Origin of the sequence: Synechococcus sp. UW140, from assembly GCF_900474295.1 — a bacterium.
Lineage (GTDB): Bacteria > Cyanobacteriota > Cyanobacteriia > PCC-6307 > Cyanobiaceae > Synechococcus_C.
On the sequence record NZ_UCOB01000015.1, the window covers coordinates 1 to 55906 of the forward strand.

The window sequence follows — 55906 nt, forward strand, 5'->3', positions numbered from 1 at the left end:
CCTTTGGATTGGCATGGATGTAGCGCAATGTATTCAGCACTCGCCTGTGATCTTTGGGAGAAATGGCAGTGGCGTAATACCTGGCTTCCCAAAAATGCCCGCAACGTCCAGAAAGGCGATTCAAAGCCATGGCTGAATACCAGCCAAACCAGTGCATCAGCTTTGGCAGCTGTGATGCATCATCAGGTCTCACCAGCAAGTGCAGGTGATTAGCCATCAGGCACACCGCATACAAGCGATGAGGCACCTTTTGCTTGGCTTTAGAGAGCACAGCTAACAGCACATCCCGTCTCAATCCTTTGGCAATCAGAAACTGACGGCTATTGCACCTCAGCGTGATGTGGAAGGAGTGGCCTGCTGGAAGATAGCGCGGTTGACGTGCCATGTCCTGACCGATTTCTATGCCATTATTGGCAAGATGCTAATGATGAGTTTTAAAAGTCAGATGGTTAGTAGCAGCAAACGTTTTAAGCAGCATTCCCAAGCTGTTTGCACCGAACTCGATGGCGGTGTCGCTTTATTTCAAAGCGACACCTGCGACTATCTAGTTCTCAACGAAACAGGCTCAGCCATTTGGAATGCACTAAAATCTCAACCTACGTTGGTTGAACTCTGCAAGCATTTACAGGACGAGTATGAAGTCACCCCAGATGAATGCAAGACCACTGTTGAAGCATGGCTGGAAGCCGCCTTGGAGAAGAAAGTGATTGCCGTAGTTGATGATTAAAATGAGAAGTGTGTTTTGAGCTTTCTAGCCCAAATTTCACCGCCAAGTTGATTTCCTCCAAGCATTTGGAACCCAAGGCGTGCAAAATAACGTCGCATGGGTGCTTTTTGCAAGCCAGGATTAATGTTTTCAGCCAGCAATACATTTGCTCGATGATCACGTTTCTCCGCTGCACGATCAAACCCTTCAAGGAATGCTCTAAAGAGCTGATTTGCTAAACGTGGCTGCCTGTATCCTGGGATTATGTACATGCGTTGAAAGTAGGCATGGGTTCCGAGTTCTAGTGATTCTTCCAGCTCCCGCAATACGACAAACACAATGCCGTTAATCACGCCTAATTGATCGCGTGAAATAGCGGCTGGCTGCCGCGATATGGGTTTTTTAAGCAGATCCATTTGCTTTAAGCCATCGCTGTTTCTTGATGCAATTCTGAAAGATCTTAATTCTTCTTGATATGCATTTCCATACTGGCTCCAGAAAGCTCTCAGCTCACGCTTTAGCTGATCATTCACCCCTCCAAATACAAATTCAATTCGTGGTTCAGTCAAGCCCCGGTCCCTCATACTGAAAGCGTTTCATCGCCTCAGACAATCCCTTAGCGAGTCGTTGTCGCTGCTCAATCGTCAGTTGTTCCGCACCCTCACCTGTGCGCCCTGAGCGAAAGAAGCGTTCACAACCAGCAGGCTTTTCTGCAAAGCCATCAACATCTTCCTCCAGCTTCTTGAGTCGATCAATGGAGGTATTTTCGAGAGCTTGATCAATTAGATGAGCATCATTCGGGAGGCCCAAAAAGGTTGCTAATTTAGTGAATGTTTCTGATCCTTTTGCTAGCATGTCTTCATAGCGCATGATCAACACTGGTAGCTGAGTTTGATCAGCCCATGAGCGCACATGTTGATCCCAGCGGCCCATGTGTTGTCGTACTTGATGGCCACCAAAGCGTTCTCCTGGCACCAGTGCTGCACTTGGATCAAGCAGGGAATCAACACATCGATCCAGCGGCCATGAGAAGAAATGACTGAGTGATACGGCCACATCTTCTGGGTGACGCAGGATATAAACAACACCGGAGCAACCGGCAGTGCTCACCACCGGACGACCACGTGAATCAGGAGATTTAAATGCATCATGCACTTTGTGAAAGCGCTCTCCTTCTGCGAATAGCCACGCACTGGCACCAGCACGTCCGCGCAATGGATCAAGTTCACTAAAACTTAGATCGCAACTATTGATTCCTAATTGATCGTCCAGCCAAAGCCTGGACGAGGCAATCGCTCCAGTCTCAATGTCTTGATTAAGGTTTAGTTCTTCTCCAGGATTGTCTCCTGTCAGCCTCATCAATTCAGTAATAAAAACCCGGCACCAGGTGTTGCCTGATTTTGGATATGAGGCCAGATACCAGTAGCTGTGATCTTCAGTCATTGCTTGCATGCTCATCAATAGCTTCTTTGCGCTGTTGCATTGATTCGGGTTGCATCAGGTTCACCTTCTTCAGGCTTTCGGCCATCGTTCTGATTCCATCTGGAACGATCAAGGCATGCAACGGCACCTTTCGAGCTAGTGCAGCTGCCTGCATAAACAGCTGCGCTTCTGCATCCATGCCTCGATACATCCTGGCGTGAAAGGCTTGGTTACGCAGGCGCATCAAGGCATTTGTTTGCGAGACATTGCGTGAAGCCTTGATCGATACTTTTTCCACTTCAACGCCCTCTTCAGGGTCATCGTCCTTACCTGATTCCTCTTTGGCACGGTTTAAGGCATAGATCAGCCGCAATGGTGTTGGCTGGCTCATGCAATCCAAATCCTGCGCCAATAGTGCATAGCGCTTCAACCCCTTTCTCACCGGTGGCAACTGCGCCCAATTCAGATCCAAAGCCATAGCGGCGTCATGCCAAAGCTTGAGTTGATGCATCCCTGGTAGAACCAGCCCATCAGGGCCCACGGCAACGAGCTCACTGCTGAGCAAGCGCCAACCGTCTTGCAGCAAACACCAGGCCAGGGTGCTCTTCCCGGCAGCTGGATGGCCCAACAGGAGGATGGCCTCACCATCGCGCTCCAGCGCTGTTCCATGCAAAACCAATGCACCGCGCTGGATGGCTAAGGCTCCAAGCCCACTGGTGACAGCAAACGTGCGGATGTCGCGGTCGCTGACGCTGTCGTCCCAGCGCTGCCATTCCAAACGCTCACCATCAGTGGCACGAAACCAGCCAATGCCTTCAAGTTCCAGACGCCATTCCTGAGGCGCCAACTGCAACATTGGCGTGCTGTGAGGGCTGGGCTGCAGGGCTGGCCACTGCCGGTGATCAGCTTCCACCAGTTCCACCAGCGGTTCACGTCCGGTGAGAACTGCATCGGCTGGCATCAACTCCGGCAACGCCAACGACGACGACAGCAACATGCCGAAAGCTTGATAGGCCTCAGGAGACGCTGCAGGCATCAGTTGGCGAGCTGGCGTTAAGAGATCAATGCTGCCAGCTCTGCACGATTTAATCCTGCAATCGACGCCAACAACAACAGCACCCGTGCTTTCTGGGGATTGAGGCGGCCTGCTGGCAGCAGTCCAGTCCCAGGCCTACCGAGTGCTCCTCACCATCCACGAGTCACTTGCGTGCAAATTTGCGTGCAATCAACTTCAAGGCGCTGCGCCAAGACCCTAAGAAGCAAGTCTCTGGCAATTAAAAAGGGCCCTTCCAGGCCCCATGAGTCATTTGGGTGATAAGGCTGACCTCACCCCATCTCCCCTAAGGGTCAGGCAGCAACAGGGGCTGCTTGACGGGAGAAACGAACGATGTTGTTCGCTGTTACGGGTTTGCTCTTACCGAGCAGGCTTCAGTCACCCTCCTTATGCCCCGTCGAAACCATTGCAGCCCCAGGAAATGAGAATGGAGCTGAGCGGAATCGAACCGCTGTCCGAAACACCGGTGTGGATCACCTAGTCCGGCCGAAACCGGACCTTGCCATTCTGGCAGCAGTGGTCACTAGGAGCACACAGGATTGGGGAGGGAGAACCGACAGCACAAAACCATGCATCGCGGCATTGCTGTGTTGCCCCAAGGTCTTGAAGAAGCCGGCGCCCAAGAACTGATCGCGCTGGGCGCCAAAGCGGTGCAACCGCTTCGCCGTGCCGCTGCCTTTGAGGCCGACAAACCCTGTTTATACCGCTTGCATCTGCAGTGCCGCCTACCGTTCCGGCTGCTGCGAGAGCTGGCAAGCTTCCCCTGTGACGGCAGGGATTCCCTCTATCACGGTGTGCAGGATGCCGTGGATTGGGAGCGCTGGCTGCATCCCTCAATGACCTTCCGCGTGGATGCCACCGGCACCGCCCAAGGCCTCAATCACAGCCACTACAACGCCCTTCAAGTCAAGAACGCGATCGTCGATCGACAGCGGGATCTCTGGGGCGAGCGCTCGTCCGTCGACCTCGAAGAGCCTGACTTGCACCTCCATCTGCACCTCGGGCGCGGAGGCGCTGTGCTCAGCCTGGATGGTTGCGGTGGCAGCCTCCACCGCCGCGGCTACCGCGCTGCGATGGGCGCAGCCCCTCTCAAAGAGAACCTCGCCGCCGGCCTCATCCGGCTCACAAACTGGGACGGCACAACTCCCCTTGTGGATCCCCTCTGCGGCTCAGGCACGCTGCTGATCGAAGCGGCAAGCCTCGCGCACAACCACTGCCCTGGCTTGCAACGGCAGTTCAGCCTGGAAGGCTGGGCGGATTTCGATAACGAGCTATGGCAGGACGAACTCGCGAGAGCCAAACATCGCAGCCAAAAGCAACGGCCACTGGCCCCGATCATCGGCTGTGAGCAGGACGCGACGATTGCAGACCAAGCCCGCAGCAACATCGCCGCAGCAGGGCTAGACGATTGGATCACGATTCAAACCGGTGATTTCCGCAACTTCTCGCTGCCGCCAGGCCCAGGGGTGGTGGTCTGCAACCCTCCCTATGGCCTGCGGGTCGGCGATGGTGAGGACCTGGAGAGCCTCTATAGCGATCTAGGCACGACGCTGAAAGCCCAAGCATCCGGCTGGGATGTCTGGGTGCTGAGCGGCAATCCCGGCATCACTGGAGCCCTGCGCATGAAGGCCTCACGCCGCATCCCGATCAGCAACGGGGGGATCGATTGTCGCTGGCTTCATTACCAGGTGCGCTGATGCTGCTGGGCTTCGACTCTCAGCGACCCAGCACCGCCTTGGTGGTGCGACTAATCCCTTCCAAGGTCTGAGGCAGATAAGGCCCCTTGGCCAATTGGCCGCCCAGCCTCAGGCTGACGCCAGCGAGCACCACATTGCCAATCGCCAAGGCAAGCAGGCTGCGCGTCACACCCAAACCCCAGGCCTCCTGCATCCACACCATCAAGGCCGCCTCGACGGCAACCAAGGCCAGCAGCATCAACGTGCCGCCCATGGCCAGGAACACACCACCACTGATCAGGCGACGCTTTTCCCGGTCCACCTCCTGCAAAGCGATGCGGACGTGCAGATCCATCACGGAGGAGGCCAACGCCGTCACCCGCGCCGCAGCACCGAGCCCCCTAGGCCGAGAGGATTCAGGCCGCTGGGCCTGGTCGTCAGAGAGATCAGACATCAGGAGCGCCTCCCGCCGGCAATCAATGATCCGATCACCATGCCAACACCGGCGGCAATCGCAAGCGAGAGCAGGGGCCGCTGACGCACAGGACGCTCGATCTTCGGGCGCAAGCTGTGATTCAAATCATCCAGCAGTTGCTCGAGCTGCTGTTCCAGCGGTTCAAGGGCGCCACTGAAGCCATCGCCGTCCTTCCCAAACGACTGGAGCAGATCCTCCAGCTGGGCATGCACGAGATTGGCGGCACGGCCCGACTGCACCGAGATCACCCGCACAACCTCATCAAGGCTGCCTCGGGTGGCCTCAAGGGTGTGCTCAGCCACCTCTGGCCAGCGTCGCTGGATCTCCGGCAACAACGTGTCGAAGTGCTCACGGAACTGATCAGCCGCCGACTGGAGCGGTGGACCGGAGGCAGCAGCTCCCGGGTTGAACTGATCATCCGCAGGGGATGGCGCCGACTCCATGGACATCCGTTTCGCCAGCTGCAGGTTAGGGATAGTGACAATGAGGTGAAACCCCCCATGCAGCGGTATGTCGTGCTCGAACACACCGGAGCTCCAGATGATCCTCTGGGATGCCACCTGGATCTACTGATGGAGGACGGTGAGTCCTGCCGGTCCTGGCGACTGAACCACCTGCCGCAACTTGACGGTCCCGACCTCGAGGCCACACCCCTTCCTCCCCACCGCCTGGTGTGGCTTGAGCGCGAGTCTGCTGCCGTCTCCGGAGGGCGGGGCTGGGCCCGACGCCTCGTGGGGGGGGTCTACAAAGGTGCCCTGCCACGCACGCCTGGCGATGCGGTCATCGTTCAGCTCACTGGCATGGCAGCGGTCGGGCTACCCGACCCGGTGCAGCTCCTGATCAGCAACGGCCAGTGCCGGTTGAGCCCCTGCATCTAAGCCAACCCCCTTGAGGTTTCCAGAACCTCCGCTAATTTCAGAGCGCTGAAAGCCCCCTGATCCTGTTGGTTCATATCAATCAGGTTGGCTTTAAGCACTTCAAGTCCTTCGGGGGGGCGATGAGCATCCCCCTGGATACAGGCTTCACCGTCGTCACCGGACCGAATGGGTCGGGGAAAAGCAACATCCTTGATGGGGTTCTTTTCTGCCTCGGTCTGGCCACCAGCCGCGGCATGCGGGCGGATCGCCTCCCCGATCTGGTGAACAGCGGCATCCTCAAAGCCGGCAAAGCCGCCGAAACGATGGTGAGCGTGCGTTTCGACCTCAGCGACTGGCAGCCCGACGCCGCTGAAGAAGGCCTGGAAACCCCCGAGGAAGGCCCCTGGATCAAAGCGGACCAGAAGGAATGGACGGTGACCCGAAAACTGCGGGTGATGCCTGGCGGCTCCTACAGCAGCAGCTACACCGCCGACGGCGAACCGTGCAATCTCCAACAGCTGCAAACCCAGCTGAGACGGTTACGTATCGACCCAGAAGGCAGCAACGTGGTGATGCAGGGGGATGTGACCCGCATCGTGTCGATGAGCAACCGCGAACGCCGCGGCCTGATCGATGAACTGGCGGGTGTTGCCCTGTTCGACACGCGGATCGAACAGACACGGCGCAAACTCGATGATGTGCAGGAGCGCCAGGAGCGCTGCCGGATCGTGGAGCAGGAACTACACAGCGCACGCCAACGGCTGGAGAAGGACTGCGCCAAGGCACGCACCTACCAGGCCCTACGCACCCAGATGCAGGAAGGTCGCCAGCAAGAACTGGTCTTGGCCTATGAAGCAGCGAAACAAGCCCTGGTGCAGCTGCAGGAGCGTCACCGCTCCCTGGGAGACCAGGAGGTGCGCGATCACGAAGCCCTGAAGACAGGCGAGACCACCCTCTGCGAAGCCGCAGCCCATCTTCAACAGCTTCAGGAGAAGGTCAAAGACCTGGGCGAAGACAAACTCCTGGCGGTGCAGGCAGAACTGGCGGGCCTGGAGAGCCAGGCCCGAGAGCTTGAGCGCCAGTCGGTGCAGCACAAGCAGGAGGGAGAAAAACTCCAAGGCCAACGCCATGACCTCACGAATCGTCGTCGCGCCCTGCAGGACAACTCCCAGTCACTGCAGACGAATGCAGACAATGATGCCCTAAAAGCAGCGGAGCAAGCCTGCCATCAAGCCGAAGCGGCCGTCGAGGTCTCACGCCGCCGCCTCGGGGATGTGGCCGGCCGCTCCGGCACATGGATGGAAGAGCAACGTCAGCGCAGCAGCCGTCGGCTGGACCTTCAGGCTCAGATCACACCCCTGCAGCAGGAGCAGCAACAGCTCAAGGCTCGGCTTGTACAAGACCAGGAACGCCTGCATGAACTCGAGGAGGAGTTGAAGCAAGACGGCTCTGAAGACCAGCAAGTGCAAGAGGCCCTTACCAAGCTGGAAGCGGAATGGCAGACCCTGCTGCAATCGCTAGAGGATGGCAAGGCAGAGGTCCAGCAACTGGTCGAGTCCGTAGCGGTGCAGCAACGCACCCGTTCAAGGCTTGAGCAGGAGCAGAGCCGCCTTGAACGCGACATCGCCAAGCTGGAAAGTCGCCGCGAAGCCCTGCAGGAAAGCCGCGGCACCGGCGCCCTTCGCCTGCTCCTGGAAGCCGGGCTTGATGGCATTCATGGACCTGTGGCCCAGCTCGGCGAAGTCGAAGAGCTCCACCGCCTTGCCCTGGAAGTCGCCGCAGGGGCCAGGCTTGGCCAGGTGGTCGTTGATGACGACCGGATCGCTGCCCGGGCGATCGAGCTGCTCAAGAGCCGCCGTGCCGGCCGCCTCACCTTTCTGCCGCTCAACAAGATCCGCGCCACCGGTGGCGTTGGTGGTGCAGCCATGGCCAGGGGCCGACGCCCCGATGGTGCCGCCTCTGGTGGGCTGATCGGACGCGCCGTCGACCTGGTGCGCTTCGAGCCGATTTATGGCGATGTATTCGCCTACGTCTTCGGAGACACCCAGGTATTCAGTGATCTGCACACGGCCCGGCAACAGCTGGGCCGTCACCGTGCCGTGACCCTGGAAGGGGAATTGCTGGAAAAGAGTGGTGCAATGACAGGTGGCAGCTTCTCTCAACGCAGCAGCGGCCTGAGCTTTGGCACCAGCCAAGACAGCGATGAAGCCGAGCCCTTACGTCGCCGCCTGCTCGAGTTGGGGGAAACCCTCCTGGCCTGCAGGCGAGAAGAGCAGCGACTCGTCGACCAGCTTGAAGCGGCACGCCCGAAGCTGCGACAACTGGAACAGCGCCAGGCCGGCCTGGACGCCGAACGCAGCGCTGCCCGTCGAGCCCATGGCCCGCTCATGGAACGCTGCAGGCAGCGCAATCAACGGCTTGACAGCCTGCGCAGCGGCGAACACAGCGGCCGCGAGCGCCTCGAGGCTCTGAGTGCAGCTCTCACCCCTCTCGAAGACGAGCTCAACCAGCTCACAGGCCAAGAGCGGAATGCCCAGGCCGAAGGTGACATGGAAGCCTGGCAACAACTGCAGAGCGATCTGGAAGCAGCGGACGCCACCCTGCTGTCAGCAAGAAACAACAAAGACGCCCTGCTGGAGGAGCAACGCCAGCGCGAATTAGCCCTGGAACGCCTTGGCGATCAGCAACAGTCGCTTGAGGCGGAGGAAACCCGCCTCAAGGACGCAGTGGAAGCACTGACCAAGGCCCATGGCGAGTGGCGCGAGCAACAGCAGCAGCTTTCCAGCCGTAAAAGCACTCTGGAAATCGAACAAAAGGAGCTGCAAACCGCCTTCGGAGAGCAGCGGCGTGCACGTGATGAGGCCGAAGCGATCGTGGCCGACCAGCGCCAAAAATTGCAGCAGGCTCGATGGGAACTGGAGCGTCTACGCGAAGAGCGGGAGACCATTGCAGAACAGATCCGCAGCGGCGGCATCCGCCTGCAAGAACTGAGCCAGACCCTGCCCGACCCTCGCCCAGAGATCCCGGCAGAGGTGCGTGACGGCGGGCTGGAAGCCCTTCAGGCCTCCCTTCAAGAGCTGCAGAAGCGCATGGAAGCACTCGAGCCGGTGAACATGCTCGCCCTTGAGGAACTGCAAGAGCTGGAGACACGCCTGGGTGACCTCTGCGAACGACTGGAAGTGCTCAGCCAGGAGCGGGAAGAATTGCTGCTTCGCATCGAAACCGTGGCCACCCTGCGCCAAGAAGCCTTCATGGAGGCCTTCCAAGCGGTGGATGGTCACTTCCGTGAGATTTTCGCCAGCCTCTCCGATGGCGATGGCCATCTCCAGCTCGATAACGCCTCCGACCCCCTGGAGGGCGGGCTGACTCTGGTCGCTCATCCGAAAGGGAAATCAGTGCGACGGCTGGCCTCCATGTCTGGAGGGGAAAAATCACTGACCGCCCTCAGCTTTCTCTTTGCTCTGCAGCGGTTCCGGCCTTCGCCCTTCTACGCGCTCGATGAAGTCGACAGCTTCCTCGATGGAGTGAATGTGGAGCGTCTAGCCGCGCTGATCGCACGCCAAGCCGAGGATGCCCAGTTCCTGGTGGTCAGTCACCGCCGGCCAATGATTGGAGCCTCCCTCCGCACCATCGGCGTCACCCAGGCCCGCGGCGCCCACACCCAGGTGGTGGGCCTTCCCGACGCAGCCTGACCTCACCGACCGCCAACCCCGCCCGCACGGGAGTACAGGCACCCTCTGACACAAACAGTCAATGCGAGCTCACTACGCCAAAATGGTCCGAATTGCCACGGCTGAGGCCTGAATTTGACCTCGACCCCAACCCCTAACGATCCTCTCGAAACGGTGCCCAGCGACAGGCTGTGGCTCCGCTCCGAACTGATGGGAACCCAGGTGATCACCCGCGACACCGGCCGCCGCCTCGGCGTGGTCGGCGAAGTGATCGTTGATATCGATGGGCGTGAGGTGGTGGCCCTCGGCCTGCGCGACAACCCCCTCACCCGCTTCCTCCCCGGCTTGCCTCGCTGGATGCGCCTCGAGCGCATCCGCCAGGTGGGTGATGTGATCCTGGTCGATTCAATCGATTCGCTCAGCGAAACGTTCTCACCTGAGCGCTATAGCCGGGTGATCAATTGCCAAGTCATCACTGAATCCGGCAGTGTCCTCGGCCGGGTGCTCGGCTTCTCGTTCGACATCGAAACCGGGGAACTCACCACGTTGGTGATGGGAGCCCTAGGCGTGCCTCTCCTAGGTGAGGGTGTGCTCAGCACCTGGGAAATCCCGGTTGATGAAATCGTCAGCAGCGGCCCTGATCGGATCATTGTTTACGAGGGCGCAGAAGACAAACTCAAGCAACTGAACAGCGGCGTTTTAGAGAAACTTGGCGTCGGCGGCCCGAGCTGGGAGGAACAAGAGCGAGAGCGCTACCGGGTCAATGTGGTGCCGGTCGAAAACCAGCTCAGCTCAGGACAGCCGGCAGCAGACCAGCAGAAACAATTGCAGGCCTCACAAAGCGCCAACTTCGCCCCTGAAGAGGAGCTGGAATACGTCGAAGTGGAGGATCGTCGCAGCGAGCAGCAAAGCCAGCGTCGCTATATGGACGAGCTGCCTGAACAGGACGCATACAGCCGCCGCGATTCGTATGACAGTCAGGGCGACAACCGTCGCCAGGCCTATAGCGATCAGGAACGGTATGGACGCGATCGCTATGGCGATCCCGCCAACGCGGCGCCTGAGGACAACGCCGACACCTACGGCGATGAACGGTTTGAGACTGAGCGATACCCAAGGGATCGAAACGAACGACCTGAGCGTTACGCCGCAGATCCCCAAGCTTGGGATGATGCTGTTGCGATGACCCCTGATCCTGAGGTTGGGCCTGAGGTTGGGATGGAGGTTGACCGCTTTGAAGCGCGTCCTAGGCCAGCTGCCCGTCGAGCGGTCCAACCGCCAGAAGATCCCCTGGATGTGGAACCACTCGAAGCCAATGAGGCCTATGCAAGGCAGAGCGACCGGGAGCCCCTACCCAATCGCAACGACCTAGACGACCCCTGGTAGATGCTTGTGAGCAGGATGGGTCAGCCCTTCTGCTCAAATCGGAGCGAAGCACTGTTCACGCAATACCGCTGACCCGTCGGCGTGGGGCCATCGCTAAACACGTGGCCGAGATGGGCGTCACAACGAGAGCAGTTGATTTCGGTCCGCACCATGCCATGACTGACATCGGTCTTGGTGGTGATGGCTTCAGGACTGGCACCATCCCAGAAACTGGGCCAGCCAGTACCCGAATCGAACTTGGTATCGGAACTGAACAGTGCAGCACCACAGCAAACACAGTGGTACATCCCGGTTGCCTTGTTGTCCCAATAGGCACCAGTGAAAGCCCGCTCGGTGCCACCCTTGCGCGCCACCTGAAACTGTTCAGGTGTGAGCTCGGCCTTCCATTCCGCCTCGCTGCGCTGAACCCTGTCTTGAGCATCGAGGGGCAGGCCAGAACTGGCGGTCATAGCGGCGTTTGATTCGAGCCTCACGCTAGTCACACAGAGCCTTTGGCAGAAGAGCTCTCACCTCCTCCGCCAGAGCCGCCACGGCACCGGGCTGGCCCCGCAGGAGGCGGAGATCATCCCGTTGCCCCTGCAACCGCTCAGGCGACGACAGCCAGTCGGCCGCCTCCGCGGCGATCGCCTCCGGTCGAATCGCGCCAACCCGTTCGGGCACCACGGCGCGACCGGCAGAGATATTCGGCCAGGCCAAAAACCCATGTTGACGCAGACGCCAGGCACTCAGGAGCGCGCCAATGCACCAGCGCAGTCCAGGTAGGCGGGCAAGCAGTCCTATCCAGCCATCCCAAGCCTGCATCACACCAAGATGCTGGGTGGGCACGATCACGATCATCGGCACACCCAGGGCCCCTAGCTCAGCAGTATTGGCACCAACAGTGGTGAGGGCCAACGAACATTGACTCAGGGGGCCATGGGCGGGGGGCTCCTCCTGGAGATGAATTTCCGTTCCCGCGATGGTGATGAGCCGTCGCCAAGGCGATCCATCGCTGGCCGGTTCGATGGACGCAATCCCCGAGCCATAGAAGCTTGCGATCGGATTGCGCGCGCCGGCGAAGCGCTGCAGAGCCGCCAACGAGGTGGTGGGCGCGACTGGCATCAGGAAGCGGCAGCCAGGGTGCAACGGCACCAGACGATCAGCGACCTCCAGAAGAAACGGCATTCCCACTGAAAGCTTGGCGGGCTTGGATCCTGGCAACAACGCCACCCAATCTCCCTGCGGCAGGGGGGACTGGTCCCGGGCATGGCTTGAAAGATCCGCCATCAGATCGCCAACCACCGTGCAGCGGGAACGGAACCGACGCGGCAACTGTTCACGCACTGCCGGCGCCATCGCCGCCAGGCGGTCGTTCCAGCGAGGCCATCGCGCCACCCACTCGGCGTAGGTGATGTGGCGATAGCCAAGCCGAGCAGACAGCAACACACTCCAGAACTGATCACCACCGAGAAACACCACCACTCCCTGAGCCGCCCAGGGGCCTTCCCGGCGGGGATTCAACAGCAAGGGCCAGAAGCCACGAGCGGGCGTAATGCGATCAAACTGGCCCCAGCGGGCCGCGGCCTCAGCCTCCTCACCTGTCGCATTCGGACAGGGCACAAGCACCAACCGCAGACTGATCAGCGACTGAGGGGCGCGTGGACGCAGCTGAAGTGTGCGGTGCAACTGTTCCGCTAGAGGACGAACCCAGGTCGCCAGCTCCCCAGGGCCGTTCGAAACGAACACGATGGATAGGTTGGGCGGGAACTCCTGACCAACGCCAGAAGGCTGTTCAACTGGCATCAACCCTCATGGAAAGCTTGGGTGGAACCCAGGCTCGGAACCGAGCTGGATCCGATCAGATCATGAAGATAAAAGTGCGGATGGCGAGACTTGAACTCGCAAGGCCGAAGCCACACGCCCCTCAAACGTGCGTGTCTACCAATTCCACCACATCCGCGTGGCTGACGTGACCGCTCGGATCTCGTCGAGGATGGATCATACCGGGCCATGGTCCATGTCCCTGCCAAGCGCGCTGGCAGGGGCGTCCAACGCAACGGATTCTTCTCCGAAAGCGTGAGCGCTGATACGATCCGCCCTTGACTGGAAACTGCGGGATGCCCATCGGCAAGGTGCTGATCGCCAACCGCGGCGAAATTGCGCTCCGAATCATCAGGAGCTGCAGGGAGCTGGGGATCGCCACAGTGGCCGTCTACAGCACTGTGGATCGCAACGCACTGCATGTGCAGTTGGCCGATGAAGCGGTTTGCGTCGGCGAAGCAGCCAGCAGCAAGAGCTATCTGAATATCCCCAACATCCTGGCTGCAGCGACGTCTCGCGGCGTGGATGCCATTCACCCGGGATACGGCTTTCTGGCTGAGAACGACCGGTTCGCCGAAATGTGCCGCGACCACGGCATCACCTTTGTCGGCCCGTCACCCCATGCGATCCGCTCGATGGGTGATAAAGCCACGGCCAAGAGCACGATGCAGCAGGTGGGCGTCCCCACCGTGCCTGGCAGTGAAGGGCTTCTCGCCAGCCCCGAAGAAGCGGCAACCCTGGCAGAAGAGATGGGTTACCCGGTGATGATCAAGGCCACGGCGGGAGGCGGTGGCCGTGGCATGCGCCTGGTCCCTGGCCCGGACCAGCTCCACACCCTGTTCAAGGCCGCCCAAGGCGAAGCAGAAGCCGCCTTCGGTAACCCTGGTCTCTACATGGAGAAGTTCATCGACCGCCCCAGGCACGTGGAAGTGCAGGTGCTGGCCGATCGCCACGGCAATGTGGTGCACCTGGGTGAACGGGATTGCTCGATTCAGCGCCGTCACCAGAAGCTGCTGGAAGAAGCACCCAGCCCTGCTCTTGACCCCGAACTACGCATTCGGATGGGCGAAGCGGCCGTTGCCGCGGCCCGCAGCATTCAATACGAAGGCGCAGGCACCGTTGAATTCCTGCTCGATCGCGGCGGCGGTTTCTACTTCATGGAGATGAACACCCGCATTCAGGTCGAGCACCCTGTCACCGAAATGGTGACGGGCATCGACCTGATCGCTGAACAACTACGGATCGCCGGCGGTGAGACGATCAGCGTCAGCCAAAACGACATTCAGTTGCGTGGCCACGCGATCGAATGCCGAATCAATGCCGAGGATGCCTCCCACAACTTCAGGCCTGCTCCCGGCAAGATCACCGGCTGGCTCCCACCCGGTGGCCCTGGCATCCGTGTCGACAGCCACGTTTACACCGGCTACGACATCCCACCTTTTTACGACTCCCTGATCGGCAAGCTGATCATCTGGGCTCCAGACCGTGAGAGCGCCCTCAAGCGCATGCGACGCGCACTGAATGAATGTGCCATCACGGGCATCCCAACGACCGTGGAATTCCACCTCCGCCTGCTCGATCGCCCCGAGTTTCAGAACGGTGATGTGCACACGAAATTCGTCGAGCAGGACATGCTCTAGGCAGCACTGAGCTCAGACGACAGAGGGTGGCGATTCAGCCACCTAACCGACCATGGAGCTGCGGATTAACAGCTGTGAGAGCAGACCCTGTTGGCCAACCAACAGTTCGCGCACAAGGCTGATCAGGCCCAGCCAGATCACCGGGGTGACATCCACTCCCCCGATCGGTGCGATCAGGCGGCGGGTTGAGGCCAGCAAGGGCTCGGTGGGAATCGCGACCAGGGGCCATAACCCCACCCTGAGATCCACCTGGGGATACCAAGTGAGCACGATGCGCACCAGGAAGCAGAGGGTCCAGACCGTCAGCAGCAAGCCCAGCATCAGGTGCACAACCGGCAGAACCGCAACGAGGGTTGGCGTCACAAAGCTCAAAGCATCCGAGCCTGCATCGTAGAAAGACACCAACAATCCCTAGGATCTCCGGATCCTGGCCATCCATTCCGGCTCGACATGACCCCCTCCCTCGCCAACTTTCTGAGCAGCCTCTTGTGGGGCACCGTGATCGTGGTCATCCCGGTCAGCATCGGCCTGTTTCTGCTCAGCCAGACCGACCAGCTTGACCGCAAGCTCTGAAACCGCTGGCGCACTCCGTAAACTGACGGTCAAAGGCTGCTTATTGAAAGCTTTCAGCCGTAGCCAGGGGGCACGCAACTGTGGTTAATGCCAGTCTCAATTGGGCCAGCATCGTTGGAATTGTGCTGGCCGTTGGCGGTGCGTTCCTGTATTTCATGCGCAGCTTCAAGCCTGCGCTGGCACGTGATTACGACGTCTTCTTCGCTGCCATCGGCCTCCTTTGCGGAGGCATTCTTTTTTTTCAGGGCTGGCGCCTGGATCCGATTCTTCAATTCGGACAATTCCTGCTGGCCAGTACCACGGTGTTCTTCGCCTACGAAAGTGTTCGTCTGCGTGGAGTCTCCACGGAACAGGCCCGCCGTTCGGCCTACTTTGACGACGAGCCTGCTCCAGTGCCTGGCCCTGCTGGAGGCCTAAACGGCGGGTGGGATTCCCCCTACGACCGCTTCGACGACACAGAACCAGAACCCCTGCGCCGCCGGTTTCAGGGTGCCTCTGATGACGACTACAACCAGGAGGGAGAGCGAGACTTCTACCGTCCACGGCGTCAGTCCCGAGCTGCTATCCCCGAGCAGGCTGCCAGCCGTCGCCGTGGTCGTGACGACTCAGCAGACGGTTGGGACGAGCGCAGTGAGCAACAGCGACGCATGGCCCGTTTCGGCCGACGCGATGAGGACAGCGACACCCGCTCTAACTTCGGCTCCCGCCGCACGCAACGTCAGGATCAGCGGCGGGGAAGCCGCCCCAGTGCGGCTCGCGTCGATGGCGCTGCCGGCAACGACGATCGCAACCCCAGGGAACGACCTGGCAGCTCCTCCCTAGGCCGCTCCAGCGATACCCCTTCCACCCCCCCTTCTAGCCAAGCAGGAATCCCCCAAGGCACACCACTTCGCCAAGGCCCCGAAGATGCCGCCTTTGCACCCTCCAAGCGCGGCTCACGCTCCACAACAAGCCCAGGATCATCCCGGCCTATTCCCCCAACGGGAAGTCAAGGACGTCCTGGGTCGAACCGGCCAGAAAACAGCGGAACTGCATCCGGACGACCGGCACCTCGCAGTTCTCGCCCTCGCGACAACAGCTCCCGGTTCGACGACTGAAGCGCATTCCAGCGAAGGGCCCATGCGTCGCCTGCCTCCGATCGTCCGCGTCGCTGAAAACAGCTTGATCGCTGCAGCTGTTTCTCTGCTCATGCTGGGGTGCAGCCCTAACGCCCGTCGAGCACCGGGGGCAGCGGTCGACCGTCAGCAGCAGGATCCGGCCATCAGCGGCAACGGCAACCTCCTGGCAGTCATCGTTGAACAACGAGGCCGTCCCACCGTGGAGCTGCGTGATCTGCGCAGCGGTCAGCGACTTCCACTCCGGCACCTCAACCGCCAACAACCTCACAGCTCCCCGTCCCTGAGCTGGAACGGTCGTTACCTCGCTGTGATCACCCAACGGGGCAATCGGCGCATGGCACTGGTCGAAGACCGCGTCACCGGCAGAGCCCATCCCCTCAGGCCACCTGGCAACCGGGATCCGGTTCGGGTCAGCCTGGCACCGGATGGGCAGAGGATGGCGATTCAAGTCGCCGACCGCGGCCGCTGGCGTGTGGAGATGCTCGACCTCAGCTCCATGCTCGAACCAGACCGACCCGGCGGCCTGCGAGTGACCACACCGCAGGAGGGCACATGATCGCCCAGTCTCGAAAGAACAACACCGGTGGCCGCAGCTGCCTGCTGCGCTGGAGCAGTGTGCTGCTCTTCACCCTGGTGGGCGGGTGCTCGAGCGAGGACATCCGTCCAATGCAAAACCTCAACAGCGCCCTCGACCGCAGCAGCGATGCCCGTCGAGACCCAACCCTGGCCCAGGAATGGCTGGCCACCCTGTCCAGCCGGGGAGGACGGGAGCGGATCGAACTGATCAATCTTCGCAACGGCACGCCCGTTCCCGCGCCAGGACTGAACAGAGCCGATGCACAACCTGTGAGCATCAGTCTCAGCGGAGATGGAGAGAGGCTGGCCTTGGTGCAGCAGCGCGAGGGGCGAACAGAACTCATGCTCTACCGCCGCAGCATCGGAGCCCTGCAGCGCCTGGACATCAATCCGCCAGGAGTGCCTCGTCAGGTGAGTCTCGATGGCGACGGCAGGACCCTGGCCGTTCAGATCAGCCGAAGCGGACGCTGGGATGTCGACATCATTCGGCTCCCCTGAACGGCTCAGGGAACCAGACCGGCCCAGTGCAAGAAACTGTCGTGACAGAGGGCTTCGACGAGCAGGACGGCCGCAAATCCAACCATGGCAAACCGACCGTTGACCCGCTCGGCATAGCCGCTCCAACCGAAGCCAGGTACATCCGAGGTCGTTGCACTGGTGGCCGGGACTTGAGCGGGACGGGGCTCCTGAGAAGCCGCTTCAGTGCTGCTTGTGGTCATGCATCCAGCTCAGGAATGTTCAAAGTCATAGCTGGCGGCGGGGATCAACTGCCAGCCACCGTCGCCATTGAGTGCCAGCACTTGATCATGGAACGATGTGAGCGTGGGCCGATGCCCCACACTCACCACCGCCATCTCCCGCTCCACCAACAAGGCATATAGATGGCGTTCGGTGCTCACATCCAAAGCACTGGTGGCTTCATCAAGCACCACCACCTTGGGCGCATTCAAGAGCAACCGAGCGAAAGCGAGACGCTGCTGCTCCCCAAGCGACAGCAGCCGTGGCCAGTCCTGCTTGACGTCAAAGGAGGGATAACGATCCAGCACAGACTGGAGCTGCACCTCCTTCAGCACGGCTCGAAGGTGGTCGTCGCTGAAGCGATCACAATCGAGCGGATAGCAAAGTTGCTCCCGAAGAGAACCCAGGGTCATGTATGGGCGCTGAGGGATGAAAAGCAACTCACCGCTGGGAGGAGTCGACACCTGCCCCGTCGGAGAGGCCCAAAGACCACTGATCACTCGCAGCAGCGACGTTTTGCCGCAACCGGACGGGCCAACAACCAACAACCTCTGACTGGCAGCAATGCTGAGGTTGAGATCCTTGGTCAGAAGTCGGTCCGAAAAAGGTGTCTTCACAGATGCACCTTTGAGAACAATCGAATTAGCAGGCTTCACATCCGAGAAGAAATCTGCATACTCCTCACGATCAACATGGGAGATGTTCGATTGAAAACCCTCAAGTCGACCAACCGAGGCAGAGAACCGAGCCAAAGACTCAATATTGTAGATAATAAAAAATAGAGAGTTTTCAACCAAATTATAGGCAACATTCGCTTGAGCAAAGCTGCCATAATCCATCTCTCCCGCCAAAATCGGGGAGATCAGGATTAGATAAGGTATAAAATTGCTTCCGTAGATTCCCGAGCGCTGTACCATCTTCAAAATAGCCTGCCAAATAATCAAGAGGTTGTAGTTCTTGATCACAGATCCAAGCCGCCCCCCCACCTCGCGAGACTCTTCGGGTTCACCGGAATAGAACGCGATTGACTCAGCATTATTCCGAATATGGACAAGGCCATAACGGAAGTCGGCCTCGTAACGCAACTGATTCGTATTAATAGAAACCAGCTTCCGACCCGCAAAAACCATCAAAGCCGAGATGGAGCCGGCATACAGAAGCAAGGCAAATGTGAGCTCGCCACTAATGCTCCACAAAATTGCGATGTTCAAAGAGAACATCAAAATCGAATCAAAAATATCCAGAGTAAATCGCAGCGCCTCAATCGTGAAATCCTTGGTGTCATCAGCAATACGCTGATCAGGGTTATCAACGTCACCACCCGCCCCTTCATTTGGATTGAGCACGTAATAAGCCCGATCCTTGAGATAATCAGAGATCAAGCTCTTCGTTAACCAGTTCCTCCACACCAAGCTTAGTTTTGCCGTGAGGTAGTACTGCAGCGTGCGGATTGGCAACGCCGCCATAAAACAAAGGCCATAGACCCAGAGGTTGCGATAACTCGACTCTGGGTTGCGAGCAATCAGCGCATTCGTCAGATCTCTTGCAATAAATGTGATTCCCGCATTAATGCCGTTCACCGACAACAACATCAGGATGATCACACCCAGCAATAACCAGGGGAACCAACGCCTCTGCCGTAAGCGACTGCGATGAGTGAGAAAACAGCCAAGTCCGAAGACGAACAAAGCAACAATGAACTGGCCCCAGCAGATCAACCCAAAACCAAGGCCTGAAAGCCAAGGCGTCACCGCAGCAATCGATGATGTCCAAACAATCGTGAGGGGAGTCGAGAGCCAACTCAGCGACTGCATGGTTTCCGGTGCGGCCACCAAGCCGAAGAGCGCAAGCGCTGCCGAAAGCGCAAACAGAACTGTTCCTGCTGCGCTCAACAGCAACGTGGGAACGTACAACCAGGTCTTAATCGGAAAACGCCTGCAGACGCGATCCTGGGAGATCAAGAAAATGACCAGGCTGAAGGGATAAACCCCAAGCAGAAGCTGCCCCCAGGAGACGATCTCAATGATCGGGCGCGACCAAACAGTGCCAATGGCGGCCTGCACACCCCCCAAATATTCAGTGGTGAGCTTGGGCCAGACCGCCCCCACCAGGGCCATCACGCCTGACAGCAGGCCCAGCACTGTTCCAGCTACACAGAACAGCAAAGCCAACAACAGCAAGGCAAACAGCCAGCCGTTGCTGTCGGTGTAGGGAAGAAAATAAGGCTGCGACAACCGGCGCAGCCGCGTCAGCTGGGCACGGAACGACTGCAGGGACGCCATGAATACACACACCTGGGCCCATTGTGGCGACTGGTCGCAACAGGTGTCTGATCAGCCGGGAGGCCAGTCCAATTCCCGTCCCCCGATCACATGCACGTGCAGGTGAAACACAGTCTGGCCAGCCTCGGCACCAGTGTTGATCACGGTACGCCAGGCCTCGAGCCCCTCCTGCTTCGCCACCTTGGACGCCACCAAGAGGAGATGGCCCAGCAGAGCCTCATCCTCAGAACCGGCCTGATGCAGGCTCTCAATCGGCTTGCGCGGAATCACCAAAACATGCACAGGCGCCTGGGGCGCCACATCACGAAACGCCAAGCAGCGGTCGTCGCTATAGACCTCATCACAGGGGATTTCTCCGCGCAGGATTCGGCCGAAGATCGTGTCACCCGCCATGGTGAAAGCCTGATCGAAACAATGGTTGGGACAGGCAGGGCATCAATCCGATGCACCATCTGAAATGCAATGCTGGCACGCTGCCAAAGCGCCTCCCTGCTCGGACTGGAGGCCTGCCCTGTCACCGTTGAAGTGGATCTGGCACCAGGCCTTCCCGGCCTGCAACTGGTGGGCCTACCGGATGCCGCCATCCAGGAATCGAGGGAGAGAGTCCGAGCAGCTCTGCGCAACAGCGGCTTTCGTGGCCCTCTGGTGAGGGTGATCGTCAATCTTGCACCAGCCGATTTACGCAAGGAAGGTCCCGCCTTCGACCTACCAATTGCCCTCGCCCTGTTGGCAGCCAGTGGCCAACTGGATGCGCCACTGCTCAAAGGCCTGTGGTGTGCCGGTGAACTCGGACTCGACGGCAGCCTGCGCCCCTGTCGCGGCATTCTTGCGGTGGCCTGCCTTGCTGCAAGCAGCGGAGCCTCAGCCCTGATCGTGCCAGAAGCCAATGCCAGCGAAGCCTTACTCGTTCCAGGACTGAAGGTGATCGCAGCAAGCTCGCTGCAGGAACTGGTGATGCTGCTGCGCCAGAAACCAGAACAGCGGTCCTGCAGGGTGTACAGCCAAACGGAGCAGCAACCTCCAGCCAAGGCAACGGAGGCACCAGCCGCCATCATTGGCCAGTCGCTAGCGCAAACCGCCCTGGCCGTGACGGCCGCTGGAGGCCACCATTTGTTGATGGTGGGACCACCAGGCTGCGGCAAAACCCTCCTGGCCCGCTTCCTGCCCCAACTGTTGCCACCACTGACACGGCAGGAAGCACTGGAGATCAGTCGCGTGCAATCGATTGCCGGTGTGCTGGTTCCAGGAGATGGCCTGGCAAAGCAGCGACCCTTCCGTGCACCCCATCACAATTGCTCGAGTGCTGCGCTGCTCGGTGGCGGCGCCATCCCCAGACCCGGTGAGCTCAGCCTGGCCCATGGCGGCGTGCTCTTCCTGGATGAGCTCGCTGAGTTCCCCCGACGGGTGCTTGATCAACTGCGCCAACCTCTGGAAGAAGGGGTGCTGTGGCTCAGCCGGTCGCGGCTCAAATGCGCCTTCCCTTGCCAAATCACCCTGGTTGCAGCGACCAATCCCTGCCCATGCGGCTGGTACGGCGATCCTGATCACCCCTGCCGCTGCACACCATTGCAACGGCAGCGTTACTGGTCTCGACTCTCAGGTCCTCTAATCGATCGTCTTGATCTGCAGCTGCGGCTGGAACGTCTCACGAGCAGCGAAATTCGCGCCAGCCTGACCCCAACAACCGCCTCAGCCAAGGCAGTCTCAACGCCCACACCGGAGCAAATCATCAGCGCAAGGCAACGAATGAAGGCTCGCAACCCGGATGGATGCCTCAATGCTGCACTGAGCGGCCCACAGCTCGGTGACCACGGAGGCCTCTGTGACGGGGTACTCGAACAATGGGAACGAGCGGTGCATCAACGCAAACTGAGCGCCCGCAGCGGATTGAGGGTGCTTCGGGTGGCGCGCACCCTTGCAGATCTTCGCGATCAGGCCAAGATCAGCGGCCGCGACCTCGCCGCGGCCCTCTGCTTTCGCAGCTTTGATACAGGCAACTGATCTGAACACATCAGTTGCCCTTGCGTGGCGACGCCTTGAGCCAATCCCGCTACTTGGACTTCACGGGGGAATCGCGGAAAGGCTGCTCACCAATCGGGGGCGGCAGATGCATTTTCTCCTCACGCGGATTGCCGATGGCATGGGAGAGGGTTTCCCCGAACCACTGGCGAATGCTTCTGGGCTTCAGATCCATGGACTGCTCCTGGCGTCTCATCCCAGTCTGGGAATAGGACCGTCAGGAGCCAACAGGTGGAACTACCCGTTTTTTAAACCGACTGGACAAGCGCACTCAACGACGACGACGACGCTGCTGTGCTTTGCGCTTGTACTTCTCGATCGGAGTCTCGTGGTGACGCAGACGCTTGAGGTCGGCAAAGATTCCGGCCTTGGAGACCTGACGCTTGAAGCGACGCAACGCTGATTCGATGCCTTCGTTTTCTCCGACCGTGACCTGAGTCATGCAACAAGCGTGTTTTCCAGCCCGTCAATGTAGCAACCTGACCTCATTCAGGATTCTGGAGCAGCCGGAGTCAGTTCCGGAGCAACAGGAGCATCAGCCGGCAGCGTGCCGTCTCCAACTGGGTTGCCCTCCAACTGCACGGGTTCCGTCTCGTTGCCAGGCCAGACCTCCCGGAAGACATAGAGGTGACCCAAGGAACGGGTGCCGTATTGACGGCGCATCAACAGCCAGCCAGGCTCGAGCTGCAACTGCAGAAAACCGCCGCCGGCACCACCGGCCTTGGCCACCACCATCGTGGGCTGAGACGGATCGCGAGTTGGCACCGCCAGCAGCTCAACGTCCTGATTGGACTTCACCACAGAGAGGCGATAACGGGTACCGAAATCATCCCCACCGATTCGCAAGGAATAGCCGTTGCCATCGATATAGCGGTTGCAGACCCCGGTGAAATCAAAGGTGGCGAGCAACGGATCCACCACGGCCGGCTCACTGCCGGACACAGCAAAACAAGGTCGCTTGTTGGTGCGTTGCTCGTAGATATTGAGCTGAGACGATTCTCCCTTGCCGATCGGGGCCGCAACAAGGATGAAATTCGCCTGCTCCACTGGCGTCGCTGAAAACAGCGACCCCTGTGAAGATGCTGGGTTCCCCAGCCCCGTGAGCATCGTGGCCCCAGCCACAGCAAAGGCCAGGGTTGTGGGGAAGGAGCGAACCATCGGGAGTGATGTTGGTTGGGCGGATCGTATAAGTCGCGGCGCTGCCAGTCAGGGGGGCTCAGGCCGGTTTGTTGAGCCGAATCGCGACAAGAAGTGACCCGACGGTGCCGGGCGCAGTCAAGCCAAGGATCCAACGTGTGGGGGTGAGCCCTAGCTCAGGATCTCCATACGCCAGCTCAAACACCGAGCCTGTGGCAGCGATACCGAGCACGCAGGCGAGGGCCAAGAACAATCCGGCCAAAGGTTTCATCGGCATGGGTAGAGAAACAAAAGTTGGTCAGATAAGAGAACGCACATCAGCAGCTTCAAAGCCGTGATCCTGAAGTTCCTTGGTCAGGCCGCCTGCATCGGTGACGCGATCGACAAACAACACACCCTTGAGATGATCCATTTCATGCTGGATGCAACGGGCCATCAGGCCATCCGCTTTCATGCTCCGCGGGCGACCCATCTCATCGCGAAAACTCAACTGAATCGCCGACGGACGAACCACGTCGAGATAGACCCCGGGAATACTGAGGCAACCTTCTTCGTAGGTATCGAGCGATGCACTGGATGCTGTGATCTCAGGATTGATCAACACCAGCGGCGGCGAGGTGGCATTCTCGAGATCAAGATCGATCACCAGCAACTGCTTGTGCACGCCCACCTGCGGAGCGGCCAGACCAATGCCCTTAGCGGTGTACATGCTGCGAAGCATGTCGCGCGCCAACTCACGCACAGATTCGTCGACCTTGCTAATCCGACGCGCATCCTTGCGTAAGACCTCATCCCCGAGCTTGTGGATCTCAAGCGGAGAGACCTCAAGCGCTTCCTTGGCCACGGTCACGGAGGAGCTGCTCCGTTCAGCTGACCGTGCCAATTGAGCGAAGCTGCGGGCCAAGATCCTCTTCTCGCGATTGGATAGTGTCCGGCCACTTTAGGCAGTGCTGGCCGATACCAGCCCTGGCAGCCGCCACCCTCACCGTCCAGCCTCACCGTCCGTCCTCCCCAACGCTGTGTCCAACGCTTCTGGTCCTAAGCCGGCCATACCCCTCGCAGCCGACGTGGCGCTCGGCCGCAGTCCGGTGCTGCGCGATCCACAGTTGGTTGGGGACTGGGTGCTCTGGCTGGAGCAACGCCCCCAGGAAAAGGGACGCACCACCGCCCTCATCCGTCCCTGGAAGGCAGAAGATCAGCAGCCCCAGGAGCTGACACCTGCTCCTTGCGACCTGCGAAGCCGCGTCCACGACTACGGCGGCGGCACCCTTGCAAGCCATGCCGAAGGGGACCTGTTGCTTTTGGTTTGGGTCGATGACACGGATGGCTGTTTATGGAGCCAGAGCTGGCAGGGCCTGCGCCAAAACAGGAACCCGCTAAACAGCCTGAAGCCGATCGCACCACCACGACGCCTCACCCAACCGGGATCCCCATTGGCCGACGGCATCATCGACCACCATCGCCGGCGATGGCTGGGGGTAATGGAAGCCGAGGGTCGTGACTGGCTGGTGTGCGTGGATCTTGAACGCGCCGATCAGACCCCCGCGGTGCTGCATCAACCGCAGGACTTTGCCGGCTACATGGCTCTGAGTGCCGATGGTGATCGGCTTGCCTGGGTGGAATGGACGCAGCCGGCGATGCCATGGGATTGCAGCACGCTGTGGTGCTCCTGCATTAATCGAGAGGGGATGCCCCAGCACCCCTTCCAGCTAGCCGGCGACACCACGGAGTCCGGCGATCGGGTCTCCGTCTTCCAACCTCAGTGGCTGAACGATGGACGCCTGCTGGTGGCGGAGGACCGCAGCGGCTGGTGGAATCTGATCCATTGTCGTCCGGAGGCTTGGTCATCAGCCCCGCATTGGCAAAGACCATGGCCCATGCAGGCGGAAACGGCCATGCCCCAGTGGATCTATGGGATGAGCACCACCGCCTGGGATGGAGAGCAGGTGGTGGCGGCGATCTGCGATCAGGGGCGCTGGAAACTGAACTGTTTGACCAATGACGGGACGATCCAAGCCATTGAGCAACCGTTCGATGACCTGGCAGGGCTGCGGGCAGCAAACGGACGAGCCGTTGCTATCGCCAGCAATGGCAACACAGGCATGGGCCTGCTGGAGCTAGATCTCACCAACGGAGAGTGGCGCCACACACCCGCCAGCCCGGCCGTGCTGCCCCCCGAGCAGATCAGTCGTGCGGAAGCGATCTGGTTTAACGGCGCCAATGGTGAGCGAACCCATGCCTGGTACTACCCCCCAACCGGGGCACACCCCGGACCGGCCCCCCTGCTTGTGAAGGGTCACAGCGGACCCACCGCAATGGCCAGAACTGGCCTCAACCTTGCGATCCAGTTCTGGACCTCACGCGGCTGGGGCGTGGTGGATGTGAACTATGGAGGGTCCACGGGTTTTGGCAGGGCTTACCGCGATCGACTGCAACAGGGATGGGGCGTTGTGGACGTTGAAGACTGCGCCGCGGCCGCCCAAGCCCTGGTAACCAACGGCCGAGCCCATCCGGATCAGATCGCCATGGAGGGAGGCAGTGCCGGCGGCTTCACCACACTGGCCTGCCTCTGCTTCACGGATGTCTTCCGTGCCGGGGCCTGCCGGTATGCCGTCAGCGACCTCACCGCAATGGCCACTGACACACACCGCTTCGAGGCGCGCTATCTCGATGGCCTGGTCGGTGACTGGCCAGCAGAGCGGGAACGCTATGAAGCCCGTTCCCCCCTTCACCATGCCGACAAAATTCGCTGTCCCGTGATCTTCTTCCAAGGACTCAAGGACAAGGTCGTTCCAGCGGAGCAGACCGAGCGGATGGCCTCAGCCCTGCAAGCAAACGGCATTCCCGTGGAGGTGATCACCTTCCCCGAGGAGGGCCATGGCTTCCGAGACAGTGCTGTGCAAGTTGCTGTACTCGAGGCCACCGAGGCCTTCTTCCGCCGTCACCTGGACGTCTGATCTGCCTGGCCGTAGTGCAGGCCTCGGAACTGAGCATGGACAGCCTGCATCTGTTCAGCAGTGAGCAGAGGTGGCTCTCCCAATTGCAAGGCCTGCAGATACATGCGCGCCAGTGTCTCCACCTCCACGGCAATGCGCAGGGCTTGGTCAAGGCTGTCGCCAAGGCTTACAAGACCATGGCGGGCCAGCAGACAAGCCTGACGACCGTGAAGCGCCTGAACCGTCATCCGCGACAACTGCTCCGTCCCAAAGGTGGCGTAGGCAGCACAACGGATGTCATCTCCACCCGCCACGGCCGTCATGTAGTGAAAGGGGGGGATGCCCCGGTCATGACAGGCGAGGGCGGTTCCATGAATCGGGTGGCAATGCAACACCGCCTGCACATCGGGGCGGGCCGCAAGCACATCAGCATGCAGCCGCCACTCCGACGAAGGCCTACGTGAAGGCTCGCTAAGCGGCATTCCGCTCCAATCGATCGCCACCAGATCGGTGGGCTCCATCTGCTCATAGGGCAGGGAGCTGGGAGTGATCAGCAGTCCTCCGGGGATTCGCTGGGAGAGATTGCCAGACGTTCCCTGATTGAGCCCACTGGCATTGAGGCGCCGAGCCACGGACACCAGCTCTTGCCGCAAGGCCAGGTCAGCAGCAGCGAGCGCATCAGCGCCAGAGGTGACATCAGGCATCGACATACAACCCCTTGAGGCCCTGCTCACTGGCCGGAGCCACGCCCCGATCCGTGATCAGAGCAGTCACCAGTCTGGCCGGGGTCACATCAAAAGCAGGATTAAATCCGTCGCTGCCATCCGGAGTCAGCTGCACGGAATTGACGGCACCGGCGGCATCACGCCCCTGGATATGCGTCACTTCAGCTGCTGCTCTGGCCTCAATCGGGATCTCGGCCACGCCGTCCCCGATCGCCCAGTCGATCGTGGAGGCTGGAAGCGCCACATAGAACGGAACGTCGTTGTCGTGGGCGGCGAGCGCCTTGAGATAGGTGCCGATCTTGTTGCACACATCGCCGCGTCGCGTTGTGCGATCTGTGCCGACAATCACCGCATCCACCTGACCATGCTGCATCAGGTGGCCTCCGGCGTTATCGACGATCACCGTGTGGGGAACGCCTTCGCGCCCCAGCTCATAAGCGGTCAAGGACGCCCCCTGGTTGCGCGGACGGGTCTCATCCACCCAAACATGAATGTTGAGGCCAGCACGATGGGCCTTGTAGATCGGTGCCAACGCCGTTCCCCAGTCAACGGTGGCCAGCCAGCCAGCATTGCAGTGGGTGAGGACATGCAACGGTTGCTCCTGTCGCTGCGGCGAACGTGCGCTGGCCAGTGTCTGGAGCAATCCGAGGCCGTGGTCGCCGATTGAAGCGCACATGGCCACATCTTCTTCCGCAATCAGAGCCGCTTCCTCCCTGGCCGCCGCGGCCCGCTGCGATGGGGGCAAGGGCAGCACGCGTTGACGCACCCGCTCCAAAGCCCAGCGCAGATTCACGGCTGTCGGCCTTGTGGCGTTGAGCTGGTCGAAAGCGGTGGCCAGGGCCTCATCCGAGGCATCAACCTGCAGGGCCAGCATCAGGCCATAAGCACCGGTGACCCCGATCAACGGTGCGCCCCGAACCACCATCGTTTGAATGGCCTCCGCAGCGGCGTGACAAGTGGTGAGAGTGCGCGTGGTGAAGCAATGCGGGAGCAGGGTCTGATCAATCACCCCCACCGACCGACCATCCGCCTCAAGCCAGATGGTGCGCCAGGCCTGACCATCAATGTTCATCAGCTGCGGATGCGCAGGGAATGGTCCATGCTGCCCTCCGATGGGGGCCTCCCTGATGCGCTGTGATCGCCGCCAGCTGCTGACGCTTGCCGCCGGGGCGCTGGGCTTGGCCGCTGGTGAGTCACTGGCGGGAGGAGCGCTCCAGGCCAACCCAGCCGCTGACGCCCTCCGCATCGGCCTGATCAGCGACCTCAACAGCAGCTACGGCTCCACCTCCTACATCCCACAAGTCCAGCAGGGTCTCGCCCATCTGTTAGCGCTGAACCCAGCCGTGGTGGTCTGCGCCGGCGACATGGTGGCGGGCCAGAAAAAGGGCCTCAGCGCCCGCAAACTGGACCAAATGTGGGAGGCCTTTGCCCGCACGATCCTCCTGCCAGTGCGTCGACAGGGCATTCCCTTTCTGCCAGCGGTGGGGAATCACGATGGAGCCCCCGGATTCAGTGCCGACCGGCAGGCCGTTCGCCGCTTCTGGAAGCATCGTCGTCAAGCCCTGGGGCTGCGATGGGTCGACAGTGCTGATTTCCCATTTCACTACAGCGTTCTGGATCAAGACGTGTTCTGGCTGGTATGGGATGCGAGCTCCAGTCGTGTTCCCGAGGCGCAACTGCTCTGGGCCCGCCGGCAACTGATGGCAGCCGAAGCCAGGCAAGCTCGGCTTCGGCTCGTGGTGGGGCACCTGCCATTGGCAGGGATCAGTCAGGGGCGCGACCGACCCGGCGAAATGCTCACGCAGCACCACAGGATCAAAAGACTGCTGCAAGAGACAGGAGTCCAGGGGTACATCAGTGGCCATCAACACGCCTGGTACCCCGCCAGCGAGGCCGGACTCGATCTAATCCAGCTGGGGGCAATGGGAAGCGGGCCTCGCCTCTTGATTGGAGATCGCCGTCCGAGACCGCAAAGCTTCACCACCCTCGATCTGGACTGGCAGGAGCACACCCTCCAGGAAACCAGCTATGACGCCGCCACAGGCATGACGCTGGACTGGGATTCCCTGCCAGAGCAGCTCCAAGGGCATCGAGGCACCTTGATGCGCAATCGCGCCTTGCGTCCACTCACTCAGCTGTGAGCGCGGAGGAAATCCAGCGTGGACATCAACTCATCCGCAAAGCGGTCGATCTCAGCAACAGTGGACGTGAAGCTGAGACTGGCACGCGCTGAAGCAGTCACGCCGTAATGGCGATGCAGGGGTTGGCAGCAATGGTGACCACTGCGGATGCAGACACCTTCCAGGTCAAGCATGGCCGCGATGTCATTCGCATGAACGCCCTCCACGAGAAAGGTGGCCAGGGCTCCTCGATCGGGCTGCTGCTCTGGGGTGGGCCCAAGGATTCGAACACCCTCGATGGCTTGTAGTCGGGCGAACAGATGGGCGGTGAGCTCAGCTTCCCAAGCCTGAATCGCCTCGAGGCCAACGGTCTCGAGGTAGCTGATCGCGGCGCCCATTCCAACCGCCTCCCCAATGGCGGGAGTTCCCGCCTCAAATTTGTGGGGCAAGTCCGCCCAAGTGCTGTGATCGAGGAACACATCCTGGATCATTTCTCCACCACCCAGGAAGGGCGGCATCGCCTCCAGTAGAGCCTCTTTCGCCCAGAGGAAACCCATCCCGGTGGGACCGCAGAGCTTGTGGGAGGAGCCGACCAAAAAATCCACCCCGAGCTGATGCACAGCCACTGGTTTATGGGCCAGGCTCTGACAGGCATCGAGCAAGACAAGAGCTCCATGCTCAGAGGCCAAGCTGACCACCTCATCCACAGGATTGCAGCAACCCAGGGTGTTACTGATATGCACCAAGGCCACCAGCCGGGTTCGACTCGTGAACTGACGGCGCAGGTCTTCTAGATCAAGGGTGCCATGTTCGGTCACACCGACATGACGGAGCACACATCCAGTGCGCTGGGCCAGCAGCTGCCAGGGCACCAGATTGCTGTGATGCTCCATCACGGTGAGGAGCACCTCGTCGCCAGGCTGGAGATTGGAATCGCCCCAGGTGCGGGCTACAAGATTGATCGCCTCGCTGGCATTTCTGGTGAAAACGATCTCGCGGGGACTAGCCGCTGCAATAAAACGAGCCGTGATCAATCGTGCGCCTTCAAACGCCTCTGTGGCACGGGCGCTGAGCTGATGGGCCCCGCGATGCACATTGGCGTTGTCGTTGCTGTAGTAGCGCTGCAGAGCCTCCAGCACTGCTGAGGGCTTCTGACTGGTCGCCGCATGATCGAGGTAAATCAGTGGCTGTCCCGAACTGGAGCGCTGCGCCAGGATGGGGAAATCGGAACGGGTCCGTTCTGCCAAAGACCGAGACGCATTGCACTCTGGTGCTGCGGTCATTGCTCAAGGCCCTCAAGCAGGTGATCGATCACAGGCCAACGCTGTGCCAGAGGCGGCAGGGCATCCACCACCTCCTGGCAATAACCCCGCAGCAACAAAGCGGCAGCACGAGCACTGGAGATTCCACGACTGCGCAGATAGAACATCTCTTCCTCCTGCAACTGGGTCACGGTGGCCCCATGCGCACAGCGCACATCGTCTGCGACGATCTCCAATTCCGGCTTGGTGTCGATGCGGGCACGGTCCGACAACAGCAAATTGCGGCTGAGCTGTGCGGCATTGGTGCGTTGCGCCGCCCTCGGGACGTTGACTGCACCATTGAAGATGCTGTGGGAACGACCGGCGGCGACCGCCTTCTGCAGCTGATCCAGCTCTCCTTCCTCGCCCTCAAAACGCATGGTCGTATGGGTCGCGAACTGCTGCTCATCAGCCGTCAGCACGAGACCCTTCAGAACCGTGGAGGCCTGGCCATCCACTTGAACAATCTGAGGTTCAAGGCGCCCCAAGGCCCATCCTCGCGACACCGTGATGAGCTCATAGCTGCTACGCGGCTCCTGCTCCACCGCCAAGTGGGCCATCAACCCGGAATCCCCCGATCCCTGGGCCACAACGCCATGTCGAACCCTGGCCTCCTGGCCAAGATGCATCTCCAATAAATGGCTATGGGCCGCACCCGAATCAGCCAGGAACACCTCAAGGATCTCCAGCTCTGCTTTCTCCTCAACCACCAGCAGGATCCTGGTAGGGCTTAGGGATGCCTCAGCGGCGCCAACCAGCACCTCCAACGGAGGCACAGAGCCACGGATGCGAAGGGCCAGCACCTGGGACGCCAGTGAATGATTGAACTCCACGGGCCAGTGATGGGCCGAGCCGCAACGCGCGAGGGTGTGACCCAGAGCCTGCTCCAACTCACTCCCGCTCAGCTCGCTCACTCCCTCAGGGAGAGTGACCCCTGCGAGGGGATCGGAGTGGCCGTCAAGCACAACACGCCAGCCATTCTCAGGAGGACCCGGCACGTTCTGAGCCGACGCTGCTTCAGCCGAAGCAGGATCCAAAGCCGCCAACGGCAGCGTCAATAAACCCTGCAGGCGGGTCAGATCGGTGAGACGCCAGTCTTCCTGGCGGCGGGTGGGCAATCCAAGTTGGGCCAGGGCCTCTCGCCCGCGACGCTGAATAGGCTCTAGGGCTCCTGCTGGAGCAGGCAGACGCGTCAACCAGTCGGTCGCAGTCGACACCATGGTTAGGCCACCCCCTGTCCGGTGGACGCCACCTCCTCATCCACCCAGTCGTAACCGGTTTTTTCCAGCTCAAGTGCCAACTCACGCCCCCCGGTTCGGAGGATTCGGCCAGCCGCCATCACATGGACATAGTCAGGGGTGATCTCATCCAGCAAACGCTGGTAATGGGTGATCAACAGCGTGGCGTTCTCAGGCGTGGCCAACTGATTGACTCCGCCCGCAACGATTCTGAGGGCATCGATATCAAGGCCGGAATCCGTTTCATCAAGGATGGACACCACCGGATTCAGAAGCGCCATCTGCAGAATCTCATTGCGCTTCTTCTCCCCTCCGGAGAAGCCCTCATTCACGCTGCGTTCCAGAAAGGCAGGATCCATCTGCACAACGCTGAGGCGTTCGCGCACGTGATCGTCAAAATCGAAGGTGTCGAGCTCCTCCAGGCCCTGCTGTTGCCGGCGCGCATTGCTGGAGACCCGCAGGAACTCCAGATTGCTGACACCTGGGATCTCCACAGGGTATTGAAAGCCGAGGAAGACACCAAGCCGGGAGCGTTCTTCCGGCTCCAGCTCAAGCAGATCAGAACCTCGGTAACGGACGCTCCCACCGGTGACGCGATAGGCAGGGTGACCAGCCAACACCTTCGACAAGGTGCTTTTGCCGCTGCCGTTACGACCCATCACCGCATGGATCTCGCCAGCACGGACCTGCAGATTCACACCGTTGAGGATGGGCTGAGCCTCAACGGAAGCATGCAGATCGTTGATATCGAGCAACAGCTCGGCGTCAGGACGGATCACGGGTGAAAGCGAGTGAGTAAGAAAGAAGGTGTGGACAACAGCGATGAGTGGCAGGGGAGACCACTAACGGGATCAACGGTCTATCCGACAGATCCCTCAAGCTTGAGAGCCAGGAGCTTGTCGGCTTCCGCCGCAAACTCCATGGGCAGCTGATTGAAAACATCTCGGCAGAAACCGCTCACCATCATTGAGACAGCCTCTTCGAAACCAATCCCCCGACTCTGGAGGTAGAAGAGCTGATCTTCGGAGATACGACAGGTGCTGGCCTCATGCTCGATGGCTGCCTGAGGCTGTTGGGAGCGGATATAGGGATAGGTGTTGGCCGCCGCCTCATCGCCAATCAACATCGAATCGCACTGGCTGTAATTGCGCGCACCCTTGGCACCAGGCGCAATCTGCACAAGGCCTCGATAACTGTTACTGGAGCGCCCAGCACTAATGCCCTTGCTCACGATTGTGGAGCGGGTACGGGCACCGAGGTGAATCATTTTGGTGCCCGTATCGGCCTGTTGGCAGTTATTCGTGAGAGCAACGGAATAGAACTCGCCGACAGAGTCGGCACCCTGCAAGACACAGCTCGGATACTTCCAGGTAATCGCTGAACCCGTTTCCACCTGGGTCCAACTGATGCGACTGCGAGCACCGCGACACTGACCGCGCTTGGTCACAAAGTTGTAAATTCCGCCGACTCCATTCTCATCGCCGGCATACCAATTCTGGACAGTGGAGTACTTAATCGAAGCATCATCCAAAGCAACAAGCTCCACCACGGCGGCGTGAAGCTGATTGGTATCAAACATGGGCGCAGTGCAACCCTCGAGGTAGCTAACGGATGCCCCTTCCTCGGCAACGATCAAGGTGCGCTCGAATTGACCCGTATCACCTGAATTAATCCGGAAGTAAGTCGAAAGTTCCATCGGGCACTCCACACCCTTCGGAATAAACACAAACGATCCATCACTGAAAACCGCTGAATTCAGCGCGGCAAAATAATTATCGTTACCGGGAACTACAGTGCCCATATAACGCTCAACAAGCTCCGGATATTCCTTCACTGCTTCGCTAATCGAACAGAAGATCACTCCGTGCTCCGCGAGCTTCTCCCGATAGGTCGTAGCAATGGAAACGCTATCGAAAACCGCATCGACAGCAACGTTACTCAAGCGCTTCTGCTCACTCAGCGGTATACCAAGCTTGTCAAATGTCTCTAACAGTTTTGGGTCAACCTCATCGAGACTTGCCTTCTTCTCTTGCTGGCGAGGAGCAGCGTAATAAATAATATTCTGATAGTCGATCGCGCTGTATCCCAAAGCAGCCCAATCAGGCTCCTCTAGGGTGAGCCAATGCCTATAAGCACGCAGCCGAAAATCAAGTAAAAACTGAGGCTCCTCCTTTTTGGAGGAAATCAGGCGAACAACATCTTCACTAAGGCCTTTGGCAATCTTCTCAGTTTCAATGTCAGTGACAAAGCCATACTTATAGGGCTGACTGACAAGATCACGAGTGGAGACACTGGTCATAGAAGTCAACCTGCGGAGGCGTGGATCTCCTCGGTGCTGATCGTCTGCGCATCACCACGGAAAGCATTGTCCTCAGTGAGAAACAACATGCAGTGGCATTCCTTGCGCTCACGCATCGGCACACAGGGGCAGTTCCAGAACGCCTGGGACACTTCAGCACCCTTGTCTTCGTAATGGCGGCAAGGGCACAGTGCGCCCCCGAGCTCGTCCTTGTGACGAGCCAGACCCTTGAGCACAACAGCAGTCACACCGGGATCACTGCAGAAATACGTTCCGGTGCGCTGGGCGTAGGTCTCAGCGAACTTACGGATCACCTCAAGGCTTTCCGGGGTTGGTTCAGCGGTGCCAGCAGGTGCGTCAGTCATGGACAGCGATGAGTTGAGCAGTCAACGGAAACAGGCCGTGGGCACACAGGCTTCAGGAGATACGAAACCATTCAGTTTCGTATTTGGAGCCTAGGGCACAGTCACGACAGCTGCCGGTCGAGGCTCATTGTGCCCCCGCAACGCCCCGGATGAGGGGCCATCGACGAAGCTGCGCAACGTTCCGGTTAGCGCCAATCGCACCGACAAGGCCCATCAACGCGCCAGTGGGCGTGGTCGATTCATGGGGCGCAAGGCCTTGGGACAACCGGTTGATGATCTCCGTGACGGAGTCACTCTGGTGAGAATCCGTCAGTGGCCCAATTTGCGTGGCATCGTGATGGAATCATCACTGACCCATGGGCGCACACGCGCAGGCACCCACCCGTGAGACCACTCTCACCCTGCTGCTGAGGCAGGGTGAGACGAGTGCTGGGCATTTGGCCAACCAACTCGGGATTTCGGTGCAGGCCATGCGACGTCACCTGCGCAGTCTTGAAGAGGAAGGCTTAGTCGAATCGACGCCGATGCCAGCGGGACCCGGCCGCCCCTCGAACAGCTGGCGACTTACAGACCGCGGCCACCAACATTTCCCCGATGGCAGCGAACACTTCGCCCTAGGCCTGCTCCACTCCATGGCCGCAACGCTGCCGCCGGAGACAATGGTCTCCCTGCTCACCCAACAAGCGATCGACAAAGCAGGCCATTACCGACAACAGCTGGGATCAGCACCCTTAGAGGAACGTGTGGCCCTCCTGGCCGAACTGCGCCGCCAAGAGGGTTATGTCACCGAACTGCAAGATGCACCTGATGGCCAGGGCTGGTGTCTGAGTGAGTTCCATTGCTCCGTGCAACGCATCGCCGAGGAATACCCGGTGGTTTGCGACCAGGAGCTTGAGCTGATTCGCCAGACCTTTCCCGACTGCCAAGTGGAACGGGTGCATTGGCGACTGAAGGGAGAGCATTCTTGTGGTTTTCGGATCACCCCTGGCGATGACTGACCCATCGCCCACCTCCGCAGAAAGCCCTCTCACAAGGGAGATGGTGGAACAGATCGATGCGTCCATGCTGCCGAGTCTTGAGCGGCATCACCTACGACTGCTCGCCCACTGCCTGGCCAGCTTTCAACAGATGGCGTCACCTGAATGCAAAGGCCCAATCCCAGCCTTGGCACAGCAACAACGTTGGTGCAGGGATCAACCTCTGCTGAAAAACGATCCCGAGTTTTGCGATCTACTCCTGCGTCAGTTCTCGACAGCGGCTGATCGGCTTGAGTCGATTGCGGATGCCCTGGGGATCACTCCGCTGGAACTGACCCTGGGCGCACTGATCGATCAAGCCGTTATGGCCTTCAATGCAAGGCAACAGATCACGTAGGCCTGGTCGCCTGCGAACATCCAAAGACCCCCTGGGTCCCCCTCGGAGCTGAGCATGAGCCTTGTCATCCCCGATGCCCTCAGTTTTTTTCAGCTCAGCTGTGGTCGCTGGCGCTCGCAACGCAGCGTTCACCATCTGCTGCATCGCCGAGCTGAGGCCGGTGGATCGCTGATTGTTGTTGAGGATCTCGATCCAAGCGATAGCCGCCTGGGCGAATTAGCGGTCGCGCACGGGAAGGAAGCCAGTCAGGTCATCGGCGGAAGCTATGTGCGCTGGAGCGCATCGATGGCTTGGGACAGAAGCGAGGAGGGCCACGACGGTGAAACAGTGTTTGGGCTCATCCCCACCAGCGACGACGGTCGCAGCGGACTGATGCTGAGAACGATGGGCTACGCAGAAAAAGCACCGGCGTCATCTCTGTTCGCGATGGATTCCGAGGATGGGCTGATCCTCGAAACGAGCTACGAAACCATGCGGGTGTGGGAACGGTTTAGCTTTATCGGCCCGGATGTGCGCGTTCGCAGCAGCACTGTCGAAGGGCTGTCGAACAACGCGTCGTTCTGTGTCGAGACCCGAGAGCAAGACGTGGGCGAAACCGCATCGGCCCCAAGGGCCCAAGCCTCCGCATCCCAGACCCTGTCTGCCTTTGGGTGGTAGCAAGCTTGTAGCGAGTATTACGGTCTGTAATCCGTTCTCAGATTGAAGGGATTCGTTCCTGATACCTGCAATTACGATCCCCATCAGTGGACGCTGATGCTCGCGTGGCCATCCCTCTTCTTAAGTACGCACCAATCACTCAGAATTCTCTGAGGGCCGGTGTTCCGAACATTCGCGTCGGGTCCGAAGAGGAGTCAAGGGCCTACTCCATGGACATCGCCATGGATCCAGACAATCTGACCACGGTGATCGAAAGCGGTTACCGCCAGATTTTCTTTCATGCGTTCAAGAGCGATCGAGACGTCAATCTCGAGTCCCAGCTGCGTGACGGTCAGATCACCGTCAGGGACTTCATCCGTGGCCTGCTGCTGTCCGAAACCTTCCAGCGCAGCTTCTACAACCTGAACAGCAACTACAAAGTTGTTCGTCACCTGGTCGAGCGTGTCTTGGGCCGCAAGACCAATGGCAAGGGAGAAGAGTTGGCTTGGTCCATCGTGATCGCCACCAAAGGCATCGTCGGCATGGTGGACGAGCTCTTGGATAGCCAGGAATACCTGGATGCCTTCGGCTACGACACCGTTCCCTACCAACGCAATCGCATCCTTCCTGGACGTGACCTTGGTGAGACCCCATTCAACGTCAGCACTCCTCGTTACGACGAGTACTACCGCGGCATTCTGGGCTTCCCTCAGATCATCTTCACAGGCACATCCAAAAGCATTCCGGCTCGGGCCAAGATCACGCGTGGAGGCTCTCCCGCCGATTACATGGCATGGGTGCCGGGCATTGCCATCAGGACAGCCCCTTCAATTGGGAATGCCGACATGGACTACATGTCCAAAGTCCCCTATCGCAGCGTCGGTCGCTAGTCGACAGAATCCTTACCAGCACAGCGAAAGAGGGGGCATCAAGCCCCCTTTTTTCATGGCAACGGGAAGGTCAGAGCAGTCAGAGGATGCTGACCTCAGCGCCCCCTAGTGATCGAAATGCAGCTCTTTCACGCAGACTGATCCCAAAGAAACCTAGGTGAATCCGTCCGTGACGCAAGCACTGTCCTCTCTGGCCCGCCTCACGCTGCGTCAACTGCGCCAGATGGCCAGTGATCTGGGTGTGACCCTTTACAGCCGGAAGAGCAAGCAGGACCTCGTCACGGCCATTGCCAAGCGCCAAGACCGCAAGAGCGGTGAGCCAAAGTCGATCGAATCAGGCCTCACAGCAGCAACGCGCTCCGACACCACGACACGGGTTGTGTTCCTCCCACGTGATCCCCAATGGGCCTATGTGTTCTGGGAGATCTCAGACAGCGACCGTAAAGCGGCGCAAAACGAAGGCGCTGCTCACCTCAGCCTGCGCCTCGCCGACGTCACCGGCATCCAGGATGGCAGCTCCCATCCCCATACCCTCCAAGAAGTTCCTGTCGACAGCCACAGCACTGAGTGGTATTTGCCTGTTCCTCTCTGCGACCGTGATTACCGCGTTGAGCTGGGCTATCGCGCCGGCTCGACCTGGATCTCTCTGGCCCTCTCCTCTGTGGCGCGCGTGCCGGCTCTGCACCCGAGCGAACAGATCATGGATCAGTTCGTTCCCTTCAGCCTGGATGCAACCCCAGCAACCATTGCAGCTGCCGCTCCTGTTAGCGCTCCCGAGAGCACTGACAGTGGCCTGCACGAGCGCCTCTATCAGACTGCGACCACCCACTTCCGCAGCCGTCGCGTCGGCTCTGAGGTGCTCCATGAGCAGCAGGGCCTGAGCTCCGATCAGCGCGGCTTGAGCGACTCCGGAGCAGGCCTTTGGGCGAGTGGTCGCAATGAGTCCGGCCTGGGCGGAGTCGCCCCCCGCCAGCGCTCCTTCTGGCTGATCGCCGATGCTGAACTGATCGTCTACGGCGCCACCGATCCCTCCGCTCGTCTCACCATTGGAGGAGAAGATGTGCCCCTCTCAAGCGATGGCACCTTCCGCATCCAGGTGCCATTCCGGGATGGCAAGCAGCTCTACCCCATCGAAGCCACCGCAGCTGACGGAGTCCAGAAGCGCAACATCACCCTCAACTTCGAGAGAGTCACTCCGGAAGACAACACCAATCCAGCCAGCGAAGCCCAGGTTGAATGGTTCTGAGCCAATGACCAAGGAGCATTCAAGCTTGCGTTGGTTTGTCGCCATCACCCCACTTGCCGGGGCGATGGCGTTTCCAATTGTTGTGCCACTCACCATTGCACGAGTGGGTATTGGAGCAGGCGTAGGCGCGGCTCTCGTTCTGAGCACGCTCTGGTTTATGGCCATGCTGCGCACTGCGGAGATGCCCCACTGAACCGGACCTGAGCTCAAAGCAGTCGGGATCTCAGTGCTGATAGCAGTCAGAACAAAACGGGGGAATGCTAGAGCAAGCTCTCGTGAGGATGGGTGAACAGACGTCAGCCGCCTGGACTCCGCATCCTGCTGGTGCTGCTGCCAGTGCTTTGTGGATCCTGCAGCCAGGCCGGAGAGCTACTGGGGGAACCGACAACGGAGTTAGCTCAACTCCAACACATTCAGGTCTCCTTCAACCATAGAGACCACGCCCGCTACCGCAGCCCGATTGACGGCCGTTGGCGCACCGGTGACAACCTCGAGCAGCAACTGATCGAGGCCATCGATCATGCCCAAGTGGAGTGCCTGGTCGCCATTCAAGAGCTATCCCTACCCGCGATCGCCAATGCCCTCGTCAGGGCCCATCAACGTGGGGTGCGCGTCCAAGTGGTGCTGGAGAACAACTACAGCAACGCCTGGAGCCAGCAGCACGAGGCGGGCCTGACGCACCACGAGCGCAAGCGGCTTCAACGCCTCAAGAGACTGGCCGATCGCAATGGTGATGGCGTTCTCAGTACGGAGGAGCGCCTGCAGGGGGATGCGATTGCCATTCTTGCGCGAGGCGGTGTGCCCCAGATTGACGACACAGAAGACGGCAGCAAGGGCAGCGGCCTGATGCACCACAAATTCGTGGTGGTCGATCGCAACCAGGTCCTCACCGGCAGCGCCAATTTCACAAGCTCCGGCCTACATGGAGACGCCGATGCCCCCCGCACCAGAGGCAATGTGAACCATCTGATCACGGTGAAGAGCCCTGAACTCGCCTCCCTATTCAGCCAGGAGTTCGAGCGCATGTGGGGGGACGGCCCCGGCGGACAACAGAACAGCCGCTTTGGGCGGGCGAAAAACGCCCCCACGATTGAGCAGGTCGACGTTGGCGAAGCCAGGATCAAGGTGCTCTTCGCTCCCCACGCCAAACGAAACAGCGAGCACGGCCTTGCGCTGATTGGCCAGGAACTGAACAAGGCCCAACGAAGCATCGACATGGCACTCTTCGTGTTTTCAGCCCAGGATCTGACCGACGCCCTACGACAGCGCGTGAATGAAGGCGTGAAGGTACGCCTTTTGGCTGATCCCGGCTTCGCCAGCCGGCCCTTTTCGGAAGTGCTGGATCTACTCGGTATGGCCATGCCGGATCGCTTCTGCAAACTGGAAGCCGGCAACAACCCTTTTCAAGATCCCCTCCAAACTGTCGGCACTCCACGCTTGGCACGCGGCGACAAGCTGCATCACAAGTTTGCCGTAATCGACAAAAAAACCGTGATCACGGGATCCTTCAACTGGAGCCCCTCCGCCGCTCACACCAACGACGAAACCCTGCTGGTGATTGAATCACCCAAGCTTGCCGCTCACTTCACGCGCGAGATGAACCGAATGTGGCGTGGTGCGGAGCTGGGGATCACCGCTCACATGCGCCGCAAGCTGGAACGGCAGCGCGCCAAGTGCGGGAGTGGGGTGGAGAGGAGCTAACAAGCAAGGGTTAAAATAAAAAACCATTATCTAACAAGCACATGAAAATCTTATTCTCATTGATTGCATCGGCAGCAGCAATAAGCTTCCACATACCAGCCGAAGCGAGCAAAGGCATTCCAGCGGACATTGAAACGCTTGACCGCCTCTGGCAGCAATACAATATTTCGTGCAAAAGGGAGTTCAAAAAGCCTGCCAACTGAGAGACAACTATCGTGAGATCATTAAACAGAATTTCCCTAATGCAGTCCCTGCCTCCTGTCCAGCAGGAATGAAAAGAGTTTGGCTTAAAACTGGGAGAGATGGAATGGGAGCAGGCTGCAAGATGCTTTAGTTGAAACCAAACAGAAGGAACTGGCTACTCAAGAAGGAATGAGAATACGAAACAAAATCTCAATAGCACTCTCACTCGTGACACTTATTCCGACAGGGGGGAAGACAGAAGGTCAAATGTGCAAAGTAAGTGACCCTAACGATACCCATGTCAATCTTCGGCACCCCGGGAACGGAGAATTCATAAGGTCGCTGCCAAATGGAAGCTGGATCTGGGTTGAATCCAATGGAACGGAACATGACCAGAAAAACAGCGCTTGGACAGCTACTATCAACCAAAGGTCAAAGTCTCCAACGGGGAGGGAGTTTGTCCTTAGCAAATTCGTCTATGGATGCAGACCAGGCTCACCGTTCTCAGATTGGTTTACAGAATCCAAACAAGAATAAAGAGTCACTTAAACGACGAAACCCTGTTAGTGGTTGAATCACCCAAGCTTGCCGCACACTTCACGCGCAAGATGAACCGAATGCGGGGTGACGATGCATCTAAAGGGAGCGGGTCAGCCGTGGGAGTGAAACCAAGGAGGGAGAACGGTTGCTGAAGGCTTCTCATCAGCCCATTCCGCAGCCCTAGAAGCATGCCTGAGCAGCCTGATCACAGGCCTGGGATCACACAATGAAGGCGACACTCTTTGCATGAGGCGCAACAACACATCTTTGAAGCCAACAACAAATTGAGAAAGCTCTAAAAGAAGAAGAAGCCCAAGAAGCCATCAGTAAATATTGAAATGTGAAACAGCCTTGAAGAGCCCCCTGCAACCTGCTAACAAGAATCAGGAATCAACCGTCAACATCGTCAAAACAGAATAATGATGAGCAACTGGAAAACTTACCTCCTTGCCTTTGGGCTCTTATCAACAGCTGCAATCGGACTTGCAAGCTGCGATAACAACACAGGCACAACGCAACCACCCGCTGATCCAGTCGTCGAGGGGAGAGAGGTGCAGGCAAACACAACGCCTCAGACGAACACTGGAGAAGAAGTCATTGAAACAAAATCCCAGAACCAAAAAGAGAACTCTTTAGCTATTGAACCCCATCAAATCGAAGGAGTTGTTGTTTCTCTTCTCAACGTGAAGAGATCAAGTGGGAACACTTTGAATATTTACTGGAAGATGACCAACACATCCTCAGAAGACAAGACACTGGTGAAGTGCTCGGCGGCATGGTATTGCGCCTACAAGTTGGCTGCAGGCGCATACGGCAACGGCACTTATATTATCGACAGCATCAATCAGAAGAAGCACTTAGTCGTTAGAGCCAACAAAAAGCCTGTAGTCAGTACATTCAAAACGCCAATTATTCTATCTCCCAACTCAAGCATCAATCTCTGGGCAAAATTCCCAGCACCGCCTGCAGATGTCAAAACCGTATCGATCTATTTGGCTGGCGTTGCACCAATCGAAGACATTCGCATTACGGAATAGGGACATGCCAAAGCACTACCTTCACACCCGACAAATGCCTCGAAACTTGCTCTTCGTTATTCTGCTGTTCCATCTACATCTCTTTGGATCAGCCAGTGCTGCGTGGGGCAATCCAACTTCAGGAACAGCCAGTGAAGCTGAAACAACAAGAGCTCAAGATACGAAGCCCGATATTTCCAATAAAGAGAGAAAAGCAGCCGTACAAAACCTTGAGTTTGTGATTCAGGATATAGATTATCCTGTCATCAACCTGAACACGATCACTGAATCAGAGGATGAGATCGTAATCGAATTGGCGGCTGACATTCTCTTCGATTTTGATCAAGCAAAGCTGAAATCTTCCGCTTTGACATCCCTAAAAAGCGTCGCACAACGGATCAGCAATTCTGCGCGCGGAGAGATTCGGATTGAAGGACACACTGACTCAAAAGGATCAGACTCTTACAATCAAGATCTTTCAGAAAAACGCGCAAGGTCCGTTCGTGATTGGTTGATCAATAGCGGGGGGCTCACAACATTTCAATTCGTCATCAAAGGTTTTGGGGAAACGAAACCAGCAGTGCCCAACGAAACAGAAAGCGGCGAAGATGATCCTTCAGGTCGCCAACGCAATCGCAGGGTTGAGATAATCATCAACACCAAAGGGTGAAGTGATGGCAATACTTTCACTCAAGCCAAGGCTCTAGTCACTCACAACCCTGCATCCATCAAGGGTGACCCCTAAAGTTGTGCCACCAACGACACCAGCCACAACAACCCTTTGCCCCTTCCTAAGAGAGGAAGCACCCTCCACCTCTCCTGGCGTCAGGAAACATTGAACAGAAGCAAAATCGTACTGACCAGTGATCGAGACATAAGGATTATCAAGGATATCTTTATCCACAGACCCCACCGGACCGCTCACATAGATCAACTGTCCATCATATTTACTTTCAGCGGCAATTGAATTCTCATCAAATTCATCAGCCAAATCCTTGTAATTCACCCTATAGGCTGGGCTCGAATAATCAAGCCCAGAATAATCAACCTCATCCTCAACAGAACCAGCAGCCAACAAAGAAAAAATGCCCAAGCCAGCAAAAAAGGCTGCAGACTGACGCAGTTTGTGCATGAGAAGAATTTACAGGTTGGGCAATTTACAGCATCGATAAAAACGAGTCAAGCATTCTTCGTGGTAGCACAAACGATGACAGAAGCAACCACAGCAAGAAGCACATCCGCAAGATCGGCAACACCACTCAAATAACCAGCCCACTGCAAGAGATCAGGAATCTGAGCCAACAACAAAAACCAAACCAAACGAAACCTCCAAGCAAAAGAAGCTCGGCCAACAAAAGATCGCAATCCCTGCTCAAGGAAGTAACATAAGGCCAAATGCCATAAAGCATTTGGCAGAGAGTAAACGATTAGCGCATAGACCTGACCTTCACCAATCAGACTCAAACAAGCCGAATTCAATGTGGCTTTAACACCAAGCCAGCGCACACCAAACAAGAAGAGCGCAAGCCTTTCATACAGAAGCACAGGAGTGCGACAAGAGGCGTAAAAAGCACCACCTAATGTGATTGGAAGTATATATTTCAAGAAAACTCGCCGTAAAGTTCTAGCCATACTCAAACCAACGACTAACGCCATCAGGCCTTGCCTTAGCGTAATCACCAAACCTCAATCGTTCAAAGAGAGAACAGCCGACTCGGTGCCAAAGCTCAGGGAGCAATGCTGAAGAGAGCAGCTGAGCTGGGCAAGGGGAATGGGGTGAGGAACCCAGCCATCGCGTTTAAAATCGCATGTTGCAGCGCGCAGCATGAAGCTGCAGCTCACCCTGATAAACCTCAGATTCTGGTCTATAGAGAAACGGTGCCCTAGTCCCAGAGGCTAATTCTCCTGCCGAACAATCTAGGCGTTTCTGATCAATCTCAATCTCAAATTGATCGATACGGATACCATCCTGGGGAGGTGATGTTGGCTTCTCCGCTTCGATCGGAGACATCGGTGCAAGAGGTCCGGCAAACAGTCCTAGAGCTGTGAAACCCCACAGTAAAAAGCCTCTCGAGCCTGGCCCATCTTGAGAGGGAAGCCAGCAGAGGTGGAGGAAATGGCGCCAGGTGGAGTTGAGCATGCCGAACCAATCTCTCCTGCCAAATCAAACCATCTCATCACTAAACAAAGCAACGAACAACACGCTTGCCACGCACAACCCAGACACCCTCTCCGATCGAATCAGCCTGAACAGCCACTGTTGCGTCCAGCCCACCCACCAAGCCCCCCGATCTTCGGTCTGCAAGCAAGCAAAGTGCTGTCGGAATGTGATCCAGCTGAACACACAAGCTCGATACGTTCAGCTGGCGAGAGGCAAAGACGCCCACAACACTGGATGCGCCAACCGATGGGAGGAGGCATGCAAGGAGCGGTTGCATCCTCGTCTCAGCTGGCCATGCTGATCGGCTGAACGCCGATTCAGCCCCCAAAATGGCTATAGGAAAAGGATCCAGATGAGACGCCCACTGCAGCTTCTGTTCGGCTTGAGTCTGGCCTGGCCATGCGGGCTGCAAGCCAAGCCCGTCTCAATGCCGCTACCCACCCGCGAAGAGCTGCGGGAGATCCAGCTGCTGGCATACAGCTGTTCGAGGGAGAACCAGAACGAGGCCTGCGAACGCACCCGAACACTCACGGATCCGCTGATGGACCACCCGCGGCTGCCAGCGTCTTGCAAGGACACACTTTGGGAGTTACTCCAAGTCGCGGAAGTGGTGTCCAGCAACAGCTTTCAAAGGCGCGACAGCATTGACAGGCCCGCTCGCAGGCTGACCGTGGTCTGCGCCAATCCGGTCAAACCCGTCAAACCAGCAGCCCCTCCGATCGGAGGCTTCAATCCCAACCAAACCTGACGCGCTGCTCAGGGAATCACGCCCAGCAATCGCGAACGCTGAGCATGAGCTCAGAGAAGTGGTCATGACCACATGGCATAGGCGGTTCCCCGTGTTTATCTGCTTGATACAAATTCGTTGTCGAGATGACCACCACGGCACCCGCGGAACCGAGCCAACACCAGATCATCCGCCTTGAGGCCCCTTTTACTGACCAGAAGCCAGGCACATCCGGTCTAAGAAAAAGCAGCAAGCAGTTCGAGCAAGCCCACTACCTGGAGAGCTTTGTCGAAGCGAGCTTTCGAACCCTCTCGGGCGTAGAAGGCGGCACCTTGGTGCTTGGTGGCGATGGCCGCTATGGCAACCGCCGCGCCATCGATGTGATCCTGCGCATGGCCGCAGCCCATGGCATCAGCAAGGTGATCACTACCACCGGCGGCATCCTCTCCACCCCAGCTGCGTCCCATCTGATCCGCAGCCGCCAGGCGATCGGCGGCATCATCTTGTCTGCAAGTCACAACCCTGGAGGGCCCGACGGAGACTTCGGCGTGAAGGTGAATGGTGCCAACGGCGGCCCCACCCCGGCCTCCTTCACCGACGCCGTGTACGAGTGCACCAAAACCCTGGAGCAATATTCGATCGTTGATGCCACCAGCATCGATCTCGATGCCCCGGGCCAACATGCCATCGGAGCGATGACCGTCGAGGTGATTGACGGCGTCGATGATTTTGTGGAGCTGATGCAGCAGCTCTTCGATTTCGAGAGCATCAGCGATCTGATCCGCAGTGATTTCCCAATGGCCTTCGATGCCATGCACGCGGTCACCGGGCCTTATGCGAAACGTCTCTTCGAAGGCATCCTTGGCGCCCCGGCCGGCAGCGTGCGCAATGGCGTTCCTCTTGAGGATTTCGGCAAGGGTCATCCTGATCCCAACCTCACCTATGCCCACGACCTGGCGGAACTGCTGCTAAATGGGGATGATTACCGCTTCGGAGCCGCCTGCGACGGTGATGGCGACCGCAACATGATCCTGGGCCAGCGCTGCTTCGTGAATCCCAGCGACAGCTTGGCCGTGATTACCGCGAACGCCACCCTGGCGCCCGCCTATGCCTCCGGACTGTCTGGAGTCGCTCGCTCCATGCCCACCAGTGCCGCTGTGGATGTGGTGGCGAAGGAGCTGGGAATCGACTGTTTCGAAACACCCACCGGCTGGAAATTCTTCGGCAACCTGCTGGATGCGGACCGCATCACCCTCTGCGGCGAGGAAAGCTTCGGCACTGGCAGCAACCATGTGCGCGAAAAGGACGGTCTTTGGGCCGTGCTGTTCTGGCTGCAGATCCTGGCCAAACGCCGCTGCAGCGTGGCCGAGATCATGGCGGAGCACTGGAAACGCTTCGGCCGCCACTATTACTCCCGCCACGACTATGAAGCCGTAGCCAGTGAGGCTGCCCATGGGCTCTATGACCGTCTCGAAGCGATGCTCCCAAGCCTGATCGGTCAGTCGTTTGCGGGCCGGCTGGTCGCGAACGCCGACAACTTCAGCTACGTCGACCCAATCGACAACTCCGTGACCGAGGGGCAAGGTCTACGCATCCTGCTCGACGATGGCAGTCGCGTTGTCGTGCGCCTATCAGGCACCGGTACCAAGGGAGCGACGATCCGCATCTACCTTGAGAGCTACGTCCCCAGCAGTGGTGATCTGAACCAGGATCCCCAAGTTGCCCTGGCCGACATGATCTCTGCCATCAACCAGCTAGCAGAGATTCAGGATCGCACTGGAATGGATCGCCCCACTGTGATTACTTGATCGAGGCTCCATCCACTCGATCCAAAGAGCAGCAGCCCCCAATGGGGGCTTTTTGCTGACTTCAAGATTTGGGCGATCGCCGGCTCAGACGAGAATTGGGATGGCGGTAAATGGGATCGGTGGCCTGCTCCTGCAGCTGACGGGTTGATTCGATTGCAAATCCAGCCAGGCTGCAGGAGGTGATCACCATCAGAAAGAAGAGCCGCATGCGACGGATGTCGAGGTCGGCTGGGGTGTTTTCAATCAACACCTTGAGGAAGTAGGAGAGAGCCACACCAACAACTGCGCCGATGGCGATCGCCACCAGAACTCTCGATCCACTGAAACGCTTGTGAGCGGCGTACTCAGGCCGTGGCGGCATCTCGGAGGGAGGCAGCATCAGCTCACCTGGGGATCAACGGGAGGGCGGCCTTGATCCTGGCCCAGCAGTGACTTCATCACCACGTAGAACACAGGCACGACCAGGGTGGAAAGAAAAGTGGCGACCAACAGCCCACCGAAGACCACAAGTCCAAGCGAGGACTGACTCTGGGCACCCGCACCACTGGCAAGCATCAGCGGCAGGAAGCCTGTGAGGGAGGAGATTGCCGTCATCAGAATCGGCCTCAATCGCGACTGGGCCGCAAACCGAGCGGCATCGAGTGCTGACGCGCCCTCTCCCATCTTCTGATTGGCGAGATCGACGATCAGGATCGCGTTGCCTCCCGCAAGACCAATCAGCATCACCAGACCCACCTGGGCATAAATATTGAGCACCTGTCCAGCCGCACCGAGAAACACCAGAGCGCCAAGCAGGGCTGTGGGAACGGTGAGCAAAATGATGATCGGGTCGGAGTAGCTCTCGTATTGGGCCGAAAGCACTAGAAACACAGCCAAGATTCCGAGAGCAAAGATCACCACCGCAAGAGACCCCGCTTTCACCTCCTCGCGGGAGATTCCAGTCCAGTCAAAGCCCAAGCCCTGGAAGTTCCCATCTCTGAAGATGGTTTTCATCGCACCAATCGCCTGACCTGAACTCTTGCCCTCTGCCGGAGTGCCCTCGATCTTGATCGAACGGTAAAGATTGAAATGGGGAATCACACTCGGGCCAGTGGTGGACTTGACCGTGAAGAATTCCGAAAGAGGGATCTGGTCACCCTTGAGATTGTTGACATAGATCGACGACAACTGCTCAGGAGTGGCTCTGCTGACGTCGTCCGCCTGGACATAGACCCGTCTCACCTTGCCTTCCTGAAACGTGTCATTGACATAGGCACCGCCGAAATTGACGCTGAAGGCCTGCATCGCCGAACCAAAGTCGACACCGAGGCTGGCCATCTGTTGACGGTCCACCTTGATTTCGATCTGTGGAGCTTCAGGGGAAAACAGCGAATAGACGCGATTCAGCACTGAATTGGCATTGCCCGCCTGAATGATCTGCTCGGCAGAGCCGAAGAACTGATTCAAGGAATAGGAGCCGCTGCTCTGATCGAGAAGTTGGAACTCAAAACCGCCACCGGATCCGTAGCCAGGAATCGAAGGGGGCTCGACAACGAATACCCGTGCACCATCCACTGCCATGAAGAGCTTCTTGTTCAGACGTTGAACAAGTGCCGCCACGCTGTGGTCACTGCCTTTGCGCTCATCCCAGTGCTTGGTGCCGAAAAAGAACAGACCTTTATTCGGAGCATTGCCATCGAAGCTGGCACCACTGAAGAGAGCTGCAGCCTTGATGTCCTCCTCACTGCGCAGCACCGCTGCCACCTTGCGGTTGATGTCCAACGTGGTCTCATTGGAGGCCCCTTCTGGGGCCTGCACAAAGCCAATCGCATAGCCCTGGTCTTCTATCGGCACAAAACCGCCAGGGATACGGGTGAATGCGAAGCCAGTGAGAAGGATGCCGGCCGCCAAGGCCGCCATCACCAGCGGCCTTGCCTTAAGCACCTGATCAAGCAAGGTCGAATAACGCTCTTCAAAGGCCGCATAGCAGCGATTGAAGTTGGTGAAAATCACGGGAATGAACCAGCCCACCCCAACGCCGATGGCGCTGAAAAGAAGCACCGGGATCAGATTGGTCACACCAAGCACCACCAAGCCCACCACCGCACCTCCCACCGCACCTGGCATCCGAAGAGGACGACCGGTGAGTTGCATGGCAACAAAACCAAGCAGTGCTCCCACCACCACAGGCAGCAGGACCAAGGGCGCACCATTGCCAGCGTTCAGCAGGCCATAGACGAAACCAAGACAAATGCCAGCCGTGGCGTACTGCTCTTTGCTCAGCTCCTTGGTGTCACGGGAGAGCAGCAATGCCGCCAACATCGGAGAAAAGGTGAGGGCATTGAACGTGGAAATACCGATCGAAAACAGGATGGTTGCAGCGAACTGTTTGTAGATCGTTCCAGTCGCTCCAGGGAAAAACAGGACCGGCAAAAACACGGCCATCTTCACCAAAGAGGTGGCGATGACTGCACTGAACAGTTCATCCATCGTGGCCATCGCCGCTTGGACGGCGGTGAGGCCCTCCGCCTTCTTCGCCGATGTGTCTTCCACCACGGTGATTGCATCATCCACCACAAGACCGGTGGCCAACACAAGACCGAACAGGGTGAGCTGATTAAGAGAAAAGCCAAAGGCCAGCACCAGACCGAAGGTACCGATCAGGGCAACAGGAATGGCGATAGCGGGCACCAAAGTGGCCTTCCAGTTCTGAAGAAACAGGAACAGGATCAGCACCACCAGAATCACAGCATCCCGCAGGGAATTGGTGACTCCCTTGATCGACTGATTGATGAAGTCGGTGGTGTCGTAAATCACCTCAGATTCCAAACCCACCGGCAGGGTTTGCTCAAACTCAGCAATGACATCCTTCACCGCGTTCGATACCTGAATGGCGTTACTGCCTGAGAGCTGATAAACAGCAACCCCAACAGACGGTGAGCCCTTGAGATCCATGGCATCAATGCCGTAAGTCTCTCCACCGAGGCTGACGCGACCCACATCGCGCAGCCTGATCAGACCTCCTGCATCGGTGCTCTTGAGCACCAGATTTTCGAACTCCTGTTCAGTGGTCAGTCGACCTTGCAGTTGAACGGTGAAGGTGAATTCTTGCCCCTTGGGAGCTGGTGCGCCGCCCACCTTTCCGGCAGGGACCAGCCGGTTCTGGCTCTTGAGCTGATTGACAACATCCGTGGATGTGAGCCCGTAAGACGTGAGCTTGTCAGGATCCAACCAGAGACGAAACGCCACTTTGCGGTTGCCGAAATAGGTGACATCGCCAACACCAGGAACCCGCTTAATGTTGTCTGTGAGGCTCTTATCGAGATAACCGCTAATGGTCTCAACGCTGTATTCCGTTTGGGCTGGATCGGAATTGACGAAGTTGTAAACCAGAAGAATCGAGTTAGAGGCCTTGTTCACCGTGACGCCGGCCTTGCGCACCTCCTCGGGGAGCTGAGGTTCAGCCAGGGAGACACGGTTCTGAACGTTGACCTGATTGATATTGCCGTCGGTGCCGCTGTTGAAAGACACCGAAATCGCACTCACCCCTTCTGAGGAACTGGTGGAGGTAATGAAATCCATCTCCTCCACACCATTGATCTGCTGCTCGAGCACCGAGGTGACGCCCTGCTCCACCGACACAGCATCAGCACCCACATAGGTGGCCTGTACCTTCACTGTTGGCGGTGCAATATCCGGCAGGTTCTCAATCGGGAGGATCGGGATCGCGATCAAACCCACAATCACAATCAGCAGACTGCAAACCGTGCTGAGAACCGGCCGTGTGATGAAGGTATTGGAAGCAGACATGGCTCAGCGTCAGTTCCGAGCCGCGAAGCCAGCCGACGCGCTCACTGCTTTGACCTGCACCGGCATGCCGTGCTTGAGGTTGAGCAGATTAGTGGTGATCACCTTCTGATTGAGCCTTAATCCCTTCGTGATCGGGTAACGGTTGTTCTGCAATTCGCCGACAGTGACGGGTGTTTGCAGCGCAAAGAGGGTATTGGCAGGCAATTTGTTGTATTTGATGCCCTGACGGATGCGATTGAGATCGACCTTGCCTGGGTTGGCTTCAAGCTCCTCGAAACGACCGATGCGAAACACAAAGCTTTGGCCTGAGGTTTGGGTCACCGCCGCGAACGGCACGGACGGCAGATTGAGAGACTGCAACTGCACACGCGTGCGCAGGCGCTGGCCACTGCGTAACCGCCCATTCACATTCGCAAAAAGAGCTTTCACCAACAGGCCCTGGGTTTGAGGGTTGACCTGTGGATCAATCGAATCAACCTGACCGGTGGCCAGCAGCTTGGAGCTGCCGGGCGCAGTGAGAATCACGGGTTGACCAAGAGCAAGCCGGTCTCCGAAGACAGCTGGCACTTCAACGCGTGCTTCCAGAGCGTTGTTCTGCACCACGCTGGTGAAAGGTTGGTTCTGTTGCACCAGATCACCCACCTTCACCTGCACATCAGCCACCGTGCCGGCCGTCGGCGAACGCAGATTCCGGTAGCTGAGCGTGGCCTCCAACGACTTGACCTGCTCTGCCGCAGCGATGTAGCGCGTGCGGTAGGAGTCACGCTGACGCAGGCTGGATGCTCCCACCCTGGCCAGAAACTCTTCTCGCTCCCACTCGGTCTTTGCCGTTTCCGCTTTAGCCCTCTGCTCCGCTAGAGCAGCCCTCTGCTGAGCCTGATCAAGCACCACGAGCAATTGTCCGGGCTCGACCTGATCACCTTGGCTGATCTTCAGCTCCATCACCCGACCGGAAGCCTGAGCCGCCAGCTGGACCAACTCGAAGGCCTCCAAGGTGCTGACAGTATCGACATCATCGGTGAACTGCGCCTCCTGAACAGTCGCCTGCTGCACCGCAACCGGTGGGCGTCTTGGTGCCGACGAAGCACAGGCCGTCAGGGACATTGCCAGGGCCACGACACCAGCCACTCGGGCGCAACTGTTCACAAGCACTCACCTCACGGAGCAGATTATGGGTGGATTTGCGAAGGCCGTGGCTGCGCAAAGGGTCAAAATTGGCGAATGGAAATTGAGCCATGACGGCTGACCTGTTCTCCCATCACGGCGATCAGCTACGCCAACGCCAGGCTCCCCTGGCAGATCGAATGCGGCCCCGCACGCTGGAGGAATTCGTGGGTCAGGGAGCGATCCTGGCGGAGGGACGGCTGCTGCGCCGCGCCATTGCCGCTGATCGTGTCGGGAACCTGCTATTGCATGGCCCGCCCGGGGTAGGGAAGACCACCTTGGCCCGGATCATCGCCAACCACACCCGAGCCCATTTCAGCAGCCTCAATGCGGTGCTCGCTGGGGTCAAGGAGCTGCGCAGCGAAGTGGATGCTGCGCGACTGCGCCTCGAGCGCCATGGCCTTCGCACCATCCTGTTCATCGATGAAGTCCACCGCTTCAACAGCGCGCAGCAAGATGCCCTACTCCCCTGGGTCGAAAACGGCACACTCACCCTGATCGGGGCGACCACAGAAAACCCTTATTTCGAAGTGAACAAGGCATTAGTGAGCCGCTCACGCCTGTTCAGACTCCAAACGCTCGAGGTCGACGACCTCCGTGATCTACTGCAACGCGCCATCGACGATCGGGAGCGCGGCTATGGCGAGCGCCAGGTCACGATCAGCCCCGAGGCGATCGACCATCTCGTCGATGTCGCCAATGGTGATGCCCGCAGCCTGCTCAACGCCCTTGAGCTGGCAGTCGAAAGCACCCCCCAAGATTCCAACGATGCGATTCAGATCGATCTCACCATTGCCGAAGAGTCGATCCAACAGCGGGCTGTTCTGTACGACAAACAGGGCGATGCCCACTTCGACACCATTAGCGCCTTCATCAAATCACTGAGGGGCTCCGACCCTGATGCCGCTCTGTTCTGGCTTGCCCGCATGGTGGAAGCCGGAGAAAATCCGCGATTCATTTTCCGGCGCATGCTGATTTCCGCCGGCGAAGACATCGGCCTGGCCGACCCCCAAGCCGTGGTGGTGGTGGAAGCGTGTGCCGCTGCCTTCGAACGCATCGGCTTGCCCGAGGGTCTCTATCCGCTGGCGCAGGCTGCTCTGTACTTAGCCAACACGGAGAAGAGCAACAGCACCATCGGCATCTTCGAAGCGATCAAGCACGTACGCGCCAGTTCCCGCCAGGACGTTCCCAGCCATCTCCGCGATGCCCATCGCGATGGTGATGCCTTCGGCGATGGCAAAGGATACCGCTACCCCCATGCTTTTCGGGAGCACTGGGTCGCCCAGCAATACCTGCCAACAGCCCTGCAGGGAGAGGTGTTCTGGACGCCAAGCAACCAAGGCTGGGAAGGCGAGCGACGGCAACGCATGCTGGAACGCCGCGCGGCCCAGCTGGCATCGGCAGCCGAAGCAGTGGATGAGCATCCTCTGCTGGTGAGCAGCGGCCCAGAAGTCCCTGACATGGAACGCTGGCTTCAGCGTCAGCTCAGTCAGGACGGCGCACGTTTGCAACGCCTCAGGGAGAAGCTCTGGCAAGGAGTGCAATGGAAACGGACAGACCGGGTTCTGATGCTGGGGGGCTCGTCATTGTTGTGGAGCCTGGATCCTCTTGGCGCTGTTGCGGATGGGGGCCTCACCATCCACTGCCAATCTGCTCTGGAGCAGGACCGTCTCGAAGCCCAGTTGCAACTGTTGGATCCTCTGCACCGCCCCGCAGTGATCGTGGGAAAGCAGGCCCTGGCGAAGCTACCCATCGAGCATCAATTCGAAGTTGTGGGCGGACGCCTCAACCGCCATGAACTAAGGCATGGCAGCAGCGCTGACCTGCTTCAACACTGCAACGACCGCTGCAGAGGCGACGCGCAGCTGCGCCTGCTGCTCACCGATGCCGGACTGGGCCCCGCAGCAGCTCTGCTTGAGCTCTGCGAACAGGCGCAACAGCTCAATGACAAGGAGCGAAAGGCCCTCACTCCATTACTGAAACGAGAGGAGGCCTGGCTGAATAGCCAAGCAGAACAAGAGGAGTTTCTAGACCAACTGCGCGCCCAAGGTTGGCAACTGGACAGCGAATGCTGGGACGAATCCGTCTATCTACCTGTGGACGCCTCCTTTCAGGAGCGGTGGCTGGGAGAAGAGCGACCCTACCGGCAGGTGCTTGCCTCTGGGACGCAGCAGCGAACCGAAATAGCGCTGCTCAACCGCCTGCTGAAGCATGTGCAGGGAAAGCAACTGCCGCAACGACTCCTGCATCGACGCATCATTGGCCGCAAGCCATCAACGTCACCATGAAAAAAGCCCCGGCATGCCGGGGCTGAAGGAACACCCAGTTGGGCGTGAGTGATCACCAGAGGCCGCGAACGGGCGCCTGACGAACAGGAGCAGCAGGCAGGATCTGGTTGGCCTGCACGCAAGCGGGCAGGAACACGTACCACGACAGCAGGGAGGTGTCGCGAGGAGCGTCGAGACCAGGCTTGCAAACGTTCTGAGCACCATCGGAAGCACCGTTGTCCGCCAGGGCGAAGTCAACAGGCAGGTTGCCCATGATGCCGGCTGAAGACAGCTGGCCATCGACGGAGTCGGCGATGATGGCGGAACGAAGAGCGACCACAGCAGTCTTCTTCTTCATCCAGTAGGGGAAGTAGCTGCGGGTCTGATCATCGAGGAACTTTTCCCCATCATCTGAATACAGGAAACGGGACACCCCGATCAGATCAACGTTGTAGTTCTTGGTCATGCCTTCGCGGATTTCATCAGCGGTCCAACCGGAACCGTTGATGCCTGCTTCCAGGGCACGATCGGTGATTTCACCGTTATTGAAGAACGTTTTGAAAGCACTGGATTTGGTGGTCCAGACAGCCCCACCGGTTTCCCAGCGCACAGGGCGTTTTGTACCGGCTTCAGCGGCGACAGCCAGGGTTGAAAGAGAGGCGCCAGCTAGAAGACCGGCTGCAAGACGAGTGAACACGGACGGCGAATTGAAGACGTCAATCCTTTTTTAGTCAGAGCGGATAAAACTGCCAACACATTGGTCAGAGAGGTCACTGCTGCAATGGCAATTTCGAGCCGATAGGGATCATTCGAACGCCAACACAAGGCATCAAAATGAGCGCTGCCAATGAGCGTCAGCAAAAGAAAGCAATTACATCAGTTGCTTAAGCCGTGATCAGGGCTGGGGCATCTCGATCTCAACCCAACCTGCCGGACAACCCTGCACAAGACTGAGCCGTAAGTCTTTCTTAGGTAGCGGTCCACGACACTGCCATCGCACCACCCTCGGTCCCTTCTGACGCACCGCCGCTGCATACGCCTCGCCTCCACGTCGAGGGGTGAGCCAAAGCTCCGTTCCTGTCGGAGAGGAGATCACCCGTGCTCGCAAATGGCTGCCGCTATCGAGGCCAAGGTCGATCAGGGAAGAGGCGAAATGCCCCCAGTAGTGCCGAGTCATCTGGCCGCGGATGAACTGACCAAGCAAGGCTTCTGCTTCACGCCGCTGATGCAAGGTGATTTCACGCTCTTGCAGTGCCGCATCCACGGCCGCTAGATCAGGACGCCCAGACGATGCCAGACGTTGATTCTCAGAGAGCTGCAGCGGCTGACGCATCCCCACCAGGCCGAGACCAAACAGTGCAGCCGCTGCCAACAGAGAAGGGATCGAACGCGCGCTGATCCACACCACAACAACCCCGTTTCTGAGCGGTCAATCACGCTAGGCAGAGCATTGCTGTGTGCATGGGATTGGCACCATTGCCCACATCCCCCTGGCCTGCCACCATCGCCAGGCACCAAGGTCCCTGCCGCCAGCGACTGGCTGAGAGCACTGCGCCATCTCCCCGATGGATCACAACACTTCGGTCGCGACTCCAGCACCACTGGGTGAGATCGCGTCCCAAACTGCCCCGTTGCCATTTGATCGCCGACTCTTTCAGCACCCAGTGCGCCAACACCGCCTGGCGTAAAGCTTCTGGCACCAGCCCGCTCAGGTGTTCTTGCTCCTCGGCACAAAAAAAGCGCTTGAGGATGGATTCGGCGGGAATGACACGGTCGCATCGCTCCAGATCCACCCCAACCCGCCACGGCGCCCAAGCCAGGAGCAGTGCATCCGGACAATGACTGAGACTGACAAACCCCCATCCCTCCGCCAGCTTGGGCGGCTGTCCAGGAGGAGCGTCCAGGGGCAAAACTTCCGGCGGCAGATCTAGCAAGTCCGCAAGCAGACTTCGCATCCAACGGCGTGACCACACGTACTGTTGCCGCCGTTTTGACGGCAAACCATCTGCCCAGGCCTGCTCCTGCGCGGAGAGGTTCGTTGTCGGAGCGGTTCGCGAGAACGGAACCAACCAAAGGGCGGGTACGCTGCGCTGCGGCCTTTTTGCACTGCGCCATGCCACTTCAGATCGGAGATCCAGCACCGGATTTCACTCTCCCGGACCAGAACGATGCATCGGTGCAGCTTTCATCCCTGAAAGGGAAGCGAGTTGTGATCTACTTCTATCCCAAGGACGCCACCCCTGGCTGCACCAAGGAAGCCTGCAATTTCCGAGACCGTTGGGACGCCTTT

The 55906-nt window shown here is 58.7% G+C and carries 60 protein-coding genes, 2 tRNA genes and 1 pseudogene (1 of these 63 cut by a window edge); 28 read left to right on the forward strand and 35 right to left on the reverse strand.

The features are described 5' to 3' along the window. Positions 1–385: transposase (locus DXY10_RS06380; protein WP_170955725.1), on the reverse strand; the 385-nt coding region annotated here is incomplete at its 3' end. On the opposite strand from DXY10_RS06380, the gene DXY10_RS06385 reads away from it, so the two are divergent. Beyond that, positions 350–727 carry a PqqD family protein gene (locus DXY10_RS06385; protein WP_244281965.1) on the forward strand — a complete coding sequence of 126 codons (378 nt, stop codon included), beginning with the start codon at positions 350–352 and terminating at the stop codon, positions 725–727. The two genes, DXY10_RS06380 and DXY10_RS06385, sit on opposite strands and share 36 nt — an antisense overlap. Here the strand turns inward: DXY10_RS06385 and DXY10_RS06390 are convergent. From DXY10_RS06390 to DXY10_RS15080, 5 genes and pseudogenes are all read right to left on the reverse strand, one after another. After that, positions 724–1275 (reverse strand): hypothetical protein, encoded by a 552-nt coding sequence (locus DXY10_RS06390; protein ID WP_244281967.1) that lies wholly within the window; start codon positions 1273–1275, stop codon positions 724–726. The genes DXY10_RS06385 and DXY10_RS06390 overlap by 4 nt on opposite strands. Then, entirely contained in the window at positions 1268–2149 is an 882-nt protein-coding gene (locus tag DXY10_RS06395) for a sulfotransferase domain-containing protein (RefSeq protein ID WP_115017469.1), read from the reverse strand. Before DXY10_RS06395 ends, DXY10_RS06390 begins: the two co-directional genes overlap by 8 nt. Then, positions 2142–3164 (reverse strand): hypothetical protein, encoded by a 1023-nt coding sequence (locus DXY10_RS06400; protein WP_115017471.1) that lies wholly within the window; start codon positions 3162–3164, stop codon positions 2142–2144. Before DXY10_RS06400 ends, DXY10_RS06395 begins: the two co-directional genes overlap by 8 nt. A gap of 17 nt (positions 3165–3181) precedes the next feature. Beyond that, positions 3182–3289, reverse strand: a pseudogene (locus DXY10_RS14865) (asparaginase); the annotation flags it as partial. A gap of 321 nt (positions 3290–3610) precedes the next feature. Continuing rightward, positions 3611–3697, reverse strand: a tRNA-OTHER gene (locus tag DXY10_RS15080). A 54-nt stretch (positions 3698–3751) separates the two neighbouring features. On the opposite strand from DXY10_RS15080, the gene DXY10_RS06415 reads away from it, so the two are divergent. Continuing rightward, on the forward strand, positions 3752–4879 hold the full coding sequence (locus tag DXY10_RS06415; RefSeq protein ID WP_115017473.1) for a class I SAM-dependent RNA methyltransferase: 1128 nt from the start codon (positions 3752–3754) through the stop codon (positions 4877–4879). A gap of 19 nt (positions 4880–4898) precedes the next feature. Here the strand turns inward: DXY10_RS06415 and DXY10_RS06420 are convergent, their stop codons facing one another. Then, positions 4899–5312, reverse strand: a complete 414-nt coding sequence (locus DXY10_RS06420; protein ID WP_115017476.1) for a phage holin family protein — start codon at positions 5310–5312, stop codon at positions 4899–4901. After that, positions 5312–5776, reverse strand: a complete 465-nt coding sequence (locus tag DXY10_RS06425) for a hypothetical protein (protein WP_115017629.1) — start codon at positions 5774–5776, stop codon at positions 5312–5314. Before DXY10_RS06425 ends, DXY10_RS06420 begins: the two co-directional genes overlap by 1 nt. Before the next feature lie 57 nt (positions 5777–5833). On the opposite strand from DXY10_RS06425, the gene DXY10_RS06430 reads away from it, so the two are divergent. The 3 genes from DXY10_RS06430 (at position 5834) to DXY10_RS06440 (ending at position 11247) form a co-directional block, all read left to right on the forward strand. Then, entirely contained in the window at positions 5834–6211 is a 378-nt protein-coding gene (locus DXY10_RS06430) for a hypothetical protein (protein ID WP_115017477.1), read from the forward strand. Between the two features lie 65 nt (positions 6212–6276). Further along, the gene (gene smc, locus DXY10_RS06435) at positions 6277–9882 is read left to right on the forward strand and encodes a chromosome segregation protein SMC (RefSeq protein ID WP_115017480.1); all 3606 of its coding nucleotides are present in this window, start codon (positions 6277–6279) and stop codon (positions 9880–9882) included. 114 nt (positions 9883–9996) lie between these two features. Continuing rightward, positions 9997–11247: a PRC-barrel domain-containing protein gene (locus DXY10_RS06440; protein WP_115017482.1), complete on the forward strand. Its 1251-nt coding sequence runs from the start codon at positions 9997–9999 to the stop codon at positions 11245–11247. A 20-nt stretch (positions 11248–11267) separates the two neighbouring features. Here DXY10_RS06440 and msrB read toward each other — a convergent pair whose 3' ends face one another. The 3 genes from msrB to DXY10_RS06455 all read right to left on the reverse strand — a co-directional run bounded on the left by msrB (position 11268) and on the right by DXY10_RS06455 (position 13186). Then, on the reverse strand, positions 11268–11696 hold the full coding sequence (gene msrB, locus DXY10_RS06445) for a peptide-methionine (R)-S-oxide reductase MsrB (RefSeq protein WP_115017485.1): 429 nt from the start codon (positions 11694–11696) through the stop codon (positions 11268–11270). Between the two features lie 25 nt (positions 11697–11721). Beyond that, a complete protein-coding gene (locus DXY10_RS06450; RefSeq protein WP_115017487.1) occupies positions 11722–13029 on the reverse strand; it encodes a glycosyl transferase in 1308 nt (435 codons plus the stop codon). A 75-nt stretch (positions 13030–13104) separates the two neighbouring features. Then, positions 13105–13186 (reverse strand) — tRNA-Leu (locus DXY10_RS06455). Positions 13187–13343: 157 nt separating this feature from the next. Between DXY10_RS06455 and accC the strand changes: the two genes are divergently transcribed. Continuing rightward, positions 13344–14687 (forward strand): acetyl-CoA carboxylase biotin carboxylase subunit, encoded by a 1344-nt coding sequence (gene accC / locus DXY10_RS06460; protein WP_115017490.1) that lies wholly within the window; start codon positions 13344–13346, stop codon positions 14685–14687. Positions 14688–14729: 42 nt separating this feature from the next. Here the strand turns inward: accC and DXY10_RS06465 are convergent, their stop codons facing one another. After that, positions 14730–15059 (reverse strand): YggT family protein, encoded by a 330-nt coding sequence (locus DXY10_RS06465; protein ID WP_244281984.1) that lies wholly within the window; start codon positions 15057–15059, stop codon positions 14730–14732. A 78-nt stretch (positions 15060–15137) separates the two neighbouring features. On the opposite strand from DXY10_RS06465, the gene psbX reads away from it, so the two are divergent. The 4 genes from psbX to DXY10_RS06485 all read left to right on the forward strand — a co-directional run bounded on the left by psbX (position 15138) and on the right by DXY10_RS06485 (position 17452). Next, complete coding sequence (psbX, locus tag DXY10_RS06470; RefSeq protein WP_115017493.1) at positions 15138–15260, forward strand: photosystem II reaction center X protein; 123 nt, start codon at positions 15138–15140, stop codon at positions 15258–15260. 80 nt (positions 15261–15340) lie between these two features. Further along, positions 15341–16357 carry a Ycf66 family protein gene (locus DXY10_RS06475; protein ID WP_115017495.1) on the forward strand — a complete coding sequence of 339 codons (1017 nt, stop codon included), beginning with the start codon at positions 15341–15343 and terminating at the stop codon, positions 16355–16357. 91 nt (positions 16358–16448) lie between these two features. Continuing rightward, on the forward strand, positions 16449–16934 hold the full coding sequence (locus DXY10_RS06480) for a Tol biopolymer transporter periplasmic protein (RefSeq protein WP_170955731.1): 486 nt from the start codon (positions 16449–16451) through the stop codon (positions 16932–16934). Next, positions 16931–17452 (forward strand): hypothetical protein, encoded by a 522-nt coding sequence (locus DXY10_RS06485; RefSeq protein WP_244281975.1) that lies wholly within the window; start codon positions 16931–16933, stop codon positions 17450–17452. The genes DXY10_RS06480 and DXY10_RS06485 overlap by 4 nt, the downstream gene beginning before the upstream one ends. 5 nt (positions 17453–17457) lie before the next feature. Here DXY10_RS06485 and DXY10_RS06490 read toward each other — a convergent pair whose 3' ends face one another. From DXY10_RS06490 to DXY10_RS06500, 3 genes are read right to left on the reverse strand one after another with little or no spacing between them, the layout of a single operon-like run. Beyond that, complete coding sequence (locus DXY10_RS06490) at positions 17458–17673, reverse strand: chlorophyll a/b-binding protein (protein ID WP_115017501.1); 216 nt, start codon at positions 17671–17673, stop codon at positions 17458–17460. A 9-nt stretch (positions 17674–17682) separates the two neighbouring features. Further along, entirely contained in the window at positions 17683–19974 is a 2292-nt protein-coding gene (locus DXY10_RS06495; protein WP_244281977.1) for an ABC transporter ATP-binding protein/permease, read from the reverse strand. Between the two features lie 51 nt (positions 19975–20025). Continuing rightward, on the reverse strand, positions 20026–20367 hold the full coding sequence (locus DXY10_RS06500) for a histidine triad nucleotide-binding protein (RefSeq protein ID WP_115017503.1): 342 nt from the start codon (positions 20365–20367) through the stop codon (positions 20026–20028). Positions 20368–20436: 69 nt separating this feature from the next. On the opposite strand from DXY10_RS06500, the gene DXY10_RS06505 reads away from it, so the two are divergent. Then, positions 20437–21975, forward strand: a complete 1539-nt coding sequence (locus DXY10_RS06505) for a YifB family Mg chelatase-like AAA ATPase (RefSeq protein ID WP_115017505.1) — start codon at positions 20437–20439, stop codon at positions 21973–21975. A gap of 49 nt (positions 21976–22024) precedes the next feature. Here DXY10_RS06505 and DXY10_RS14530 read toward each other — a convergent pair whose 3' ends face one another. From DXY10_RS14530 to def, 5 genes are all read right to left on the reverse strand, one after another. Next, positions 22025–22168, reverse strand: a complete 144-nt coding sequence (locus tag DXY10_RS14530; RefSeq protein ID WP_170953760.1) for a hypothetical protein — start codon at positions 22166–22168, stop codon at positions 22025–22027. A gap of 96 nt (positions 22169–22264) precedes the next feature. Beyond that, positions 22265–22435 (reverse strand): 30S ribosomal protein S21, encoded by a 171-nt coding sequence (gene rpsU, locus DXY10_RS06510; RefSeq protein WP_006043142.1) that lies wholly within the window; start codon positions 22433–22435, stop codon positions 22265–22267. A gap of 47 nt (positions 22436–22482) precedes the next feature. After that, positions 22483–23151 carry a DUF3747 domain-containing protein gene (locus DXY10_RS06515; protein ID WP_115017508.1) on the reverse strand — a complete coding sequence of 223 codons (669 nt, stop codon included), beginning with the start codon at positions 23149–23151 and terminating at the stop codon, positions 22483–22485. 58 nt (positions 23152–23209) lie between these two features. After that, complete coding sequence (locus DXY10_RS06520; RefSeq protein ID WP_115017510.1) at positions 23210–23407, reverse strand: hypothetical protein; 198 nt, start codon at positions 23405–23407, stop codon at positions 23210–23212. 21 nt (positions 23408–23428) lie between these two features. Further along, positions 23429–24034 carry a peptide deformylase gene (gene def / locus DXY10_RS06525; RefSeq protein ID WP_115017513.1) on the reverse strand — a complete coding sequence of 202 codons (606 nt, stop codon included), beginning with the start codon at positions 24032–24034 and terminating at the stop codon, positions 23429–23431. Positions 24035–24149: 115 nt separating this feature from the next. Here def and DXY10_RS06530 point away from each other — a divergent pair, with 115 nt between their 5' ends. Then, positions 24150–26087, forward strand: coding sequence for a S9 family peptidase (locus tag DXY10_RS06530; RefSeq protein WP_115017514.1), 1938 nt, complete (start codon positions 24150–24152; stop codon positions 26085–26087). Here the strand turns inward: DXY10_RS06530 and DXY10_RS06535 are convergent. Together DXY10_RS06535 and mtnA are read right to left on the reverse strand one after the other, a co-directional pair. Beyond that, complete coding sequence (locus DXY10_RS06535; RefSeq protein ID WP_115017517.1) at positions 26072–26770, reverse strand: class II aldolase/adducin family protein; 699 nt, start codon at positions 26768–26770, stop codon at positions 26072–26074. The genes DXY10_RS06530 and DXY10_RS06535 overlap by 16 nt on opposite strands. Then, positions 26763–27863 carry an S-methyl-5-thioribose-1-phosphate isomerase gene (mtnA, locus tag DXY10_RS06540; RefSeq protein WP_115017518.1) on the reverse strand — a complete coding sequence of 367 codons (1101 nt, stop codon included), beginning with the start codon at positions 27861–27863 and terminating at the stop codon, positions 26763–26765. Before mtnA ends, DXY10_RS06535 begins: the two co-directional genes overlap by 8 nt. A 40-nt stretch (positions 27864–27903) precedes the next feature. On the opposite strand from mtnA, the gene DXY10_RS06545 reads away from it, so the two are divergent. Further along, positions 27904–28932 (forward strand): metallophosphoesterase, encoded by a 1029-nt coding sequence (locus DXY10_RS06545; protein ID WP_244281978.1) that lies wholly within the window; start codon positions 27904–27906, stop codon positions 28930–28932. Here DXY10_RS06545 and DXY10_RS06550 read toward each other — a convergent pair. The 5 genes from DXY10_RS06550 to DXY10_RS06570 all read right to left on the reverse strand — a co-directional run bounded on the left by DXY10_RS06550 (position 28923) and on the right by DXY10_RS06570 (position 34114). Further along, positions 28923–30194, reverse strand: coding sequence for a SufS family cysteine desulfurase (locus tag DXY10_RS06550; protein ID WP_115017521.1), 1272 nt, complete (start codon positions 30192–30194; stop codon positions 28923–28925). The genes DXY10_RS06545 and DXY10_RS06550 overlap by 10 nt on opposite strands. Beyond that, positions 30191–31432 carry a Fe-S cluster assembly protein SufD gene (sufD, locus tag DXY10_RS06555; RefSeq protein ID WP_115017523.1) on the reverse strand — a complete coding sequence of 414 codons (1242 nt, stop codon included), beginning with the start codon at positions 31430–31432 and terminating at the stop codon, positions 30191–30193. The genes DXY10_RS06550 and sufD overlap by 4 nt, the downstream gene beginning before the upstream one ends. A 2-nt stretch (positions 31433–31434) precedes the next feature. Then, a complete protein-coding gene (gene sufC, locus DXY10_RS06560) occupies positions 31435–32229 on the reverse strand; it encodes a Fe-S cluster assembly ATPase SufC (protein WP_115017526.1) in 795 nt (264 codons plus the stop codon). Positions 32230–32309: 80 nt separating this feature from the next. Continuing rightward, on the reverse strand, positions 32310–33749 hold the full coding sequence (sufB, locus tag DXY10_RS06565) for a Fe-S cluster assembly protein SufB (protein ID WP_115017528.1): 1440 nt from the start codon (positions 33747–33749) through the stop codon (positions 32310–32312). 5 nt (positions 33750–33754) lie between these two features. Beyond that, complete coding sequence (locus tag DXY10_RS06570) at positions 33755–34114, reverse strand: ferredoxin-thioredoxin reductase catalytic domain-containing protein (RefSeq protein ID WP_115017530.1); 360 nt, start codon at positions 34112–34114, stop codon at positions 33755–33757. Positions 34115–34241: 127 nt separating this feature from the next. On the opposite strand from DXY10_RS06570, the gene DXY10_RS06575 reads away from it, so the two are divergent. The 11 genes from DXY10_RS06575 (at position 34242) to DXY10_RS06615 (ending at position 42370) form a co-directional block, all read left to right on the forward strand. Beyond that, positions 34242–34502 (forward strand): hypothetical protein, encoded by a 261-nt coding sequence (locus DXY10_RS06575; protein WP_115017533.1) that lies wholly within the window; start codon positions 34242–34244, stop codon positions 34500–34502. Further along, positions 34471–35112 carry an iron-sulfur cluster biosynthesis transcriptional regulator SufR gene (gene sufR / locus DXY10_RS06580; protein WP_115017534.1) on the forward strand — a complete coding sequence of 214 codons (642 nt, stop codon included), beginning with the start codon at positions 34471–34473 and terminating at the stop codon, positions 35110–35112. Before DXY10_RS06575 ends, sufR begins: the two co-directional genes overlap by 32 nt. Then, positions 35105–35488, forward strand: coding sequence for a hypothetical protein (locus DXY10_RS06585; RefSeq protein ID WP_115017537.1), 384 nt, complete (start codon positions 35105–35107; stop codon positions 35486–35488). Before sufR ends, DXY10_RS06585 begins: the two co-directional genes overlap by 8 nt. Before the next feature lie 54 nt (positions 35489–35542). Beyond that, a complete protein-coding gene (locus tag DXY10_RS06590) occupies positions 35543–36145 on the forward strand; it encodes a phycobiliprotein lyase (RefSeq protein ID WP_115017539.1) in 603 nt (200 codons plus the stop codon). 104 nt (positions 36146–36249) lie between these two features. After that, positions 36250–37014, forward strand: a complete 765-nt coding sequence (locus DXY10_RS06595; protein ID WP_244281980.1) for a phycobilisome rod-core linker polypeptide — start codon at positions 36250–36252, stop codon at positions 37012–37014. Between the two features lie 169 nt (positions 37015–37183). Continuing rightward, entirely contained in the window at positions 37184–38260 is a 1077-nt protein-coding gene (locus DXY10_RS06600) for a DUF4912 domain-containing protein (protein WP_115017544.1), read from the forward strand. Positions 38261–38264: 4 nt separating this feature from the next. After that, positions 38265–38453: a hypothetical protein gene (locus DXY10_RS06605; protein ID WP_115017546.1), complete on the forward strand. Its 189-nt coding sequence runs from the start codon at positions 38265–38267 to the stop codon at positions 38451–38453. Between the two features lie 92 nt (positions 38454–38545). After that, a complete protein-coding gene (locus DXY10_RS06610) occupies positions 38546–39961 on the forward strand; it encodes a phospholipase D-like domain-containing protein (protein WP_115017548.1) in 1416 nt (471 codons plus the stop codon). A 41-nt stretch (positions 39962–40002) separates the two neighbouring features. After that, entirely contained in the window at positions 40003–40164 is a 162-nt protein-coding gene (locus DXY10_RS14535) for a hypothetical protein (RefSeq protein ID WP_170955726.1), read from the forward strand. A gap of 939 nt (positions 40165–41103) precedes the next feature. Beyond that, a complete protein-coding gene (locus DXY10_RS14255; RefSeq protein ID WP_136989094.1) occupies positions 41104–41721 on the forward strand; it encodes a hypothetical protein in 618 nt (205 codons plus the stop codon). Positions 41722–41725: 4 nt separating this feature from the next. Next, entirely contained in the window at positions 41726–42370 is a 645-nt protein-coding gene (locus DXY10_RS06615; protein ID WP_170955727.1) for an OmpA family protein, read from the forward strand. Positions 42371–42403: 33 nt separating this feature from the next. On the opposite strand, the gene DXY10_RS06620 is transcribed toward DXY10_RS06615, so the two are convergent. Together DXY10_RS06620 and DXY10_RS06625 are read right to left on the reverse strand one after the other, a co-directional pair. Beyond that, the gene (locus DXY10_RS06620; RefSeq protein WP_115017553.1) at positions 42404–42832 is read right to left on the reverse strand and encodes a hypothetical protein; all 429 of its coding nucleotides are present in this window, start codon (positions 42830–42832) and stop codon (positions 42404–42406) included. Between the two features lie 47 nt (positions 42833–42879). Further along, positions 42880–43356, reverse strand: coding sequence for a hypothetical protein (locus tag DXY10_RS06625; RefSeq protein WP_136989096.1), 477 nt, complete (start codon positions 43354–43356; stop codon positions 42880–42882). A gap of 857 nt (positions 43357–44213) precedes the next feature. On the opposite strand from DXY10_RS06625, the gene DXY10_RS06640 reads away from it, so the two are divergent. Together DXY10_RS06640 and DXY10_RS06645 are read left to right on the forward strand one after the other, a co-directional pair. Next, complete coding sequence (locus DXY10_RS06640; protein WP_115017563.1) at positions 44214–44609, forward strand: hypothetical protein; 396 nt, start codon at positions 44214–44216, stop codon at positions 44607–44609. 125 nt (positions 44610–44734) lie between these two features. Continuing rightward, positions 44735–46396, forward strand: a complete 1662-nt coding sequence (locus tag DXY10_RS06645; RefSeq protein WP_115017566.1) for an alpha-D-glucose phosphate-specific phosphoglucomutase — start codon at positions 44735–44737, stop codon at positions 46394–46396. Positions 46397–46457: 61 nt separating this feature from the next. On the opposite strand, the gene DXY10_RS06650 is transcribed toward DXY10_RS06645, so the two are convergent. Genes DXY10_RS06650 through DXY10_RS06660 form a run of 3 tightly spaced genes read right to left on the reverse strand, consistent with a single transcriptional unit; the run spans position 46458 to position 51289 of the window. Further along, positions 46458–46775: a hypothetical protein gene (locus tag DXY10_RS06650; protein ID WP_244281982.1), complete on the reverse strand. Its 318-nt coding sequence runs from the start codon at positions 46773–46775 to the stop codon at positions 46458–46460. Then, positions 46775–50185 carry an efflux RND transporter permease subunit gene (locus DXY10_RS06655; protein ID WP_115017568.1) on the reverse strand — a complete coding sequence of 1137 codons (3411 nt, stop codon included), beginning with the start codon at positions 50183–50185 and terminating at the stop codon, positions 46775–46777. The genes DXY10_RS06650 and DXY10_RS06655 overlap by 1 nt, the downstream gene beginning before the upstream one ends. A gap of 9 nt (positions 50186–50194) precedes the next feature. Continuing rightward, positions 50195–51289, reverse strand: coding sequence for an efflux RND transporter periplasmic adaptor subunit (locus DXY10_RS06660; protein WP_115017642.1), 1095 nt, complete (start codon positions 51287–51289; stop codon positions 50195–50197). Between the two features lie 131 nt (positions 51290–51420). On the opposite strand from DXY10_RS06660, the gene DXY10_RS06665 reads away from it, so the two are divergent. After that, complete coding sequence (locus DXY10_RS06665; protein WP_115017570.1) at positions 51421–53637, forward strand: AAA family ATPase; 2217 nt, start codon at positions 51421–51423, stop codon at positions 53635–53637. Between the two features lie 52 nt (positions 53638–53689). On the opposite strand, the gene DXY10_RS06670 is transcribed toward DXY10_RS06665, so the two are convergent. The 3 genes from DXY10_RS06670 to DXY10_RS06680 form a co-directional block, all read right to left on the reverse strand. After that, the gene (locus DXY10_RS06670; RefSeq protein ID WP_170955728.1) at positions 53690–54313 is read right to left on the reverse strand and encodes an alpha/beta hydrolase; all 624 of its coding nucleotides are present in this window, start codon (positions 54311–54313) and stop codon (positions 53690–53692) included. A gap of 198 nt (positions 54314–54511) precedes the next feature. After that, positions 54512–54988, reverse strand: coding sequence for a thymidylate synthase (locus DXY10_RS06675; RefSeq protein WP_206749692.1), 477 nt, complete (start codon positions 54986–54988; stop codon positions 54512–54514). Positions 54989–55049: 61 nt separating this feature from the next. Next, a complete protein-coding gene (locus tag DXY10_RS06680) occupies positions 55050–55571 on the reverse strand; it encodes a 4'-phosphopantetheinyl transferase superfamily protein (protein ID WP_170955729.1) in 522 nt (173 codons plus the stop codon). 158 nt (positions 55572–55729) lie between these two features. Here DXY10_RS06680 and bcp point away from each other — a divergent pair, with 158 nt between their 5' ends. Further along, positions 55730–55906, forward strand: the start of a protein-coding gene (gene bcp, locus DXY10_RS06685) for a thioredoxin-dependent thiol peroxidase (protein ID WP_115017646.1). It continues 291 nt past the right edge of the window; the window shows 177 of its 468 coding nt (coding positions 1–177); the start codon lies at positions 55730–55732; its stop codon lies beyond the right edge, outside the window.

Coding starts and splice junctions, on each gene's coding strand:
- DXY10_RS06665 (WP_115017570.1), top strand. CDS start 51,421: ATGACGGCTGACCTGTTCTCCCATCACGGCGATCAGCTACGCCAACGC.
- psbX (WP_115017493.1), top strand. CDS start 15,138: ATGACCCCCTCCCTCGCCAACTTTCTGAGCAGCCTCTTGTGGGGCACC.
- DXY10_RS06655 (WP_115017568.1), bottom strand. CDS start 50,185: ATGTCTGCTTCCAATACCTTCATCACACGGCCGGTTCTCAGCACGGTT.
- DXY10_RS06505 (WP_115017505.1), top strand. CDS start 20,437: ATGCTGGCACGCTGCCAAAGCGCCTCCCTGCTCGGACTGGAGGCCTGC.
- DXY10_RS06545 (WP_244281978.1), top strand. CDS start 27,904: ATGGGGGCCTCCCTGATGCGCTGTGATCGCCGCCAGCTGCTGACGCTT.
- DXY10_RS06680 (WP_170955729.1), bottom strand. CDS start 55,571: ATGCGAAGTCTGCTTGCGGACTTGCTAGATCTGCCGCCGGAAGTTTTG.
- rpsU (WP_006043142.1), bottom strand. CDS start 22,435: ATGACTCAGGTCACGGTCGGAGAAAACGAAGGCATCGAATCAGCGTTG.
- mtnA (WP_115017518.1), bottom strand. CDS start 27,863: ATGAACATTGATGGTCAGGCCTGGCGCACCATCTGGCTTGAGGCGGAT.
- DXY10_RS06640 (WP_115017563.1), top strand. CDS start 44,214: ATGAGACGCCCACTGCAGCTTCTGTTCGGCTTGAGTCTGGCCTGGCCA.
- DXY10_RS06535 (WP_115017517.1), bottom strand. CDS start 26,770: ATGCCTGATGTCACCTCTGGCGCTGATGCGCTCGCTGCTGCTGACCTG.
- DXY10_RS06645 (WP_115017566.1), top strand. CDS start 44,735: ATGACCACCACGGCACCCGCGGAACCGAGCCAACACCAGATCATCCGC.
- DXY10_RS06515 (WP_115017508.1), bottom strand. CDS start 23,151: ATGGTTCGCTCCTTCCCCACAACCCTGGCCTTTGCTGTGGCTGGGGCC.
- DXY10_RS06485 (WP_244281975.1), top strand. CDS start 16,931: ATGATCGCCCAGTCTCGAAAGAACAACACCGGTGGCCGCAGCTGCCTG.
- DXY10_RS06660 (WP_115017642.1), bottom strand. CDS start 51,289: ATGTCCCTGACGGCCTGTGCTTCGTCGGCACCAAGACGCCCACCGGTT.
- DXY10_RS06425 (WP_115017629.1), bottom strand. CDS start 5,776: ATGGAGTCGGCGCCATCCCCTGCGGATGATCAGTTCAACCCGGGAGCT.
- DXY10_RS06430 (WP_115017477.1), top strand. CDS start 5,834: ATGCAGCGGTATGTCGTGCTCGAACACACCGGAGCTCCAGATGATCCT.
- sufD (WP_115017523.1), bottom strand. CDS start 31,432: ATGGTGTCGACTGCGACCGACTGGTTGACGCGTCTGCCTGCTCCAGCA.
- DXY10_RS14255 (WP_136989094.1), top strand. CDS start 41,104: ATGATGAGCAACTGGAAAACTTACCTCCTTGCCTTTGGGCTCTTATCA.
- DXY10_RS14530 (WP_170953760.1), bottom strand. CDS start 22,168: ATGGATCTGAAGCCCAGAAGCATTCGCCAGTGGTTCGGGGAAACCCTC.
- DXY10_RS06550 (WP_115017521.1), bottom strand. CDS start 30,194: ATGACCGCAGCACCAGAGTGCAATGCGTCTCGGTCTTTGGCAGAACGG.
- DXY10_RS06420 (WP_115017476.1), bottom strand. CDS start 5,312: ATGTCTGATCTCTCTGACGACCAGGCCCAGCGGCCTGAATCCTCTCGG.
- DXY10_RS06400 (WP_115017471.1), bottom strand. CDS start 3,164: ATGCCTGCAGCGTCTCCTGAGGCCTATCAAGCTTTCGGCATGTTGCTG.
- DXY10_RS06500 (WP_115017503.1), bottom strand. CDS start 20,367: ATGGCGGGTGACACGATCTTCGGCCGAATCCTGCGCGGAGAAATCCCC.
- DXY10_RS06570 (WP_115017530.1), bottom strand. CDS start 34,114: ATGACTGACGCACCTGCTGGCACCGCTGAACCAACCCCGGAAAGCCTT.
- DXY10_RS06495 (WP_244281977.1), bottom strand. CDS start 19,974: ATGGCGTCCCTGCAGTCGTTCCGTGCCCAGCTGACGCGGCTGCGCCGG.
- DXY10_RS06590 (WP_115017539.1), top strand. CDS start 35,543: ATGAGCCTTGTCATCCCCGATGCCCTCAGTTTTTTTCAGCTCAGCTGT.
- DXY10_RS06395 (WP_115017469.1), bottom strand. CDS start 2,149: ATGACTGAAGATCACAGCTACTGGTATCTGGCCTCATATCCAAAATCA.
- sufB (WP_115017528.1), bottom strand. CDS start 33,749: ATGACCAGTGTCTCCACTCGTGATCTTGTCAGTCAGCCCTATAAGTAT.
- DXY10_RS06585 (WP_115017537.1), top strand. CDS start 35,105: ATGACTGACCCATCGCCCACCTCCGCAGAAAGCCCTCTCACAAGGGAG.
- DXY10_RS06625 (WP_136989096.1), bottom strand. CDS start 43,356: ATGGCGTTAGTCGTTGGTTTGAGTATGGCTAGAACTTTACGGCGAGTT.
- DXY10_RS06615 (WP_170955727.1), top strand. CDS start 41,726: ATGCCAAAGCACTACCTTCACACCCGACAAATGCCTCGAAACTTGCTC.
- DXY10_RS06520 (WP_115017510.1), bottom strand. CDS start 23,407: ATGCCGATGAAACCTTTGGCCGGATTGTTCTTGGCCCTCGCCTGCGTG.
- DXY10_RS06650 (WP_244281982.1), bottom strand. CDS start 46,775: ATGCTGCCTCCCTCCGAGATGCCGCCACGGCCTGAGTACGCCGCTCAC.
- DXY10_RS06620 (WP_115017553.1), bottom strand. CDS start 42,832: ATGCACAAACTGCGTCAGTCTGCAGCCTTTTTTGCTGGCTTGGGCATT.
- accC (WP_115017490.1), top strand. CDS start 13,344: ATGCCCATCGGCAAGGTGCTGATCGCCAACCGCGGCGAAATTGCGCTC.
- DXY10_RS06415 (WP_115017473.1), top strand. CDS start 3,752: ATGCATCGCGGCATTGCTGTGTTGCCCCAAGGTCTTGAAGAAGCCGGC.
- sufR (WP_115017534.1), top strand. CDS start 34,471: ATGGGCGCACACGCGCAGGCACCCACCCGTGAGACCACTCTCACCCTG.
- DXY10_RS14535 (WP_170955726.1), top strand. CDS start 40,003: ATGAAAATCTTATTCTCATTGATTGCATCGGCAGCAGCAATAAGCTTC.
- DXY10_RS06605 (WP_115017546.1), top strand. CDS start 38,265: ATGACCAAGGAGCATTCAAGCTTGCGTTGGTTTGTCGCCATCACCCCA.
- DXY10_RS06480 (WP_170955731.1), top strand. CDS start 16,449: ATGCTGGGGTGCAGCCCTAACGCCCGTCGAGCACCGGGGGCAGCGGTC.
- msrB (WP_115017485.1), bottom strand. CDS start 11,696: ATGACCGCCAGTTCTGGCCTGCCCCTCGATGCTCAAGACAGGGTTCAG.
- DXY10_RS06450 (WP_115017487.1), bottom strand. CDS start 13,029: ATGCCAGTTGAACAGCCTTCTGGCGTTGGTCAGGAGTTCCCGCCCAAC.
- DXY10_RS06490 (WP_115017501.1), bottom strand. CDS start 17,673: ATGACCACAAGCAGCACTGAAGCGGCTTCTCAGGAGCCCCGTCCCGCT.